Below are 56,352 nucleotides of genomic sequence, written 5' to 3' on the forward strand. Positions count from 1 at the left end.
CCCGGAAAAGTCCTCGAGGATGTCTGGGATGCAATAAAAAACAGCCAGCTCGTCAGGACCAAAGACGGGAAAGAGCCAAAAGGTATCAATATCCGTTTTACCAACCTCCCGAAAAAGACCGGCATCCGGCTTATCAGGTCAGATGATATCAACACCTTTGTTTCCGTTGAAGGTATCCTCCGCAAGACCACGGAGGTCAGGCCCCGCGTTGTCGAGGCGGTCTTCCGCTGTCCCGCCGGGCATTTCACGATAAAAAAGCAGAAATACGGGAAATTTATCGAACCGGACGGGTGCGCCACAGACGGGTGCACGTTCAAGAAACTCGAGCTGGTGCCAAAACGCTCGAAATTCGTGGACTCCCAGAAGCTCCGGATCCAGGAGTCCCCGGAGGGGCTGCGCGGGGGTGAACAGCCCCAGACACTTGATATTGACGTGACCGACGACCTGTCAGGGAGGGTCTCACCGGGAGACCGGGTCATCATCAACGGCATCCTCCGTTCCATGCAGAGGATTGTCAGAGGTGAGAAGAGCACGGTGTTCGACATCTTCCTCGAATGCAACTCCATCGAGATTGCAGAAAAAGAGTTTGAAGAGGTGGACATCGACGAGAAAGCCGAGGACGAGATCAGGGCCCTCAGCAAAGACCCGATGATCTACCGGATGATCACCCACTCGATTGCACCCACGATCTATGGCAGTGAAGACGTGAAACAGGCCATCGCCCTGCAGCTCTTTGGGGGTATCGCAAAGGAGATGCCCGACGGCACCCACCTCCGGGGGGATATCCATGTCCTGCTCATCGGGGACCCGGGAATTGCAAAAAGCCAGTTGCTGAGGTACGTGGTAAAACTCTCCCCCCGCGCGATTTACACAAGCGGCCAGTCATCCACTGCAGCCGGGCTCACGGCAACCGCGGTGAAGGATGAGTTCGGGGAAGGCCGCTGGACTCTCGAAGCGGGGGCACTCGTGCTCGCGGACATGGGCGTTGCAGCAGTCGACGAGATGGACAAGATGGAGAAAGGTGATCGGTCCGCACTCCACGAGGCCATGGAGCAGCAGTCCATCAGCGTGGCAAAGGCGGGTATAACCGCAACGCTCAAGTCGCGGTGTGCACTCCTCGGTGCGGCGAACCCTAAGTATGGCAGGTTCGACATGTTCGGGGACATCTCGGACCAGATCAACATGCCCCCCTCCCTGCTCTCCCGGTTCGACCTCATCTTCATCATGACAGACCAGCCCGAACAGAAACGGGACCTCGCGATCGCCGAACACATCCTCAAGGCTCACAGCACAGGCGAACTGATCGCCCAGCACAAGAAGACCCCCATCCCGGGGGTCACGGACGAGTACATCCAGCAGCAGCTCAAACCCGTGATGCCGGACATCGACCCTTCCCTCTTCCGCAAATACGTCGCGTACTCGAAACGTTCCTGCTACCCCATACTCTCACCGGAAGCACAAGAGGTCCTTGTCGCATACTATCTCAAACTGAGAGGGATTGCCGAGCCCAACAAACCCGTGCCGGTGACCGCCCGCCAGCTCGAGGCGCTCGTGCGGCTTGCGGAGGCAAGCGCACGGATCCGCCTGTCAGATACAATCGAGCAGAGCGACGCAGAACGGGTGATCCATATCGTGGATGCCTGCCTGCGCCAGATCGCGTACGATGCGAAGACGGGGACGTTCGATATCGACAAGGTCGTCACGGGCATCTCCAAGGAGAAACGTGACATTGTGCGGGTGATCAAGGACGCCATCCGCGACATTGGCGGAGAGGGAAGGCGCGCCGGGATTGACCAGGTCATCGACGCGGCCAGTTCCAAGGGGTTCGCGCGGGAAAAGGTCAAAGAAGGGATTGACATGCTTCTCCGGCATGGAGAGGCCATGGAGCCGAAGTCAGGGATTATCCAGTTGATATAGGTGAGGGACATATGGGAAGTGACAGGGAGCAGGCAGTGTTTGAAGCAGGGATCAAACTCGGGGCGCTCTACCACCAGTGGGTTGGTACCCCGATCTCGCGCGTTTCCGCTTCCAGCGTCGAGACTGCAATCGAACATGCCGTCATCCTCCAGCCGTTCGTTGAAGAGATTACGGTGCGCCTCGATCGCAGCCGGATGACCGGGAACAGGTTCGGGTACAGCGAACTCTCGGGCCTGATGTTTGATGTCGAGATCGTGACCCGAGTAGGGTTTGCCTATTGCCGGGCCCGGCTCAGCCCCTCGGACGGTTATCCCCTTATGCAGATTGCGGAGTACAATGAGATTCCCGAAATTTCCCGTCACTGACGACCACATCCATATCGATCCGGTTAATGGCCGCGGCGTGGAAGCAGCCAAAGACTTTCTCCGGGCCGGGGGGACCCACGTGTTTCTGGTCTCGAAACCCTCGTGGTCGTTATCGGTCCACCCGTCATCGGGCGCGGATTTTGCCCGGGTCTTTGACGAGACAATCCGGATTGCCGGCATGATTGCCGATACCGGCGTTGTTGTCTACCCGGTACTGGGCGTGCATCCTGCTGAGATCAGCCGCCTCACCGACCGCATGTCCCTGGAAGAGGCGGCAGGCGTCATGAAAGGCGGGCTTGACTGCGCTGCACGGTATGTACAGGAAGGAAAAGCAGTTGCACTGAAAAGCGGGAGACCTCATTATGACGTGAGCCCCGGGATCCTCGCAGCATCAAATGAGGTTCTCGCGCATGCGCTGGCGCTCGCGTATGAGTGCCGGTGCGCTCTCCAGGTCCATGCCGAGAGTGGACCGTGCGCGGATATCGCAGATATGGCACGGCAGGCCGGAGTAGCGACAGACAGGGTGGTGAAACACTATGGTTCCCCGGATACACCGCTGCACCCTTCACTCATTGCAAAACACGAAGCTATCCCCGGCCTCGTTCGTTCGAAGCGGCCATTTACCATGGAGAGCGATTACATGGACGAGAACTCTCGTCCCGGTGCAGTGACAGGCCCAAAATCAGTCCCCCGGTATACCAACAAGCTCCTTGAATCCGGACAGATCACGGAAGAGGACTGTTTCCGGATCCATGCGGAGACCATCGGGAACGTCTACGGAGTTACCATCCTCCTGCCGTGACCGCCCCTGCCCCAGACTCACCTTTTTTTATGCCGGCCATCCAATGAGCTATCAATGTTTTTGAAGATCCATCGCTCGCCCGGCATGGGCGATGTTGTTGCCGTGTGCGATCGCGAACTTATCAATACGACGATATGCCATGACAGGATGACCGTCACCGTCACGGAAGCGTTCTATGGCAACCGCCCTGCAACCGAATCAGAGGTCCGGGACGCCCTGACAAAAGCGGGCAACATCAACCTCATGGGGGAACGGGCCGTTGCTCTCGCCATTGAACTGGGACTTATCAGCCGGTCCGGCTGCATCATGATCGGGAAAGTGCCGCACGCACAGATCTACCAGCTATGACCCCGAGCATAAAGGACAATTTCTGCCCGAAGTGCGGCCAGCCATCCGATAGTACCGGATTATTATGCACCCGGTGCAGGATCGGCAGTACACCCTGGTTCACCTGCGACAGCCGGGTGAAAAATATCCTGTGCCCGAGCTGCGGGGCAACAAAAGAGGTGAATACCTGGACGGACAGCACCCGCGAACGGAGCGAACTGGCACCTGAACTTGCCAGGAGTGCCGTGCATTTCCATACGGATGCCCGGAAACCCTCTATCGCGGTGAACGTTGAGGATATCAGCGTCAACCGCTCGCGCGCAAACCTTACAATCCATGCAACCCTGTATAATAAACCGGTGGAGGGGACGTGCAGCGTCGAGATCCTCTGGCACAAGGAACAATGCGACCGCTGCAACCGCATCAGCGGGAGTTATTACGAGGGAATCGTCCAGGTGCGCGCCGAAGGGCGGGCCCCGGGCACGTACGAGATCCAGACGGCCGCGTCCATCGCCCAGCAGGTGGAAGACACCCTCCAGTCCGGGGGAGAACGCCTCTCATTCATCTCGGATATAACCGAGATCCGTGACGGGCTTGATATCGTCATTGGCTCCCAGCATATCGGGCTGCTCATCTCGCAGGGGATCGTTGCGCAGCTCGGAGGCAGGTACAGCTCGCACCCGAAACTGGTGGGCGAGAAGAACGGCAGGCAGCTCTACCGGATCACCTATCTGGTGAGGCTGCCCCGTTTCCAGAAGCACGATGTGGTCAGATCCGGAAACCGGTATTACGAGGTGGAAAAAGTCGAATCCCACCACGTCCGTACTTTCGATCTCCGCGACGGCCAGTCAAGATCCATCCGGGAAAACGATATCGATCGGATCATCGGCAATGCGCGGAATGCCGAACCGGCACTGGTAGCCTTCGCGCACGGAGATTCGGTAGGCCTCCTTGACCCGGGAACCCTGCAGACCTGCGAGTTAAGGCGACTGCCGTGGACAACCATCATGGCAGGCGACCACGTGAACATCCTCAGGGACGGGGATGAGCTCATTATTGTCAGGTAGCCATGCGGGTAAGGGAAATACCGAGGGACAAACTCAGGGAGATCCATGCAGCGGAGTGGGTCGACCGTACGAGGAGTCCCTTTGCCGAGAGAGACATTGCCTGGGTACCAGTAAAACCGGGTGAACCGTTTGACCGGGAACTCAGCAAAAGCCCCGCCTATACCGGGCGCGGGTTCGTCATGATCGGCGACATTGCCGTTCTGCATGGCACAAAGCCGTCCGGTCCTGAAATTGAGGAGATCGTCCGCTTCCGCAAACCGCGCGGAATCCTCTGGATAGCGGCGCTCAGCGGCATGACAAGGACTCCGGAGACCGAGGTGCTCTGGGGCGAGGCGGGGGAGGTACGGCATCGGGAAAACGGGTACACCTTCATTCTCGACCCCCGGACCGTGATGTTTGCGCAGGGAAACCGGAACGAGAAGATGAGGCTTGCACGGCTGGTGAGGAGCAAGCCGGGAACCGAACGGGTGGCTGACATGTTTGCCGGTATCGGGTACTTCTCCATTCCCCTTGCGGGAGCGGGGGCAGAAGTCCACGCAATGGAGATCAATCCGGTCCCGTTTGAATTCCTGAAGCGCACCATCCGGGAAAACGGGTTATCCGATCGCATAACACCAGCACTGGGAGATTGCCGGGACCTCCTGTCAGGGACCTATAACCGGATCGTGATGGGGCATTTCGATGCAATAACCATGCTTCCCCCGGCACTCGGGCATGTCGAGAGCGGGAGCATCATCCACCTCCATAGTATCGGCACGGTAGAAGACCGGATCCGGGAGTGTGCCGAAGGGGCAGGTTTTTCTGCAACTATCCAGGTACATAAAGTAAAGAAATACCGCCCGTATGCATGGCATGTGGTGCAGGACGTGACCCTATCATGACAGTCCTCCAGACACTGAGCGGGAAACAGATCGTTGTTGCGGTGACCGGCAGCATCGCTGCCGTCGAAGTGGTCAGGCTCATCCATGCCCTGAGGCGGCGCGGTGCGGCAGTCCAGGCGGTGATGAGCCCTGCCGCAACAGGTATCGTAACCCCGGATGCCCTGACCTATGCCAGTGGCAGGGAGACGATAACCCGGCTCTCCGGCATGGTGGAGCATGTCATGTACTGCGGGGATGAGGGGACTGCCGATCTCCTGCTGGTTGCACCCTGTACCGCAAACACCCTCAGCAAAATTGCCTGTGGTATCGACGACACCCCGGTTACGACGTTTGCATCCACCGCTCTCGGAAGCGGTATTCCCCTGCTCATCGTTCCTGCGATGCACCACAGCATGTACCGTCACCCGGCAATTCTCGCAAATCTCGATGCGGTCCGGCGGTGGGGGGCAGGGATAGTCGAACCCCGCATTGAAGAGGGGAAAGCAAAAATTGCCGGCAACGATGAAATTGTCCTCAGGTGCGAGAGGGCTGTGCTCGGATCGCCACTGAAGGGAAAAAAGGTGCTTATCACCAGCGGGCCATGCCGGGAACCGGTGGATGATGTCCGCATACTCACCACCCGTTCGAGCGGGCAGATGGGGAGGGCACTCGCCCTGCAGGCATTCCGGCTCGGGGCTGATGTCACGGTTGTCCACCGGGATACGTTTCCCTGCATGAACAACATCCACGTTGAGACAGCGGCTGACATGAGCTCTGCCGTGCTCAGCTACCTTTCAGAGAATAACGGGGCCGACATCTATATCAGCGCAGCTGCCATCTCTGACCTGGCCCCGGTGATGATGAACGGGAAGATACCCAGCGGAAAGGCCGTCAGGCTTGAACTTGAACCGCTTCCCAAACTGCTGGACCGGGTGATGCAGGACTATGCTCCCCTGACCATTGCATTCAAACTGGGCAGGAGACCCGAAAAAAAGGCAAAGGCCATGTTCGATCATGGTGTGGCGATGGTCCTCATGAACGCTCCGGAAACGATGGGACGGGAAACCGGGGAGTATGTTCGGCTGGATAAGCTGGGTACGGAACGGTTGCAGGGCTCCAAGGACGAGATTGCAGCAAGAGTGTGGGAGGAGATTCTCAGGGTGCATCTCTAGCCCGCCGGGTTTACATTCCGGGAGTCTGCAAGTTATTCCTGAACCTATTTTATCTCTATATTTGCCAGATTTTATCTATCTGCCACTCTTGAAACCCCGGAATCTTCTGGATATTTTTATTAAGTGTTTATGTAAATACTGATACATGCCAGCCATGAAAAGGAGTGACGCAAAACCGTTGCAGGGCGGGTCCACGTTCCCGATTCCCATCTTCTACAAGCTGATGATAAGCATGCTCTTCGTGGCCACAATTCCCATCATTCTTCTTGAGATCGTCTACCTGGGAGGGACGGCGAGCATTGTGGAGAACATCGGGCTCACCGGCAGCATCCTGATCATCACCCTTATCACGCTGACGGTAGTCATCATGTGGAGTTTCTTCCTTGCGAGCAGCATCACCAATCCTATCGTACGGTTATCAAAAATAGCCACCAGCATGAGCACCGGCGAGCTCACGAACCCGGAAATTGAGCTGCTCAGCAATGACGAGATCGGCGAACTCCAGACCGCCTTCAACCGGATGATCAATACCTACAAAATACTTGACACCCTTGCCAAGGAAGATAATGAATAAACGGCTGCAGCCCGCCCTGTTCCCCTTACCCGCATGGTACTCCGGGATCATTCCGTGAATATGCAGATACAATCTCATGATGAGGACGATCAATGCTCAAAGAGATCCTGAACAAATTCCTGATCCTGAATGGTGTCCAGGCCGCAGTAGTCATCCAGGAAAATGGTGAGATAATCGAGAGCATGAAATCGGGAATCGTCATCGACAGGAACCTCAGAACTGCCCTTTCCACGATCATGATCGATACCAGGTCAGCGGCAGCCGGGTTCAATAGTGCCCCGCTATCCATGGTATTTGCCCAATACTCGGACAAATTCCTCATCCTCGGGCCTCTGGCAGAAGAGTTTTTCCTCGTCATTATCGCAAAAAGCACCGCAAATATCGGCCAGATATCCTATGAAATGAAAAAGAACCAGGAGGCTATCGTCTCTCTCTTATGATCGAACTGTTACCGGAAGGAAAAAGTATCGGGTGGATGCAGGCGCCTCCGCAATGGATCTTCACTCATACCGTACGGTTCGTCGGCATAGTAAGGGTCGTAATCCAGGACGGGGAAGGGTTTATCCTGATACGAAGAGGCAAGCCTCTTGCATATTATTTCAGACACGGCCGGATCGAGCTGCGCGGGCACGCGGCACTCGACTATTTCAATTCACACCCGACCATAGAATTCAACCTCTGTAAATATACCCCGGAAGAACTGGGCCAGGCACTCAGGATCTGTAACGTCGACGAACAGGTTCCCGAACCTGATCTCGTGACGCCAGGGGCTGAACCATACGCTGTACCCGCACCGGAAAAGGTGACCGTTCCCGTTATGGATTCACCGGAAAAAACGTCACCGGATACGACAGAAAAAGAGGTGATGATCCCTGTTTACGAAAAGCCCGTCATCACGCCTCCCGCAACCCTGGATGAACCGGACATGAAGCTACTCGGACAGATCAAGAAGCTGAACGGGATTGTTGCCATTTCGGTATTTGACGAGGAACGGAATATTATCCTGGTGGGGGACGTCGAGGTTGAACCTTTATTGAACCTTGCAAGAAAGATGCTTGAAACCACCAAAAAGATCACCCCTTGCCTGGACTGGGGATCTTTTGTCCACATGACCCTCCAGATCCCCGAGGCGAACGTGATCATCGCGCCCTACCGTGACTACCACCTCTGCCTGCTTACGACACGAACGATCAATATCGGGCACATCCGGAGAATTCTCCGGGACCTCCAGCAGGCCAGAGAGTCGCAATAAGCCTTGGATCTCAGGACCCGGGATTCATGGTATACGTTTATGCATACCTTTTTCCCTTTCGGGATTCCTTAAAGAAAGAAAACGCCCTAACTGATCATGTACGATCCGTGTCCATGAGACCAAGTTCAGTGACAGCCTTCTGCCCGGGGCATATTTCCGGCTATTTCAGACGGGTTGAGGGGAAGACAAAAGCCACGACCGGCAGTATGGGAGCCGGTATAGTCATAAGTGAAGGCGTCACGGTCACGGTTTTTCCATCGGACACTCTGTCGGTCCGTATCACGAGAAAAGACAGGGACGGGAAAGAGATTTCTGCAGAATCCGGCTCACCGCCCATCTTTTTTGTTCTCAAGCAGCTGGGCGTGACTGCAGCTGTCACGACAGAATGCCGGCTGCCTATCGGGGCAGGGTTCGGGCTCTCGGCAGCTGCCCTTCTCGCGACGCTGACAGCGGTTGACAGGCTCTGCGGGCTGGGGCTTTCAGCCCACGATATCGCATTATATTCCCATGAAGCGGAGGTGACTCACCGGACCGGTCTTGGAGACGTCGCTGCCTGCCAGGGGGGCGGAAGGGTAGTACGACGGGGACCGGGCATCGATGCTGAGATCGAGCGGAAGTTTGACCTGCCTGACCCACTCTATGCAGTATCCTTCGGGCCAATCTACACGCCGTCGGTTCTCGGCTCTCCCGAACAGATGGCGCGCGTGTCCAGGGCATTCCCCATAAGGGAACCGGATGATGGCGGGGATTTTTTCCGGCTGTCCCGGCAGTTTGCCGGCAGGAGCGGGCTGATAACCCCGGAGGTTCAGGAAGTGCTCAGGATCTTTGATGACCGAAACCTTCCGGCGAGCATGACGATGCTGGGGAACGGGGTTTTTGCCTATGGCCGTGATTCGCGGGAACTGCTCAGGCCCTTCGGGGAAGTGTTCGAGTTTGGGATGGGATGTTCCGGGGTAAGGATTGTCGGGGAGACGGTATGATACCCCCGGATCATCCCCGGTACCGCTCGCTTGTCGTCCGCGAGCGGCTTGCCGGATCTGCACGGAAGGGGATCGTCTCATGGGAAGGCCTTACCGCCCACGGGCGCGGGGAGGCCTTCGATTACCTGCTCGGTGAGAGAACGACTGCCAGCGCTCTCTTTGCCGAACGGACCGCAGCAGCACTTCTGCTCTCTGCCCGCCACCCGGTCATTTCGATCAACGGAAATACGGCGGCCCTCGCAGCAGGCGAGATTGCAGCCCTCCAGAAAGCCTGTGGGGCCCTCGTTGAGGTGAACCTCTTCCACCGCACAGAACGGAGAGTAAAAATGATCGAAGATCTCCTTACGGTTGCCGGGGTCGACGTGTTTTCCGGCAAAGCGGAACGGCTCCTCCTCCTCTCCCATGACCGGGCATGGTGCCGTCGCGACGGGATGTATTCTGCCGATGTCGTTCTGGTCCCGCTGGAAGACGGGGATCGGTGCGAGGTGCTTGCCGGAATGGGAAAAACAGTCATCGCCATCGACCTCAATCCACTGTCCCGCACAGCGCGTACCGCAACCCTCACGATTGTCGATGAGCTGACCCGGGCCCTTCCGCAGATCACCAGTGCCTGCAGGGATCTTTCCCAGGCGGGCGAAGAGCGGTCCCCGGTGCCTGTAGATAATCATTATCTTTTGTCAGAGGCAATACGTGAGATGACGGCGAGGTTGTCCCATGCTCTGGATTGAGAAATACCGGCCAAAGGAATTTTCCGACATAGTGGGGCAGGACCCGGTCATCCGCCAGTTGTCCTCTTTTGCCGGATCAGGCATGGTCCCCCACATCATTCTCACCGGACCCCACGGGACCGGAAAAAGTGTGACAGTCGAATGCTTTGCAAAAGCGGTCTACCGGGAGAACTGGGAGATGAATACCTCAGTCTTTCCGACGGCCGATCTCTTCCTCCAGGGAAAGGCATTTCTGGAGACCGACGAGCGGTTCGCCCATCTCTACCAGAAGAACCAGTCCCTGATCAACAATTTCAAGTACATCATCAGATGGTATGCGTCCCTGCGCCCGCTGGATGCCGAATTCAAGCTGATGGTCTTTGAGGACGCCCACGCACTTTCCCGTGAGGCCCAGCAGGCTCTGCGGAGGATCATGGAGCGTTCAAGCAGCACCTGTCGTTTCGTATTCACGACAACTAACCAGAGTGCACTGATCCCGCCGCTCACGTCCCGCTGCCTTCCTCTTTTTTTTGTTCCCCTCGAGCCTCCGGTCATTTTTCGCTATCTTTCAATTGTCAGGGAAAAAGAAAGTCTCGCCCGGCATACGTGTTCGGATGATGAACTCGAACTCATTGTAGAGGCTGCTACCGGGGACCTGCGCCGGGGGCTCCTGCTCCTTCAGGTAGCCCTTGAGACAGGACGCTGTGAGGATCTCTTCGGGATCGCCCAGTCCGAAGCAGCAACGGTCACCTCGGCAGCGATCACTGCACTGAAAGGCGGGGATGTGCGGGGAGCCATCCGAAAGCTGGAATCGCTTATGATCGACTATGGGCTCTCCGGGAGCGAGGTCTTTACCGAGATCCGGGCGGTACTCAAGCGCGAATACAACCATCCTGCACTTGCAGTCGCCCTGGCAGATGCAGAACACCGCATGCTCCATGCGAATAACGAATTTGTCCAGGTCGGGGCTTTCACGACGGGTATACAACAGGTCTTCCCATGAGTTCGATAAAACAGGAGAAGATCAGGGAGCACTACGACACGATCGCCGACAGCTACGATCACCATTACGACCATCCCCGGGGCAGGAACTACCATTCACATATCAGCAACTACCTTATCAGGGCCCTTCCGCCGGGGGGAAAACTTCTCGATATCGGGTGCGGGACAGGCCTGTTTGTCGAGAAATATATCAGGCATGGGGGCAGTGCCACGGGGCTTGACATCAGCACAAAGATGATTGAGCAGGCCCGCTCCCGTTGCGACTGCTGCGAGTTCACGGTCGGCACCGGGGAGAAAATTCCGTTCCGGGATTCTTCATTTGATGCAGTGTCGAGCCTCCTCGTATTCAGTTACCTCAGAGACCCCGCTGCGATGCTGTCTGAAACGTACCGTGTCCTGCAGCCGGGGGGTGCAGTTGCGATCTGCACGCTCGGGAAGAAACTGCTGACACGGGGAATTCCGGCGATATACCATATCAGCGAGAAGATGAGAGTGAAGCATGTCGTGATGAAAGATTTTGGCGAACATTATTACAACGAGGAAGAGATGAGAGACCTTTTTACCCGGACCGGATTTGAGGATATCCAGGTGAAATGGTGTTCCTTTGCCCACATTGACATGATCGACCCTCTCTTCCAGCTCGCAAAAAAAGTCGAACCTTTTGTTGAGAAACGGGTCCCGCAGCTTGCATATAATATCTTCGTAAGCGGGAAGAAACCGGAATAAGAGGTTCGCCTTAGCTGAATTTGCTGAAATTTTTTCTCTCCGGAATTCGTACAGACTCCACGGAAATTACGAGCACCCCCGCCTCAGGGCCTCTCCGAGGACTGAGTGGTTCGTCAGAACCGCGAAGTGTGAGAAGTTCGCAGGAACTTCGAGCACGGTGGGGCATTTAGTTTTTTTCATACGAGTTTTGCAAGTCACTGATCCGCCGCGGGGGCGCCCCGCCGGGGGCGGCGGCGTTCATCACATTTCCGCTGAATATTTCCTCTGATAATGAGCATAGGTCACGCTTATAACTGTTGGAAAATATAAGCGGATCAAGACGATAAAATAGGATTTCTACCGAGCCTAATTCTTCTTCCTGAGATCGGCAAGGACCCGCCGTTTCTTCTCAATCGCTGCCTCCGATGCCCTGAGTACTCCCTCCTTCATCTCATCGAAATCGCGCACTTCGGTGTCCACAACCTTTTTCACCGGGGTGTACGCGGATTCCCTGAACCGCGGGGAAAAGTCCCGCTCCCGCCCATCGACCAGCAGGACAGACTCAGGTTTTCCGGTTTCCACGTACCCGATAGTGTGCATTGCAACCCCGGCCGAGCGGACAACCCTGCAGACCTCATCTGCGGCATTCCGGGGGGCGACAACAAGCAAGGCATCAAGTGAAACACCGAGATAATCGATCTTCAGTTTTTCCAGCATGTCGCGGACATGCGGTTCAACCAGGCCCCCAATCGCGGATTCATCGATCACGATCCGGCAGCCTGCTGTTTCCGCCATCTCAAACACGTCCCCCCGGAGCCCGCCATTGGTCACGTCTGTCATCGCGTGGATTCCGGCAAAGGCACTGCTCTTCATCAGGGTTTCGCATGCTGTCAGGAAGTTGAGGTTGATCGTCCGTTCTACGACTTCAGGAAACCCCGAATATATCGCTGCAGTCGCAATGGTTCCCCCCCCTGCACCTTCGGTCATCAGCAGGACATCCCCTGCCTGCGTCGATTTACGGGCAGTGAGATGTTCAGCGACACCCACTGCCCCCACACACCCGGTGAGCCGGCTGCCAAGGACCATATCGCCTCCGATACGGAGTGTTGAGCCGGTGACGAGCGGTACGTCCATGGCTTCAGCTACCGTCGTGATACCGGCAGTGTAATCAAAGATCTTTGCCACATCGCCGTCGTCTGCGACGTGAATATCCGAGAACAGCATGATCGGTTTTGCACCCATTACATAGATGTCACGGAGTGTTGCGCGCGTTACATGGAACCCGGCAAGGAACGGGTAATCAGAGAGGCGTGAATGCATACCGTCAACGGTACAGATAATGTATTTGCCTCCAGCGCACACGGCACCGGCATCGTCCATCTCGTCCACCCCAACCGATGCGGAAGTCTTTCCGATGATACGGGCAATCTGGCGGTGGGCAAAAAAATCCCCTTTCCCCCGGGACCCGACACCAAATTCCCCCATCCTGACACCGGCCGGTTCGTATTCGAAAAAGTCACCTGAGAGCCCACGGGTATTTTTCACCTCCTCGATTACGGCGCGGGCAAATGCAGATGCATACGAGGGATTGACATCTTTTATCCCGAGGATATGATCGACCAGATTTTTTTGTATCGCATTTTCATCTTTTCCGTCGGCAATTTTCCTGCGGACGTACTCCTCAACATCCATAACGTTCTGTACGTGAACCAGCCATAAAAAGACGGAGGATTACGTGACCACCGCACCGGGTGCAGTTATTACCTGAGAAGAACCCCAAAAACATCGGAGAAACAGCGGAGAGCGTCGTCGAATTTTCCGATTTTCAGGAGGGACAGTCCCTTCACGATGCTGGTGCGGACATCTTTTACATCGATATAATACGCCTGATCGAACGCCCGGGCTGACTCCTCAAGCTTTCCGAGCATGAAGCAGGAGTTGCTCATCACGACCCAGGCATCGGCGATCGAGGGATCGCGTTCGAGGGCCTTTTCGAGAGCACGGATCGCCTCGGGGTGTTTTCCGATCATGGAGAGGGTGAGCCCTTTCCGGTAAAGTGCTTTTGCGTTTTCCGGGTCTATTGCCAGCGCGCGATCAAGAAACTCGAGGGCTTCAGCATACCGTTTCAGGTTGATCAGGGCAACACCTTTTTTGATCAGTGCGGAAAGGTAGAACGGGTATATCCGGAGCGCGCGGTCGTAACATGAGATCTCTTCGGCATACCGTTTCAGTTTTCCATACGCAAACCCCTTGTTTACCCACGCGGAAAGGTACCGGGGCCGTATCTCCAGAGCCCGGTCGCAGCAGTGGATCTCTGCATCGAACCTTCCGAGCATCCCCACAGCTACACCCTTATTATTCCAGGCAGTTGCATTCTCGGGATCGATCTCCAGCGCTCTCTCACAGCATTCCACCTTGTCTTCAAACCGGTCGAGCATGCCATAGGCAAATCCCTTGTTATTCCAGGCATCGACGCAGTTCGGATCGAGTTCAATTGCTTTATTGCAGCACTCGATCTCGTCTTCGTACTTGCCCAGTTTCCCGAGTGCAAACCCCCGTCCCACCCAGGCAAGTGCAAGGCCGGGGTCGATGGCAAGGGCGAGTGAAAACGAGGTAAGCGCATCCTCGTGTCTCCCCTCACGTCCAAGCGAAAGGCCCTCACGATAAAATTCCCTGCCTTTCTGATGGGGGTCCTGACTCTCTTCTGACATGGAAAACATCGAATGCAATTCCTATGGATGAGCGCTCGTAATAAAAGGATCTTAGTGCCCGTGATATTTATTTTCACGGATTGGTCTCTGCAGCCGCTATTGCCCGACAGCGGTACAGATACACGGAATGATTACCCGGAAACCAGGTTCTGCCGGATTCAGCTAAAAACCCAATTTTTTATATATTTTTGGCATAAACTTTCAAATATGCCTGCGGGACGACCAAAAAAACTGAATAACTATGAACAGATAAAAGTGAGAAAAATCCGGAAGATTTTATCTGAAAGTAATATCCGGAAATTCGACAAGGTCAATGATTCTGCGCTTCTGAAGACAATTTACATCGATCCTTCGGGGAAAATTTTTATATGCCATGATTTCTACGAAAATTCGATGAAAGAGATTTCTGCAATAGTTTCGGGATTTATTGAAAAATAGGTGCCTATTTTTGACTCGGGAAACTGTTGGAATATTCTCCTTCCCTTTCACGAATACCGGTTTTATATCGTCCATCGCCTCTCCAGAATGGCTAATATCGCGAGGCCGGGACAACGGTCGCACTGCCGGGTATAATCCCTCCAATAAAGGATGCCTTTTTGTAAAGGAGATCCCGGACAGACTGATCGAACAGGTGGTATCGTTCCTGCACTATTGATTAAGTGAGGATACAATGCCTGTGTTATCTGCGAGGGGGTACCCGGGTCCACACCCAGGATCTGCACACAAATCACTATGCGGGACAGGGGAGTTCATTCTGCCGGAAGGATTAGGGTTACCCGGCTCCCCTCCGTCACAGAAGTGTCTATGCTCTCTTTATGGGGTAAATTCCCGAAACAATTTCGAAATATTTATAATAAATAATTGATAAAATAAAATTCTTGAATCCTCATTATCCAGCTGATACCGGATCATCAAGCCCCCTGGGAACGATCCTGATGGTCATGATCACCATCGTGCTCGCAGCACTTGTCCTGCTCGTTGCGCTCCAGCTGCCAAACCTGTGTGATGATCCGAAGGTTCCGACAGTTTTTGAGATCACGAATATCAAACATATCAATCAAAATGGCGTGGATTACGATAGTTACATGGTAGTAAAGAACAGCGGAAAAATCGCGTATGATAACAGAAATTTATATGCAAAAACTTTCAGGAACGGGGTTCATCTTCCCTGCGATATTCCTACCATGAATGGATACGATTTTATCCAGGTGCACCCTTATGGAATCCAGTACTTGGGAGGTCCGGGTTCTGACAATTATTTATGGAACCCCGATGCGCTGATCGCGATTAATTATGCCAAGAGGACCTTCCATCTGGGGGACATCGTGCAATTCGAAGTATACGACAGGAAAAACGGCCAGCTCCTCTCGCGCGACACCTGGCCGCACAAAGACGATCCCGGGGAGAAACTAATGAAACAATATATCAGTCATCAAGGCGCTTGAACACGCCCTTTTTCACCTTGAGGATCTTGCACTCTGGACAGCGCCATGTATCGGGAATGTCTTCAAAGGCCGTCCCGGGTGCAATCCCGTTCTTGGGGTCCCCCTTGGCCGGATCATAGATATAATGGCATTCGAGGCATACCCAACGGGCAAGTTTCGTGACCTGTGTCATGGTACTGCAACTCCTGAAATGAAGGATGTATCAGTTGGTTCATCCTCAAATCATATGAAAGCATCTCTCCGGGAAGCCGGAACGTTCATGGGCAGTCTTCGCGGGGATTACGTGGATCGGGGGCAGCACTCCGGGCGCAGAGCCGTGCCACGCGCAATGGTTCGGGGATCTTACCTTCAAGGGTAAAGTCGTTACACAATACTGCCGCATCCCGGTGTTCAATGCCCCATGAACGGATGAAGATGGTCTGGTGCGTCCGCAGCGCAACCGGTGAACGTTCCCCGAGCTCCATGTACCGGGTCACCCGTGTCAGGTCGTCAGGAAAATGACGGCGGATATCCCCGAGCAGTCCGTCGGAATCCTCGTAGGTGACACAAATAACCGGGAGGCCGGTCTTTTCATGAATCACGACAGGGCTGATAACGTTAAACCAGGCGATGACACAACCGGACAACATGACCACGTTGAGATCGCTCCGCTCAAGGTCCCGGATCATCGCAAGTATTGTGTCGGTAGCATCCGTCCCGCCAACGGTCACTGTGCCAAACGAGAAGCCGTCAATGCGGAGATCTTTTCGCATCACCACGCCGGCAAGGGTAGACGAGGTTCGCCCGGAATAACTTTCTGCTATACCAAATGCCCGCAACCCTTTTTTCGGGACATGCATAGAAGCACTTATGATAACCGATTAAAAATACTATACCAATGAAATTCAACAAAGACGAGGTCTGCATCCTCATCCCCACGCTCAATGAAGGTCCCACAATTGGAACTGTTATCAGGGAATTCAAGGGACTCGGATACGACCATATTCTCGTAGTTGACGGGAAGAGTACCGATAACACGGTAAAAATTGCCCGGGAAGCCGGGGCAAATGTCCGCACACAATCGGGCGTGGGCAAAGGCAATGCAATTATCGAGGCTTTTGAAGTCATCGAGCAGCCCTATATTCTCATGGTTGACGGTGACGGCACCTACTCGGCAAAAGATGCGGAAAAGATGCTGACCCCCCTGTTCCTGGGATTTGATCAGGTCATCGGGGATCGCCTCATCAACGCAGAAGAAGGCTCATTCTCCGGGCTCAACCTCTTTGGCAACCATATGCTGAACCTCCTTTTCAAAGTGGCTCACAGCAGGGACCTTCATGATATCCTGTCAGGATATCGCGCCTTCACCAAGCTAGCGGTCCAGCAGATGCATCTGAAAGAGAAAGGGTTCGAGATCGAAACGGAAATCTCAGTTGAGTCCGTGCGGAACGGCCAGAGGATCATGGTTGTCCCCATCCGGTATTCCCGCCGCCCGGGGACGGCGACAAAACTTTCCCCTTTCCATGACGGCATCAAGATTGTGAGCACAATTTACCGGCTTGCACGGGTCAATAACCCCATGTTCTATTTTGGCATGATGGGGGTCCTGACCTCTCTCCTCGGACTGCTTGTCGGGGTCTATGTCCTGCTGGAATGGCTCAAACCCGGCCATATCGAGCATATCCCGCTCACGATCCTCACGGTGCTGCTTATCGTCGTTGGCATCGAAATTTTCATGTTCGGTATGATCAGCGATATGCTCCTTGTCTTCCACCGGGAAATTATCCGTGAGATCCAGCTCCTCCAGTCCCCGAAGTCTCCGAAATAATCTTTTCTGCCTTGTCCTGAAAATTTTTTTTAATAACACACTGTTGACGGTAAATACATTGAGAAATAACCGGAATGATGGTAGGTCCGGGCTGAACCCGCCTGTCTCGTAGGGAGTAGGTGGGGATTAAGAATATAAAAAGCAACAGAGGTGAAAAAATTCATCGGCTGCATCATTTCTTGCACGCTCTTATGCATACCGGAGAGCGCCGGTTCAGGTGAGCAATACGGGATAAAGCGGGGGGATTCGATGTGGTCGTTTTTCAGAGAGAGGAAAGAACAATTTTCGAATTGGGATTTTTTCCGAAAACCTTTTTCCTGTATTTCCCAAAGAATTACGTATGCAGTCGCCAGCCGGGTATATCGGGTATACGCGTCGGGAATATTGTAATGATGTGAAATGCCCGATACAATTGCTCCTGAATAAAAAAGTGGAAAAATCTCCTGAATATGAAGAAATCCGGGCGATTTGTGCATCCAATTGTCTCCACAGCACCCATGAATTTCACCACTGGCTGACAGGGAATGGGTACCTCGTCGTCAGACCGGAGCACAAATAACCCCAGCTTTTTATACATTTGTGTATCACTAATTCTCGTGAAGTGTCCCCATGGTAAATGCATATCCTGATATTGGAATTCAGAGCCGGATGAACCGGATAATCAATCCGAAAGATAACCGGGTAGTGATGCTTGCGATAGACCATCCCTATTTCCAGGGACCGACAACCGGCCTGCGCAACATGAGTAACACCATAACAACACTCCTTCCCTACTGCGATTGCCTGATGACGACACGCGGGGCAGTGCGGAGCAGTATTGCGCCCGAAAATGTCGGGTCAAAACCCATCATGTTACGTGTTACCGGGGGAAACAGCGTCTTAAATGAAGAGTTGAGTGATGAAAAGCTTACGGTTACGATGAAAGAAGCCATCCGGATGGATGCGGCCGGTGTCGCGGTCAGTGTGTATATAGGCTCTGCCAACCAGCAGCAGACTATTCTCAATCTCACCGACATGATCAATCAGGCCGACGAATACGGAATTCCCGTTCTGGCAGTAACAGCCGTGGGGAAGAACATGGCCCGGGATTTGCGCTATCTGGCGCTTGCATCCCGTATCTGCCAGGATGCCGGGGCCCGTATCATCAAGACCTATTATTGTGAGGAATTTTCCAGACTGGTTGACTGGGTTTCTCCAACTGCTGTCGTGGTTGCAGGAGGGAAGTACTCAAGTCCTCCTGACGCTCTCCAGATGGCCTACGACTCTGTCCAGGCCGGTGCCGTGGGAGTTGATTTCGGACGAAATATTTTCCAGGATGCCAATCCTGTCGGCATGATCAAAGCAATTGGTTCAATTGTCCATGGAAATCATACCGTAAAGGAAGCCCTGGATATCTACAATGCATGCTTACCCGGTGCACGCAGGCTCGACTGATTTTTTTATATCGTATACAGTTACTCTCCATTCGTGAACAGGAATGAAAGCAGCGGTCTATTATAAGAACAGTGACATCCGCACCGAGGATGTTGAAGATCCAACCGTCGGACCAGGGGAGATCAAGGTCAGGATCATGGCGTGCGGGGTGTGCGGGTCGGATGTCATGGAATGGTACCGGATCGAGCGTGCGGGAAGACCCGGCGGGATCGGGGCCTTCGGGCATGAATGCACGGGAATCATCGCAGAAACCGGTCCCGGCGTAGATCCGAAATGGAACGTGGGAGACCGGGTCGTGGTCACCCATCATGTACCATGCAATACGTGTAATGCCTGTATACGCGGGCATACGACAGCATGTGACACGCTGCAAAAAACCAAATTCAAGAATGCGTACGGGGCGTTTGCGGAATATGTTGTTTTGCCTGAGATCAACGTGGACCGGGGTATGTTACGCCTTCCCGAATCGGTCTCTTTTGATGCGGGAACCTTTGTTGAACCCCTGGGATGTGTTGTGCGCGGGCAGCAACGAGCTCCGACCTCGGATGGCCGGTCGGTCCTGATCATCGGCGCCGGGATCACCGGACTGCTGCATGTCCAGGCGGCCCGGCTGAACGGTGCGGGATTTATTGTTGTTTCCAACCCGAGTCCCGATCGGTTAAAGGCCGCCCGGAAATTCGGTGCTGATGCAACCATTTCCGCCACGGAAGATGTTCCCGGAAGGTTTAAAGAATTAAATGGCGGCCGGGGCGCAGACACCGTCATCATGACCGCCCCGGTTCCCGTCTGTGTAAAACAATCGCTTGACGCAGTCGGACCCGGGGGTACGATCTTATTTTTTGCCCCCACGAATCCCGAGATCCAGTCCGAGATCAATCTCTGGAACCTGTGGCAGAAGGAGGTTACGATTACCCATTCCTATGCTGCCGATTTCCATAACCTGACAACTGCCCTGAAATGGATCCAGTATACCAGGATCAATGTGGCCGATATGATAACCCATGTCTTTCCCTTACAAGAGACGGTTCAAGGTTTTCTCCTGACTGCCCGGCACCGGGACGGTAGTTTGAAAGTTATCATCCATCCCCAGGAATAAGATTTTTTCCTCCATCATCTGCATTGAAGTCCCGGTATAGCTGGATCTTTTCTATCCTCATCTACACCACCTGTTCCATTATGGTAAAATTCCCCGCATTGGTCTGATGCATTCGCGAGACGGTTGGAATACCAGCTCATTTCAGATTACGAAGAAACAGATCTCATCGGGTCCCGGCAATGCAGAAGAACCAGTTCCCCTGATATTTTTAAAAAATCCGGGTATCAGATTTCGGAATGACTCTGTCGTGAAACGAAATTCTGTTTCATGGAAAGCACCCGGCAGGAATGCTCTGCAAGCGACGTATACACGTATGCTTCATCGAGTGTCCTGCCGGCAGCAAAGGTACCGTGGCCCCGGACAACAATCAGCTTTGAATCTGCGAGGGCCCTGACGACATTATCCGCGATCTCCTGGGAACCCGGGGCACCCGGAACAACCGGAATGACCGGGCAGAACATCAGTCCTTCGCTGTCCTCGGGGATGATGGTGTCCATGACGAGCGAGGCTGCGATCGCCGCGGGCGGATGGGCATGGACAACTGCCTTGTACGGGGTGTTCCGGTAAATCTCCCGGTGGACACGGAACTCGCTCGAGGCATGTTCCGGAACAGGGCCGTCGAGTGGCACGAAGACCGGTTCTGGCAGAACATCGAGATATTCCCCGGTCCGCGTGACGAAAAAACCCTCGTCCTCTTTTCGGACGCTCATATTGCCGAAGTTCCCGCCTACCAGGTGCTCGGCAAAGAGCCGTTTTCCTATCCGTTCGAATTCACGGGCATACCTTGCTGCTTCTTTCATCCGCCAGGCCTCCTTCATGACCCATCCTGCCGGTACCAGCAGGACCGGGGACCCGTCACGCCCGGCCGCCCTCTGGCACACCGGCCTATGGCCGACTTTTTCCTGTTCCGCTTCTCGCCTGAGATCCCCGGTGTCTAGCAGAACCGGATACCAACATCCCTCATCTTATTATACCGCGCTATATTGAGGAGGAGCGGTGTAAGGGACTCGACCAGACCGGAAGCTGCGAGAGGACCGGCATCAAACGCCTGGAGCTTTGATACACGGTTTACAATCCCCATGACTTCCTGTTTTGTGGCAGGGTCATCCCCGCAGACGGGAACCGAGTATGCGAGTTCTTCATCGAGTGCCTTCCATTTGTTCGCTGCAATTGTATTGAAAGCCGTGCAGATCCTTGCCTCCGGTGAAATGATCCTTTTGATCATGAGGGCTGCCGAACCCTCAGGCGGGGGGACGGAGGTAAAAAAATCCTGTTTTATCATGGGGTTGACCGGGCTGATGACAATCTTGTCCTCAAAACCGGCCAGGGTTTCAAGGGTCATGGAGACATGTTTGAAAGGTATGGCCAGGATGATGACATCTGCCTCGTCAACCGCAGTCTGGTTGGATACCCCGGTCATCGAACATTCGCACCCGCGTTTCTTCAGGGTCTCAATATTAAGCCTGCAGCACGCCTCTGCCTTGTCTTTTTCCCGGGACCCGACACTCACATCAAATATCGTGGAGAGGCGCATGGCGATGCCTTCACCGATGTCACCGGTCCCTCCGACAATACCAATCTTCACTTATCTCACCAGCGGTGTCAAGAGTTTCTCAAGAGTCGCTGCGTCCGTGACCCCTTCCAGTCTCTGGACGGTCTTCCCATCCTTCTCAATGATCAGGGTGGGAACGACGCTGATTCCGTATTTTTCCGCAAGGTCCATATGCTGGTCGACATCCACTTTCCGGATCTCGATTGCATCTCCCATTTTTTTCGCGAGTTCTTCCAGGATGGGTGTCTGCATTCTGCAGGGACCACACCAGGTGGCAAAAAAATCAAACAAAACCGGTCTGCTCATTGGTTGTACCCATATGAATAGTGGATTAAAAAAAAAGATAAATCTATGGTATTGTTACTTGGAGAGGATCGCCATGATTATTTTCCCGTAGGCTGGTCTTGTAACAATAACGCCGACCAGCACACCGAGGATGGTAATGATGGCGAATCCCTTGAGGGTCGACAAGTCCATGACGGCCAGCGGGAGCATTGCTATAACGACCGTCGCAGCGGCGATCACGATGATACTGAGCGCACGGGACAGCCGTTTCAGGTAAAGGTTTGGCGAGGGCACCTTGCCTTCGTGGAGGATCTCATCGGTAATCACGACAAGCTGGTCGATTCCCGTACCGAGAACGGCGATCAGGCCAGCGATCGTCGGAAGATCCATCTGGAACCGTATCAGGGCAATGAACCCGAGCAGGATGACGATCTCGGACATATTGATCAGCACCATCGGAAGAACGATGCTGGATTCCCGGTATCGGTAGTAGATCACAAAGCCGACAGTGACAAGAGCAAACAGGCCGGCAAGAAGGGCCATCTCCTTGTAACGTTCGCCCATCGGGGCTGACTGTCCCCCGGACCCGGCAATGCCTACGTCAACGGGCAATGCACCGGCCCGGAGGTGGATTTCAAGGTCAGTTGCCTGATTCATACCGTACGTGCCGGATCCCGTTGATGCGTAGAGCTGCCGGACGGGAGTGCCCTGGATTGTCCCGGCGAGATCGGTTGAGAGGGGAGCCGAGTAGACGGTCTGGTTGTCGAGGATCATTACCAGGTTGTGTTTCGAGGGTTCAACCGTTGCCCCGTATTTTACAGCCGCCGCCTGGAATGCAGCAGCCCCGTCATCGCTGAGCGTGAATCCGACCCCCCAGTTGTTGCTACCGGCCGGTGACTGGCTCGGGGTCTGGACGCTGGTTATGGAATCACCGGACAATACATGCTCTGTCTGATTGTCGACAGTTACGATCCGGATCTCGAATTTCCCCTGTCTGCCGACAATTTCCTGTGCCTGATCCATGTCGACACCGGCAAGTTCCACCCTGATAAACTGGTCTACGTTGTTGAGGCCGGTGAGGGTGTTGACCTTGGCATCCTTGGTACCAAGAGTATTGATCTTGTTTTCAAGGATAAGTTTGACATCATCGGCAGTTGCCTTGGAGACTCCAGGCTGGTAACTGGTGATCGTCCCGCCGTTAGCAGCTACAATGGGTTCCAGCTCGGCCTGTGAGAAAGATTTCCGGATCTCGAGGTGGTTTTCATCCACGGCCACCACCTCGGTGCCGAGTTGTTTGGTAAGATTTGCAACGAAAATATCAACCGGCTGGGTTGTGGTGTACCCGACGACTTCCCCTTTCATTTCCAGCTGGATCCATGCTCCCTGCTGGAGGTCAAGGCCGTACTGGAGGTTCGAAGCAAGGTTCCCGTTCTCATCGAAATGCGGGTAGATTGCGATCACCGAAAGGAGCACGAGGATAATGAGAGTGGCCACCCGCCAGTCAAGGAGAATTGCCTTCATCTCTTTTGCGTTCATTTGCCTCCTCCCTTCTGGACATACCATTTCAGGATCCCGGCATTCGTCAGCCACGTGTTGAAGATATCTGCTATGAGCCCGATGAGGAGTACCGCGGATATCTCCCAGAGCATTTGGATGGACCCCAGCCAGGAGACGATGAACATCGCGGTGACTGCAGCGATGGTCGTAGAGGTCATGATGATGCCGGTATGGAACGCGCCGGCAAGCTTGTCATGGAGTTTGCCCTGCCTCTTGAGTACGCGGTTTGTGAGCAGGATGTCGCTGTCCACAGAATAACCGATGAGCATCAGGAGTGCTGCCACCGTTCCAAGGGTAAGCTGGATGCCGACAATATTCATCACGGCAGCGGTCATCACCATGTCCGCAAATGCTGAGAGGACTACCGCCCCCGCAGGAACAAAAGTGCGGAAGGCGACGAATATGACGATGGTCATACCGATGAACGAGAAGAGCAGCGCAATGACTGCCTGGTACTGCAGGGATTTCCCGAACGTCTCGCCAATCTGATTGATGCTTGCATCGGGATACTTCTGGTTTATCAGGGTTGTAAGCTCCTTGAATTTCGTATCATCCATCGCTGAAAATTGTAAAAATACCCCATTATTAATCCCCTGACTGATATCGATCAGCGGATAGCCGGCAAAGGTGGACTGGAGCTGGTCCTTGGTGTCCGTAGTGTACAGGTTAACGGCAGTACCTCCGGAGAAATCGATGCCTGGCGTAACAGGCATCCCGGTCGTCGCCATATTGAGAGCGAGCAGTACCAGGGAAATTACAAGGAACACGAGCGGGATTATCACCAGCTGTTTTGGTGAATATTTTTCGATATTATAGTTGATCAATCCCATAGTGTAATCATCTGTTTACAGAAAATAAATACTTATCAGAGTGTCATTTCTTTCGCGTCCGATCCGGGGCAGCCGCGATCAAATACGCGAGAATCATCGCATTTTACGGATTTCGCAGAAAATTTTTGTTCCTTCGTTAAACAGTTGAATCTCCTTTTGGAGATTTTAAATCGCACAAAATCAAAAATTATATATACAGAGACCTTTGACAGTTATCGTATGAGATCTCCTTCAGAGATCAAGAGGGTCATTGAGGGACGTCTGCGATCCTACCTTTCACGTGACAGGACTGGGATCCGGCGCGAAGTGCTCAGACTCTTTGTAAAAACTAGATCGATCACCATTGCCGAACTGGTCTTCGAACTACAGAAACAGTTCACCGTGACGTTCCATGCGATCGCATCGATGGTTGGCATTATTGCTTCCCGCATCGGAATCCTGCACTCCATTCGGAATCCCGACGGAGTGAACAGCTATGCACTCAAGGAAAAGTATGTCGAGATTGTGATCGGTATTGTTGGGGTCTGCTGACCCTGTTCCGATCCATAACGGTTTTTAGTGGTGCGTTCCAATACTACCAGCATCATGCGTACCAATTCTCCTGACTGCGCCAGCCTAGGCGAAGTCACTATTGTTCCGGAAGTCATTGAATATATCAACCGTCGGGATTGCGATTTCCGCATCTGTACTTCATGTGGCGGCCCGATTCTGTTGCCAACGAGAGTGAAACCCCCCAAAAAAACCGATCTCCTCTTAAAAGCCGGTGATCATACGGTTTATGTATCCGTCCATCAGGCACGATTTCTCCATACCATTCACCTGGAGATGATCCCGTTCTTCGACGATAATGAGATCGTCAGGTACGAACGCTGATGAGTCTTGAAGATATCCCTCATACGGCAGACGTAAAGTTCCGGGTCCGCGCCGACACACTCAATGCTCTTTTTTCCGAGATATTCGGCGCATTGATGCAGGTGATCTACGGAAAGGATCGTCGCGGGGATCTGGTAAAGGAAGCACATATCGAGTCCTCCGATATCGAATCGCTCCTCGCCGACTTTCTTTCAGAAGTCCTTTTCATATCAGAAGTTGAAGGACTGGTATTTTCCCATGCGGAGATTACTATCAAAGGCCTGAAGCTTACTGCAGTTCTTCACGGCGAGCTTTTTGACCGTGCCCGGCATTCGGAAGGAACCGAAGTGAAGGGGATATCCTATTCAGATCTTTCCGTCAGCAGGGATACGAACGGATATATGCTGGATATCATATTTGATGTATAAAGGAAACGGTGAGGCGGGGCAGGCAGATGATCGACGGTGTAAAACGGATCGGTGCAAATGACTGGGAAGTTCCAATCGGATTTGTCCCAGGTATGCGTGTCCCGGGGAGGTTTTTCCTTTCAGAGGCACTGGGCAGGATTCTTGAACCCGGAGCGGTCCAGCAGCTTGCCAATGTTGCCACCATGCCGGGAATCGTCAGATATTCCCTGGCCATGCCTGATATCCACTGGGGGTATGGTTTTCCTATCGGGGGCGTTGCCGCATTTTCTCTGGATGAGGGAGTAATCTCTCCAGGAGGTGTGGGTTTTGATATCAACTGCGGGGTACGACTGCTTTCCACACCTCTGACCCAGACGGACGTCAGGGGTAGAAAAGACCTCTTTGATGAGCTCTTCCGGTCGGTGCCGGCCGGAGTCGGAGCAAAAAGCAAAACCAGCGTGACAGCCCGCTCGCTGGACGGAATGATGATCCGGGGTGCGCACTGGGCTGTTGAAGAAGGATACGGTGTCAGCCATGATCTCATCCGTTGCGAAGAAAAGGGGTACATGAAAGCCGCAGACAGTTCCGAAGTATCTGCAAAAGCAAAGCAGAGAGGCATACCTCAGGGCGGAACGCTTGGCTCAGGCAACCATTTCCTTGAAATTCAGATTGTGCAGGAAATTTATGATCCTGAAGCAGCTGCTGCATTCGGCATTACCGCTGGCCAGGTCTGCTGCATGATCCACTGCGGTTCACGGGGCCTCGGCCATCAGGTGTGTACGGACCACCTGAAAATACTGGAAGGTGCTCCGAAAAAATACCATATCTCACTCCCTGACCGTCAGCTGGCCTGTGCACCAATCACCTCAAAGGAAGGAAAGTCGTATTTCGGTGCCATGGCTGCATCCGCAAACTATGCGTGGGCTAACCGGCAGATGATAACCCATACGGTCCGGCAGGTCCTGTCAAAAATGTTCAGCATACCCTATGAGGATATGCCGCTCATCTACGATGTTGCGCACAACGTGGCAAAGTTTGAAGAGCATACGATCGATGGTCGACGGATGAACGTCTGCGTACACCGAAAAGGGGCCACCCGTGCGTTCGGACCAGGGTCACCCGACCTTCCTCCTGACGTTTTATCCATCGGCCAGCCGGTCATCATCCCGGGCAGCATGGGTACCTCGTCGTTTGTCCTGAAGGGAACGGCCGGGGCCATGGAAAAAACATTCGGGAGCACCTGCCATGGAGCGGGGAGGTTGATGAGCCGTTCCCAAGCTAAAAAGAGACTGATTGGCCGGGAAGTTGCAGGAAATCTTTTAAAAGAGGGGATCATCGTGCGGGCACCCAGCGAAAACGCCATCGCCGATGAAGCACCCGGCGTATACAAGCCCATTGATGAAGTGGTAAATGTCGTGCACGAAGTGGGAATTTCCCAGCTGGTAGCACGCCTCTCTCCGGTAGGAGTGATAAAAGGATGAGTTGTCGCGCCGGATTCGTCTGGGGGACCCCGCAACATTTCAACCGGTTCATCGAGGAGTGCGGGATCTCCTGCGAACTCGTCACGCCGCACATGCTCGCCGCCCCGTTCTACCGGGGCGAATTCAACTGCCTGATCATCCCGACGGGTTTTGGAAATCCGCACTATTCCAACCTGCTCCCCGCCCTCAGGGCAGCATCGGCGAGGATACGGCATTTCGTGGAGAACGGGGGCAATCTCCTCGTTTTTGGCGCTGCAACCGATAAACCGGACACCTATGACTGGCTCCCGTTTTCTGTTACCTACCGGCATGATTGCTATCCGAGACAGGTGGTCTGCTCTCCCGGGTCGGCGGCCGGATCCCTCGTGGAAGACTACGATCCTTCATCCATCGAGTGCGATGGGATCTTTCTGTCGCATAACGGGGATACAGCAGGAACCGCAGACGGCTCGGACGTGATAGTCGAAAAGCGGGTGGGCAGAGGGAACGTGGTAGTTACGAGCGTGCACGAATTTCCCTCCCGCAATTTCCTGAAAAAATTCTGTTGTGCGGGAACGCGGACACCATTCTGATTTTTAGTCCTGATTCAGGTTCATTCTGCGATATTCCTGCAAACGAATTTTATGCACAGTAGAAATCCGTTCATTGTTCATTTTTTCCAAACTGCTTGATGATACTGGGAGTGTGACCTCCTCTCTCCAGTTGAAGAACCTGCCGGTTCTTCTCCAGCCTGTTCTTCCCTTCGGGAATCGGAGAGGTTTCTCAAAACCTCGACGAGGAGAAGGGAGGCATAAGCCGATCTTCGAACAGCAGTCTCCCCCAAGAGCGTTAACCGAATTTTCTGATGATTTCAACAAAACCGAATTTATTACCTGCCTGATTCCTGGTTTGTCTGCGTCAGCAAGCGGCGCAACCTTCTTCTAGATAGAAAATGACCAGAGTATTGAGGTATTTTATGCACCGCTATACATTGTCCTGCAGCGCAGAGGCCGCCGACCTTGAACCGATTGTCCTTGCACTCCACGAGCTGATCCACCGGCTCCCGGTCACGGCAAAATCTCTCGAACGGGACGGGATCCGGGTTGAGGACGGGAGGGTCATCGACCGCCATTACAACGGCCCTGTCCTCATTGAAGCGATCTCCAAAAACCAGCTGATAAAAATCGCCCCTTCATCAGGTGCATACAAAGGGGTACCGGTTACTGTCGCGCCAATCAGGGATAATGAAGGGAAAGCGATCGGTGCAATCGGTGTGGTTGATATAACCGGCATATTTGACCTCGCCACGCTTATGGAACACCAGTCAGCGATACTCAAACAGGTATGCGGGAAAGATCCCTGCCCGCTTCCATCGGAACTTATCGAGTCCAAGCGGTGATATCCTTGCCAGATTCTGCGTTTAAAGTGCTCGAAATCCTTGAACGGTCAGCAACCCCGATATCCGGGGAGGTTATCAGCAACGAACTCGGGATTACAAGGTCAGCGGTATGGAAGCACATCAATGAGCTCCGCATGATGGGCTATGATATCTCTTCCTCACAGAAAGAAGGGTACCGGCTCGCCCGTACAAGTGCCAAGCTGCTCCCGTACGAGATCCATAAAAAGCTCCAGACCAAATTTATCGGCAAAAAAATGCGGTATCTCGAGAATACCCCCTCCACGATCTGGATAGGCAAGCAGCTCTGCTCGGAAGGTGATGTCGAGAAGATGCATGGCATGGTGATCATCGCAGAAGAGCAGACCGGCGGTATCGGCAGAATGGGGAGGGCGTGGGTCTCCCCAAGCGGTGGGATCTGGATTACGATTGTGCTCAAACCCCATGTGCCTATCGATCATGTCTTCATGATAACGATGGCAGGTTCAATTGCCGTTGCCCGGGCAATCCGTAAGGAGTTCGATCTTGGCGCCCTGATCAAATGGCCGAATGATATTTTTATCGGCAACAAGAAAGTTGCCGGGCTGCTCCTCGAGCTTTCTGCAGAGGCCGATACGGTCCATCACTGCCTCCTTGGAATCGGTATTGACGTGAATGTGCACCTGAACAATTTTTCGCCGTCCCTCCAGAACAGCATTACCACTATCAGCGCTGAGGTCGGGCATGAGGTTGACCGTGCCTCGTTCCTTGCCCGTATTCTCAAAGAATTTGAAAGCCGTTATCTCCTCATCGAAAGCGGGGAATACGATGCAATTATCCAGGAGTGGAAGAGCATGTCCTGTACTCTCGAAAACCGGGTCCAGATCCGTACCCTCAAGAACAGTTTCGAAGGTGATGCGGTCGACATCGATGAATTCGGTGCACTCATCATACGAAAAGACAACGGGAAACTCGAACGGGTCATCGCCGGCGACTGTTCTCACCAGTAATCATTACTTTTTTATCGTCAACCGCATAATTCTTTTGGGTTGACGATGTTTGGAGACTTGAACAGGTCACGGGTTATCAGTCATTCAGCCGCGTTTATCGCTCTCATCGCACTGGGAAGCTGGGTTTCCATCCCGTTTTTCCCGGTCCCGTTCACCCTCCAGACCCTGTTTATCATTCTTGCGGGCGCAGTGATGCGGAAGTATGCGTTAATTCCGGTATCGCTCTATGTGATCCTCGGTGCTCTCGGTCTCCCGATATTTCATAATGGCATAACAGGTTTTGGAGTGCTTCTCGGGCCGACCGGGGGATACCTGATCGGGTTCATCTTTGCTGCCATTGCAGTGGGTCTTGCCTATGAACGTGAGTCCGCATATATCCGTATCACCGGGATCGTAGCCGCAACCGTGATTATCTATGCCTGCGGGGTGGCTTGGCTGATGATTTCCCTCGGAAGGGCTTTCCTCCCTTCAGTGATTGTGGGAGCACTTCCCTTTATTCCCGGTGATGCTCTCAAGGCATCGGCTGCCTACACAATTGCGAAAAATCTTCCATGATCACGATTGCAAACCTCAGGTTCGGTGCAGTCGGGATCAGCTCGCTTGCTATCGGGCCGGGAACGACATCGATCATCGGGCCGAATGGCAGCGGAAAGACAACGCTCCTCAAGATTCTCGCCGGTATCGTTCTGCCCGAATACGGGAGCGTGCTGATTGATGGTGCTCCCCCCCGGGAGATCGATACCGGATGGATCAACGAATTTCCTGACCGGAACATCCTGTTTGAGACCGTGGAGGATGAGATCGCTTCCCCGCTCAGATTCCGCCATACGAAATACAAAGAGATTGACAGTCAGGTCAGTCTTTGTATGGAAACGCTGGGCATCACTCATCTCTCAAAGCGGCAGATACGCGGACTTTCCGGGGGGGAAAAAGTGCTCGTTGCCCTTGCGACAGCACTCGTTCATCACCCACTGGTCCTTATTCTTGACGAATGCGATTCCCACCTGGATGCCGACATGACAGGTTCTGCCGACCTCGTGATCAGGAAGAGCGACGTCCCTTACATCATCTGCTGCACGCAGGACATGGAAAGGGCATCCTGCGGAGATAACCTCGTGTATCTGGAAAACGGAAGTGTCTGTTTTGCCGGCACACCGGAATCCGTCTTTGCATCGCTTGCCGGCACACCGTATTATCCATTGTCGTGGAAGTGCTCACGATGAAGATTACTATGGATTCGGTGCGTGCTATCCGCGGGGAGTGGTCACTTTCAGCACGCGGAACTTTCAGTGAAGGAGTCCACCTGATCACCGGGAATATCGGGAGCGGGAAGTCCACGCTGGCGCTGCTGTTATCCGGACTTTTCAGTTCCTTCTCCGGCTCTATTGACATGGAAGGGGTCACGTCGGTAATGGTCTCCTTCCAGTTTCCGGAATCCCATATCACCGGCCTGACTCTTGAAGAGGAGTGCACATCATGGGGGCTTGATCCTTTCACGGTGCTTTCATCAGTAAAACTGTACGGGAAAAAAGAACTCAACCCCCTGAAGCTGAGCCGGGGCGAACTGAAGCGCCTCAACCTGGCATGTGTGCTCGGCAGACAGTATGATCTTTTGATACTCGATGAACCGTTCAGTTCGCTGGATGTTCAGGAAAAAGAACGGGTATGCCATGACCTGTCCCTCCGGAAAAAGGGAATTACCATAATTATCACGCATGAGCAGACCCTGTTTCCCCGGGTCGATCATCTCTGGGAGATCCAAAACTGTGAGCTCCGGTATCTTGGAGGAATGCCGGAAGCACTCGGTGCATGGCAGCATGCCCCGGGGATTATCAAAAACCTCATGGCTGCAGGAAGGACTCCGTACAATATCTCGCCGGAAGATCTGCTGGAGGCGGCATGCAGGACGTAAGGCTGCGGATAGGCGCTGCGATCGTTCTCTCCCTCGCAGCATTTCTCAGTATTACCGGAGCATTTCTGGTTTTTATCTGGTGGCTGGTATTTACCAAGCGTCTTCAGATTCTAAAACAATTCAGGCTCATGGTCCCCCTGATGGTTCTGATGGCATTTTTCAGCGCTATTGTTGAATTAACCGGCGGTGGCGGGCTATCCTATTTTTTCCGTATGCTGGTGATCGTCCTTATCGGGATGTGGGTGTATCAGGAGCAGCAGAGCAAAGAATTCCTTGAGCTCGCGGTCTGGATGTTCGGTGACAGGGCAGGGTTCGAACTTGGCCTGCTCGCCGAAATGGGGATGCAGTCACTGAATTTACTTGTTGCGGATTTCGACCGGATCAGGATAGCCGAAAAGCTCAAGGGTATTTTCTGGGGGGTGGGGAGTATTGTTCCGACAGGGCTCATTCTCGTTCATGGCGCACTTTCCCGTGCTGACGCCGCCGCCGACATTCTTGCCGTAAGAGGGTACCATAACGGCGGAACTCTGTGCCCCGAATTCAGGACAACGGGAACGGACATCATTGGTTCTCTGGCCGCTGCCGGTATTTTCATCATTACCTTCCTTCCCGTTAGTGAATTTTTTATACTATACCGATGAATTTTTGAGAGGCTACAAATGATTTTTGAGTCCCGCCTGAGGTTTCACGTTATGCGCACTGCATCTCCTCAAAAAGTCCTGATCACTGACACGACCCTGCGCGATGCGCATCAGTCGCTGATCGCGACACGGCTCCGGACAGAGGATATGCTTCCTCTGGCACGGGAGATCGATCATTGCGGGTTCTTCTCTGTCGAAGCATGGGGCGGTGCTACGTTCGACACCTGCATCCGGTTTTTAAATGATGACCCGTGGGACCGTCTCCGGGCACTCAAGGCCGAGCTCCGGCACACGCCCATCCAGATGCTGCTCAGGGGCCAGAACCTTGTCGGGTACCGTCATTACCCGGATGACGTTGTCGACAAATTCATCGATGCATCCTATAAAAACGGCGTCGATATTTTCCGCGTATTCGATGCCCTGAATGACATCAGGAACATGACACGATCGATGGACCAGGTGAAAAAAGCGGGGGCCCACCTCCAGAGCACGATATCCTATACGACCAGCCCGGTCCATGATACCCAGACCTTTATTGAGATGGCAAAAGATCTCTATGCACTCGATTGCGATTCCATCTGTATCAAGGACATGGCTGGACTCATTATGCCGGACGCAGCACAGGAGCTGATTGCGGGGATCAAAAAAGCGGTGGATGTCAAAGTCTGCCTGCATAGCCATTCCACGAGCGGGATCGCACCCATGAGCTACCAGGCAGCAATCGAGGCAGGTGTCGATATCCTCGACACCGCAATGTCGCCGTTTTCCATGGGGACTTCACAGCCACCCACCGAGAGCGTCGTCGCGTCCCTGATCGGCACACCCCGCGAGACGGGAATTGATCTTATCAGACTCAGGGCGGTCCGCAACGTCTGCCTGCAGATACGGTTGAAATATGCAGGCCTGCTCAATCCGATCTCGGAACGGGTCGACAGCGATGTACTCATTTACCAGCTGCCGGGGGGAATGATCTCCAACATTGTCTCTCAGCTCCAGGAACAGGACGCACTGAACCGTTGGGACGAGGTTCTCGAGGAGATTCCCCGCGTGCGAAAGGACCTTGGCTATCCCCCGCTTGTTACCCCGACCAGCCAGATTGTCGGGACGCAGGCAGTACTCAATGTGCTGGTGAACGGGGAACGGTACCGGAATGTGACAAAAGAAGTCAAAGACTACATGAGGGGATTGTATGGAAAATCTCCCGCACCGGTCACCGATAAGATCCGCACCATGATCATAGGCGACGAAGAGGTGATCACAGTCCGTCCCGCAGACCTCCTTGAACCTGCGTACGAGAAGATGAAAGAGGAAGCGATAAGCGCGGGTCTTGTCAGGAAAGAAGAGGATATCCTCACCTATATCCTTTACCCGGCGATTGCACCCTCGTTCCTCAAGGGTGAGCGATCCCTCGAAGAGATCCCAAAAAAACAGACCTCATCAAAACCTTCTGCAGAGGTCCCGAGCCAGATGGAAGTAGAAGTTGATGGCGAGGTCTTTTCCGTCCGGATCGTCTCCGTCGGCGGGAGCAAAATTGAAGTGACCGGCGTCACACCCCAGAAGATCCCGAGGGGTGAATTTGCAGGGGGCGTCAAGAGCAATATCCAGGGTATGGTACTTCAGGTCCTCGTCAGCCGGGGGACCGTTGTGAAGAAAGGCGATACCCTCGTTGTCCTTGAAGCGATGAAGATGGAGAATCCCATACACAGCCCGGTCAATGGAAAGGTCACCGAGATCTTTGTCGATACCGGCGATGTCGTCCAGAACGGCGATGTCCTGCTGGTGGTTCAATGAAATATTTTGAAAAACTGCTGATCGCCAACCGCGGTGAAATTGCCATCCGGGTCATGCGCGCGTGCCGGGAGCTTGGCATTGAAACGGTGGCAATTTACTCCACTGCCGACAAAAACGCCCTCCACGTCAAGTATGCTGATGAGGCGTTTCATGTCGGTGATGCCCATCCTTCCAAGAGTTACCTTAACATGGAGAGGATCATTGATATCGCCAAGAAAAGCGGTGCCGAGGCCGTGCACCCGGGTTACGGGTTCCTGGCAGAAAATTACCGGTTTGCCAAACTGTGCCTTGACGAGAACGTGATCTTCATCGGGCCCCGCTGGAAAACGATCAAGGCGATGGGATCAAAGATTGGAAGCAAACAGATGATGAGGGATGCAGGTGTCCCTGTTCTCCCCGGTACAGAAGGGGGCATAAACAATATCGATGATGCAAAAAAGGTTGCACTCCAGATTGGCTACCCGGTTATAGTCAAGGCCAGCGCCGGCGGGGGCGGTATCGGGATGCAAATCGTCCATGATGAAAAAGCCCTTGAAGATGCAATCACGGCCGGCATGCGCATCGCCAAGTCAGCTTTTGGTGATGCAACGGTATTCATCGAAAAATACCTTGTCAAGCCCCGCCATATCGAATTCCAGGTGCTTGCCGACGAACACGGCAATGCCGTCCACCTTTACGACCGGGAATGTTCGATCCAGCGCCGGCATCAGAAACTCATCGAAGAGGCACCGTCACCGATCATGAGTCCGGAACTGCGTGAACGGATGTCGTCGTCCGCACTCAAGGTAGCGGAGGCATCAGATTATACCAATGCCGGATCCGTGGAATTCCTGTACAGCCGGGGAGAATATTATTTCATGGAGATGAACACCCGTCTCCAGGTAGAACACACCATTACCGAAATAATTACCGGTATCGACCTGGTCAAACAGCAGATCGCCATTGCTGCCGGGGAACAGCTGCCGTTTGAACAGGCGAACCTTTCGATCCGCGGACATGCGATTGAGTGCAGAATAAATGCAGAAGATCCGCTCAACAACTTTGCTGCCGACCCGGGGAAAATTATCCGGTACCGCTCGCCGGGCGGCCCGGGCATTCGCGTTGACAGCGGCATCCACATGGGTTACACGATCCCGCCCAATTATGATTCGATGATCGCCAAACTCTGTGCCTGGGACAGTACAAGGGCCGAGGCGATAATGCGGATGAGACGGGCCATATCCGAATATATTATTCTCGGCATAAGGACCACACTTCCCCTCCACTATGCGATCATGAACAACCAGCAGTTTGTTAAAGGGAACACGCACACGCACTTCTTGCAGGAAGAGCACATCCTGAATACTCTCGAACGCTACACACGGGACGAAGAGACCCGGATGCAGACGCTCGCCGGCTCTTTCGAACAGGGCAAGAAGGTGGCCGCGATCACGGCAGCTGTCAACATGTACATACAGCAGAATAAGGAATGAGTGTTTATCCCGACGACTCATGAATACCTTTAATAATTTTTACGGCCTTTTTATTGTGCACTTTTGTGCTGCGGTGGCCTAGCTGGTTAGGGCGCCAGACTCATAGGGTTGTTGAACTCATCCTCGCGTTCACACTTTGGGGCATCTGGAGATCGGGGGATCGTAACCCTCCCGCAGCATCAGTTTCCTTCACAGATCTTTCTTCGTTTCCGATTATACATTCGGGATCATTCTCGGAGTCAGAGTAATTTACCTTTCCCTGAACATCTTGGACAAACTGAAAAAGGGTGTTGAGGAAAGGGAGGAGATCAAAAAAGAATGGCTGGCCTATTTATTGCAGTCGCCGTTTTGTTGAGTCCGGATTGGCATCACTGCAGCACTCTTATAATTTTAGGGTATATCCCATTCCGGCGATTAAGTATACCGTGTTTGTTGAATGAAACTTGCCCCCCTCAAATGCTCCAGTGACTTCGCCTTCACCATAATCCTGCCGTTGTGGGGTTCGTAAATTGCGATAGAACGGACTTGGTGAACAAACACTGAATCCATATATCTTACTTCGGTGATTCACTTTTTTTTGAAAATTATTCCGGTTACCTGGTCATCCCTTTTTTCTGTCATATATTTTGAAAAAGTTGGATGTTAACCTGTCCCCTAATTTATCATTTTCCGGGAAGTTATCTATTTTCCGTACCGGTTGATTGTCTGGATCAACTCCGCAAAACCTTCCATTTCCATCGTAAGTACCTGATCGCGGGTCATTCCCATGCTGGTCTCGGCATCCGCAGTCAGCATCTCCGGGCCCCGGACCGCGATACGATCGGTTCCGTCGCATGACAGGATCTCCTGCACCTCGGCATCGTGCACAAAGGCACGCCCGGGAATGATCACGACGGGTTCAAGAGTGGAGAGGTCGAGCTGCCTGATATCGTCAGCGGTGATCAGGCAGGCGATCTCCTTTTTGACCGGAAGGACCGGCACCCCCGACCCGCACGCGGAAAGAACAGCATCGATGAACGGCGTGGCAATATTCCCGCTGATTACGCTCGCCCTTTTTGTGACCCGGGGGAGTTTTGCAAGCAGGGCCGGCTCATCAAGGATCGCGAACGGCGAGCCGATCTCCGGGTCCCAGAGCGGCGTGCCGGATATTTTCATGGTGAACTTTTTGCTGAGGTCCGTGATCATGTCACGGAACGACTCGACGCTCTGGACTTTCTGTTTACTCATGACCGGGCCGTTCCCGAGGATGAGCCCCTGGTCGGCGTTGTTCGCAAACCGCATCAGGATCAGGCCCTTTGCCCCCCGGTCCTGGAGCCACCTACAGGTCTCCTCCAGTACTTTGCCATCATTGACCCCGGGGAGGACGACCGCTGCTGCATAGACATCCGCTGCACCGCAGAGCCGTTCGAGGATCGCAAGCGAGGCCTCGGGGGTCGGGTCGTGCATGTACTTCTTCCGGAGTTTCAGATCGGTGGCAAAGACCGTGAAGGAGATCTCCGTGAGCCCGTTCTCGATCAGGAGGTCGGCAATCGCGGGATCGTCCCAGCCCTTCCCGCTCGTGTACCCGATATGGAGCGGGGCTTCCGTGCTGCCGAGAAGTTCGATGAGTTCCGCAAACCGCGGGTAACAGCTGGGATCGCCCCCGCCGCTGATCGTGATCCGCTCGATCTCTCCCTGCTTTGACTGGAGGTTTGCAAGGGTCTCATCCGCGATGGTCTTGAGGTCCTTGAACCCGGCGTATTCTTCCTTGACGCCCCGGGTACAATAGTCGCACCCTTTTTTGAACGGCAGGCAATACCTGCACCCGAGCGGCTGCACACCCCGGACTTTTTTGAAATAACAGTATTCGCAGAAACCCCGGCAGTTGATGCCCGGGCTCCCTCCGATGTCCACGGTGAGTTGTGCCATCTGTGGAGGAATTTATGCGCTGGTCGGTATAATGTGTTTCCCCGTGGCATCGCGATTGAAAGTGTCCCGGCAGGCCCATGACAACGGGTGTCCTGTGAATTTTTTTCTCCAGAATTTCTTCTCCGGCCGTTCTCGGGAGAGCACCATCTTTTTTATCATAAAAAATCTATGGTATATGGCGCCTCAGTGGCTTAGTTGGCAGAGCGGCTGACTTGTAATCAGCAGGCCCCGTGTTCAAATCACGGCTGAGGCTTACGGTTGCGTGGCCATTCGAAAGAGTCTTGCAACAAAAATCGGGTTTTTTCGATTGGAGAATAACATCGTTCGATTGGCAGGATATCGGCCAACCGAGGGCATTGCGGGACTCCTTCTCACCCCCCTGATATTGTAGTCATTGCCGGAAACCCTGCAAATCTCCGTTTTCTATTCCTGGAGAAAATATGCCTGAATATCATACCACTTTGTTTTAAAATACGGCAGACTTGAACCGCATCTTGGCGGCACCAAATGCCCTGACGCCTCCTAATTTAAATACCATTATTATATATTAATTTAAAGAATCACAAATAATAATTATATAAGGAAAGTTTTCAAAATATAAGGAAAGTTTTAAACGTTTTTTTGACAAAGACTGACTTACATAGAGAAAAAGTCCGAACAATCTGTTATATGGCATGACATGAATTATAAAGGTGAATTGATGAATTTGTTCAGATCAGATGACCGGGGATTCACCGGCCTTGAGGCAGCGATTGTGCTGGTCGCATTCGTCGTCGTTGCGGCGGTGTTCGCCTATGTAGTGTTGGGTGCCGGGTTCTTCACGACCCAGAAGGCACAGCAGACCGTGCACACCAGTGTTGAACAGACAAGTTCGACCCTGGAGATCGTTGGAAACGTATATGGTACAGGCTCTGGCACCGGAGCTGTCGGTAACACTATTACGTATGTTAACTTCAGCATGGGATTAGCTCCCGGGGGAACAGCGATCGACTTCTCAAAGGTGGCTATATCCTATAGTAATGCAACCACCTTGGAAACATTGTCGCAGCCAGATATGAGCTCTGCAACGATACAACAACCAGCTACTGGTGGGTGGGCAATTACAGGGATTCAGAATGCGCCGAACGGTGATGCTAGTACCGCCTCACCGCTGCTCCAGCCAAACGAGCAGTTCTCCATCAGTTGCAAACCGACCCATCAAATTATTGCAAACGATGTGTTTACCATTGAAATCAAGCCGTCAGCTGGCGCAGCATTCAGTATTTCACGGACCGCTCCTGGCGCTATAATTGGAGTAAATGTTCTCTATTAATTTTTTCCATTATTCTTTCAGGTATAAGCAATTATCATAAAATAATTGGGATTTTATCGTCGAAGGGGTTTGAACAAAAAAGGTCAACCACGGCTGAGGCTTTTTCTTTGAGCTCTTTTCACCATGAACGATCCCGCTTTGATTTTCCGGGTCTTCTGAACAAGTACCCAATACTTTGAAATTTTTGTGGATTTTATATGTAATTACACTGATGCATCATGACAAAAATAGCCTTCATCACCGGTATCACTGGTCAGGACGGGTCGTATCTTGCCGAACTGCTGCTATCGAAAGGATACGAAGTCCACGGAATGGTACGGCGGTCATCCACCTTTAATACAAGCCGGATCGATTCCATTTATGTCGATCCGCATGATCCTGATGCCCGTCTCTTTCTTCATTACGGCGACCTCTCAGATTCCGAACAGATCGCAAACATAATGTACAATATCCGCCCGGATGAAGTCTACCATCTGGGTGCGCAGAGCCATGTCCGGGTCAGTTTCGATACTCCGGAGTATACCGGTAACGTCACTGCCCTTGGCACGACCCGGTTGCTGGAGGCAATCCGCCGGAGCAACAACCACGTAAAGTTTTACCAGGCATCGTCAAGCGAGATGTTCGGCGCTGCCGTGCCGCCCCAGCATGAGTCGACCACTTTCCACCCACGCAGCCCCTATGCCTGCGCAAAGGTCTATTCCTACTGGATGACCCGGAACTACCGGGAGGGGTATAATCTCTTTGCCGCTAATGGAATCCTTTTCAACCACGAGTCTCCGCGCAGAGGAGAGACTTTTGTCACCCGCAAGATCACCCGGGCAATTGCCAGGATTCTTGCAGGAAAGGAGAAATATCTCTACTTGGGAAATCTTGACGCAAAGCGGGACTGGGGATTTGCCCCGGAGTACGTCGAGTGCATGTGGCGGATCGTCCAGCAGGAAAAAGCGGATGATTTTGTGATCGGTACTGGTGAGACACATTCCGTTCGCGAGTTCCTGCACGAATCGTTTAATTATGCGGGGCTTGACGTTGAAGAACACGTGCGGATCGATCCGCGATATTTCCGGCCGACCGAAGTGGAGGTACTCATTGCTGATGCGAAAAAGTCTGCGCAGATTCTTGACTGGGAGCCGACAATTAAATTTGCAGATCTCGTGAAGATCATGGTGGATGCGGATATGAGGGCTGTGGGGCTCTCACCAATAGGGGAAGGGGATGCCGGTCTGGCCAAAAAAATTTGCCCCCGCTGGTGGTTAAAAGATTAATGGGATATTTATTAATTTTGAGATTCTCTTACCTCAAAGGAGAACCTGTCCCCTATTTTCCGGGAGGAATGAAATGGATGAATCCTTTCATTGTTATAAAAACAAACCCCCTCCTGTAGTTCCCCTTATTTTTTAATACAGGAACGAACTGTTTCCAAGTCCTCATCAGATAATTCGGGATAATTCCCACAATAAAAACCGCATTTATGAATAAATTCTGTGCTTGGCAGATCATAGATATTGCGCACATATTTGGAGTAAAATGGCTGTCTCTGAATGTTTCCTGCGATCATAGGCCGCACTTCGATATTAGAAGATGAAAAACGGGCAATATACTTCTCTCTTATTGCAGATGTCCGGCATATCACCGGGAATGCGAAGCTGGATAGTCTGGTTATATGAGCATGTTCCGGTGTGATCAGTTCTGTGTTTCCTTGAACTTCCTGCTCAAGGATCTGGTAATTATTTTCACGGATTTTGATATTCTCCTCAAGAAACTGAATCTGATACTGTCCCAGAAAGCCGGTAATTTCAGTCGGCCTCAGGTTATACCCCAGATCATAAAACGTATACTTTGCATCAAATTCATTTTCTATCCCAAATCTCGTACGGAGGGTGGTTTGCTGTACTGCATCCAGATTTCTATCCCATCCGTTTGCACGAACAATTCTGAGCATTTCCGCTAACTCACGGTTATTTGTCGCTACCAATCCCCCTTCAATCGTCGACATGTGATGTGCGACAAAAAATGAGAATGTTGCGGCAAAGCCAAAATTTCCCGCTTTTCCTGAGGGGAGTTCGGTTCCAAGGGATTCACAGTTATCTTCAATCAGGATTATATCCTGTTCCTTACAGATTTTTCGGATTTGCGGGAGGTCTCCAGTAAATCCGAGTGCATTTGTGAGAAACAATGCGTCCAAAGTATCCGATTCAAGACGTTCCAGAAGGGTATCTGACATGACATTTAATGTTCTAACATCAACATCCACGGGAACCGGTATCATATTCATTTGGATGATGGGCATTACATTTGTGGACCAGGTTAGCGCAGAAAAACCCACTTTTGAACCGTCTTTCAAAAAATTTAGATTTTTCAGGGACTGGATAAGTGCAAGATTTGCACTTCCTCCGCTGTTGAATAGTACTGCTTCACGCGAGTTTTGATATGCTGCAAATTGTTTTTCAAATGCTAAACATTCAGAACCCATGCTCAGCCTTTCTGTTCGTAAAATAAAATCCGAAAGTGCTTTTTTTGTTTGAGATTCATGAAGAAAGGTATTTTTCATTAAGGGGATCATCATCTCACCTTTTTTCTTTGTTAATTCCCTGAAATGAACGGATCGCTCTGTACTGATCGATCATTGACATAATTCCATCCTCAAGAGAAATGATGGGTGAAAATCCTAAATTTTTGATATTCGTAACGTCCAGACATTTTCTGGGCATTCCATCGGGCATTGATGTGTCCCATATGATTTCACCATTGAATCCTACTTTGTTCTTGATCTTACATGCAAGATCGTAAATGGAAATATCCGTACCGGATCCAACATTGATAATATCCGGTTTTCCCCATCTTTCCAGAAGCACCATCAGCGCGCGTGAAAAATCGTCGACATGCAGGAATTCGCGTCGGGCGGATCCAGTCCCCCATAATGTTATTTTTGAATCCCCGTTTTTTTTGGCATCAACAAATCTTTTTACCAATGCAGCAAGCACATGAGCGGTTTCAAGGTTAAAATGATCATTTGTGCCATATAGGTTGCAGGGAATCGGGCAAAGAACCTCCATTCCATATTGCTGATGGTAATACTGTGCCATTTTTACTCCACTGATCTTTGCAAGGGCATATCCCTCATTCGTGGGTTCCAGTGGACCGGTCATCAGGTATTCTTCTTTCATGGGTTGAGGACATTCACGAGGATAAATACACGAACTGCCCAGGAAGATTACTTTTTTTGTTTTATATTCGCAGCTTGCATGAAGGAGGTTTGACTGGATCATGCAGTTTTCATAAAGGAATTCCGCCGGGTGCAATCGGTTTGCATTTATCCCTCCTACGCGGGCTGCAGCAATAAAGACAACTTCGGGTTTATTGATGTTAAAAAAATGGTTCACATCCCTTTGATTGCATAAATCCAGTTGCGCATGTGAGGCTGTGAGTATTTTTTCGTATCCTCTTTTTCCGAGTTCGCGGATAATGGCAGATCCGACCATTCCCCGATGACCCGCCACATATATTTTAGTCTCTTTATTTATGTTAATCATATTTTTCTGGTTCCTCAGGACGCATCCCTATTTTCTGAATATATTCAATGATCCCAAAAGTAAAAAAATATCCGTAACTGCATTGGTAATAAACATCATGATAACGTGGAATGGGGATCGTATCCACGGTATCATGAAAATTTATATTATGAAAATGTATTGACCAATGTCATGCCGAAAGGCTGTCTAATGAGATAATGGTTTTATTGGGGAATCTGATTTGATTATACATACCCTGCCCAGCTCTCCCACGACAATGCGATCACGGGTATCGAAGTGTTCGAGGCGGCACGGCAAGAGAACGTAGAGAAGTGTGTGATTGCCGGCACCATTTGCGTATCCCAAGTTCACCCCTGTCCCATCCAAGGAAGAGAGCCTCTGGAATGCTTACGGAGGAGACCCATGCCCCTGCGGTCTTCAAAAAGTGCTCCCTGTCCAATCACAGGCATACCGGGAGGAGTACGGTTTCAATTCCATCTATCTTCTGCCAGTCAATCTCAATGGTCTTTTTTCAGAGATCATGGGGATGAAACTTTAATTCACCATCACCGCATACCATTACAGAATCACAGGAACGCTCATCCCTATGTCTTTCGACCGCATCGCTATCCGCGTCAGCCACTTACGCAAGAGATACAAGCTTGGCGGACCGCTGGAGCCGTACCATACGTTCCGCGATACGGTTCTCAATTTATTCAGAGTATGGCTAGGTTTATGCCACAATGCAACAAGAGAAGAGGGTCTTGGGTTTTGAAATATATGTTCACAGGAGTAATGTAATGACTAGTGCCTGGAAACGGATATTACTTATAACCACAAGTTGGGAGGAAGTGTCATTATCCTCAATGGGTATTGATAAGAACCTTGACATTAAGTGTAATGACTCAAACCATTACCCGTTGGGTCTTGCGTATATTCATTCATATCTAGAGTCCCAAGGACATCGTGTCACCAGTTTATTTTTAAATAATCATCCTTATGCTATTTGTTTATCCCGTCTTATTGACACAATTACCGTATTCAAGCCGGAGGTTATTGGGCTTCAGATACTCACACCCAATCGGGTCAGCAGTTTTCAGACAATAGAATATCTCCATATCCATTATCCGGATATTAAAATTGTTATCGGTGGGATCCATACCACGGTTATGTATGATCAGATATTGAAAAAATATCCTTATGTTATTGCTGTACTTGGGGAAGGCGAAATTACATTTGCTGAATTAATGAACTCCTTCGCTCTTAACGGAATCCCCTTAGGCAACACTCGTGGAATTGCCTATTCCAAAGATGGTATTGTGGTCAGAACCGTGGATCGAGAGCCTATTGAAAATCTCGATGTACTACCCTTCCCCAAACACGAAGCATTCTTTACTGAAGAACGGGAATCAGCATGTATTATCACTTCCAGGGGATGTCCTAATAATTGCAGTTTCTGTTGTTTAAATCCTCTTACAAAGCGGAGGGTCCGTGCCCGATCCATCAAGAATGTAATTGCGGAAATCGAATGGCTGATAAAAAAATTTCCTCAACTGAAATCCATATGGATTCACGATGATTCGTTTTTCTTAAATCCCGGAAGAGTGATCGAATTCTGTGATGAAATTATTTCGCGGAACATCAACCTGAAGTTTACCTGTAGTGGGCGATGTAAACCTATCACACGAGAGATGGTGATAAAACTTGACCAGGCGAATTTTACCCAAGTTCTATTTGGACTGGAAAGTGCCGATGAAAACATCCTGAAAAAGTGTCATAAGGGAATTACCCGGGATGATGTAATCAAAGCTTTCAATTTATTTAAGGGAACAAAAATTGAGTTAACGGCATTCCTTATCGTGGGTCTTCCTGGTGAAACTGAGGAAACTGTCAAAAGCACCGCAAAGTTTGTCCAGAAGCTGCAGCGAATTAAATATATATACTACACAAATTTAGCAGCCCTTGCGGTTTATCCGGGTACTGAATTGTATGAAATCTCGAAAGCTGATGGTATTCTGAGTGACCCATACTGGCTGACGGATCAAACCACCCCTCTTTTTACGGTGGAACATTCACAAGTGGAGTTATTCCAGTTTAAAGAAATTATGCTGGATTATCTCTGTTGCGATAGATTATTTAAGAGAAATGGTTTTTTTAAACAGTTTTTCATGATACCCTATATTTATTGGTTCAAATTACATCATTTCTGGATTCCCCGATTGAAAGGTGAAAAAGTATGAATTATTTACATAGCCACAATTTTTTTATTGACTGAAGAAAGATTGTTTCAAATAACGGTTTACCTGATTTAGTCTGCTTTTCTGGTTCCCACCCTACAGAATCGCAGAAATACTTGATTGGCCTATCATAAAGAGGATATCTGTGCACATTATCGATAACGTTCTTTCCCGTGTGATGAGTATCGGGCCAATACAAAGGCAATCGTTAATTTCATTTGTATCATTGATTGGAGTTACCGCTATCGGGTACTTGGCTACCATATATTTCGCACATTTTCTCGGTCCTGCGATCTTGGGATCTTTTTATCTGTTTACCGCATATTTTGGCATTTTTGACGTCATCAGTGACGGGGGTTTTGGGGGAGCTTCAATTAAAAGGATTAGCGAGGGAAAAAACCCCAATGAATTTTTTACTGCAAGTATTATTTTGAGATTTGTTTTGCTGGGGATATCTATTGTTATATTTATTATCATGTCTCCCTATTTGGTTGGAATAACCAATTCAGAATTGTTTTATTTATTTATTATAACGCTCACAGTTGGATCGATTAATGGAATTTGCGCAATCGATGTGTTAGGGACTGCCCGGATTGGTATAAGTCAGACCAGTAATTTCATCAATACTATGGTAAAACTCGTAATCCAGGTATTAGCTGTTTTTGTGGGATGGGGTTTGGGAGGCCTTATCGCAGGATTCATCACAGGGATGATCGCGTCTGCGGTAATAAACTTTAAATTTATCCGGTTGAAATTGACGAAATGCAATTTCAATCATTTTAAAGATATGTCGACGTTTGCGTTCTGGACATTCCTTTCTTCCGGGGGGGTTCTCATGTTTTCATATGCCGATACTATTCTCATCGGTTATTTTTTGAATTCAGAGGAGGTTGGTATTTATCGGATAGCATTCCAGCTGGCGGCATTCTCCGCCGTTACCGTTACCGTATTCAATTCTGTGTTGTTTCCCAGGATAAGCCGGTGGCACGCTGAGAATGACATTGCGATGATCCAATTGACTCTTTCAAAGGCAATTACGTATTGTCTTATCCTTGCGATCCCCGTCACCGCCGGGGGGGTATTGCTTTCTGATAAATTAATGTATTTCCTGTATGGCGCATCGTTTCAATCCGGTAGCAGCTGTCTGATTATCCTGCTGTTTGCCCAGATTGCAAATATTTTCATGTATCTTTTCACCATGTGCCTGAATGGAATTGATAAACCCAGGTACTCGTTTTATGTCACGCTGATATCCGCAATTCTTAATATTATTCTTAATATTGTGCTCATTCCGGTTTTCGGTATTACCGGTGCGGCTGCGGCAATGTTGCTCACCATGTTAATCAATGCAGGCCTCGCGTATGCTTTTCTCAAACCAGTAGTTACAGTACCTCTTGAGTTAAGATCGATCGGGTATATGATAGGATCTTCAATGGTGATGGCCTGCGTTATCATAGCGTCTACGTCTTATGTTAAAATTCAGGATTTCACGAATCTATTTACAATCGTCCTGATGGGTGCACTCGTTTACTTTATCATTTTATTCACGCTGGACAAGAAACTCACCAGTGATATTAAAAATATATTGACGAAAATGCAACTACCATTTATTAGTGGTGATTGAAACGAATGACAATGTAAAATCTGGTGAATTGATTATATGATTATTGTACGACTTAAGGGAGGCTTGGGTAACCAGTTATACCAGTATGCATTGGGACGTAAAATATCATTCCTGAATAATGTTGAGTTAAAACTGGATATTTCAGGATATCAATCCTATCTATTATGGTCATACCAATTAGGAAAATTCAATATTGTTGAAAAAATCGCAACCGATAAAGAAGTCGCATCCTTCCTGCCGTACTACATCGAGTTGAATCGTCGTGAATTGAAAAAATTACATAATCTTACCGGTCTCTTTTCACCGTATTATAAACGAAAATACGTTAAAGAACGATCAAACCTTTTTGATCCAAATATCCTGAAAATTACTGACAATGCTTACCTTGATGGATATTGGGGAAGTTACAAATATTTTGCTGATATTGTGGATCTCCTGCAGAAAGATTTCACGGTCAAAGCAGAAATGGACCAGAAGAACGTTGAAATCGCACGTGCCATAGCAGGGACGGAATCCGTGAGTATACATTTCCGAAGGGGCGACTACGTGACCAACCCGCAAACCAATGCGTATCACGGAACGTGTTCCTTGGATTATTATCAGAGAGCAGTAAAGGATATCAGCAAATATGTTTCTGATCCTCACTTTTTTGTTTTCTCGGATGATCCGGACTGGGTACAGCAAAATTTTTCCATTCCGTATCCGCTTTCATTCGTTACAATAAACGGCCCCGATGAACCTCATAAGGATCTTCGGCTGATGAGCCTGTGCAGGCACCATATCATTGCGAATAGTTCATTCAGCTGGTGGAGTGCATGGTTATGCACGAACAAAGACAAAAAAGTATACTGTCCGGATAAATGGTTTAATGTACCTTATGATATGAGAGATGCAATACCAGAATTCTGGAAAAGAATTTAGTGTGATAATTGATTAAAAGAAACACATCAGATTGATTACTTGGGTGGTACTCAAGAAAGTGGTAATCCTTGCCGGAGGACTGGGCACGCTTGGGTGAGGAAACAGGTGCCAAACCAAAATCCATAGTAGTGATTGGGGGGATGCCCATTTGATGGGATAGTGAAAATTTATTCCTACGACGTTTTTAATGAGTTCATCATCTTCCCGGGATATAAAGGCTATATGATCAAAGAGTATTTTGCCAATTATTACCTCCATATACCCGATGTCACCACAGACATAAAAAGAACATGAATGAAACCCACGAGAATTCCTCAAAACTCTGGAAAATTTCCTTGACCGATACCGGTGACAGTACCATGACCGGCGGACGAGTGAAACGTATCCAGATATATATAGAGAATGAACGGTTCATGTTAACCTACGGTGACGGCGTATCCAATGCGGATATAAAAAAGGTAATCCGGTTTCATGAGAAATCGGGGGCACTATTGGCACTCTTACCGCTGCACAACCGGTGAGACGATTTGGTGTTCTGGAGGTTGATAAGGATCGCGTGACTATATTCTTGGAAAACCCCCGGGGAATGGAGGATATATCAAAGGCGGATTTTCTGTTTTCGAATTGAAAGTATTTGATTCTTCTTCTTGCAGCACTGCACGCGAATCCCAGCTGGTTTGGGTTTCCCATTATAGTCCGGGAAGGTGCACAATTTATGCGTGATGATATTGTCCGATACTTGGAGAATCACAAGATCGCATGGATGCTCTTTGGGGGAAATCTTCCCAAACAGCCGGCGTACGCAGATATGAAGTACCGGGCACCGGGTGCTCTTGTGAACACCGATATCGTGATGAATAAACTGTTATGGATAGGAGTGTATCCGGGCATATATTAATACAATAATGCAAGAATTCATTAAGGCGTTGGTATGATTTTGGGGATCTGGTGACTTAATGAATACAATCTGTTATCCGAAGATAGATCCACTTCCTGAAAAGATCCACAGACCTTTTTGGAGTGTAATGATCCCAACGTATAATCGTGTAAATTATCTGGGAAAAACAATTAAAAGCGTTCTTGATCAGGATCCCGGCCCGGAATTCATGCAAATTGAGGTTATTGATAATTTCTCATCCCCGGAATTAAACGTTGCAGAACTGGTCAAAGAAATTGGCGATGGCAGAGTTTCTTATTATCGGCAACCAGTTCAAGTCGGCTTTCAGGAAAACTGGTCGACCTGCATCAGAAAAGCGTATGGAAAGTGGGTACATATCCTTCATGACGATGATATGGTTTTGCCGGGATTTTACAGTTCCTACCAGCAATTTATCGACCAACATCCAGAAGCAAACCTGATCTTTTCCCAGGCAATCCATATTGATGAAAATGACGAGCCCTTTTATACATTTATACCGGCTATTCCGGATTTTCCCGATGGCATTATCAAAGATGCATTTAAATTATTATTATTGGATAATTTCATCTATTCAACATCCTCTGTTGTATCAAGAGAAAAATACGAAAAACTCGGTGGTTTTCATCCTCATGTTATGCACACCGTGGATTGGGATATGTGGCTTCGAATAGCATTGGATGGACCGATTGGATATGTTAAAAAACCCCTTTTGGCATATCGTACTCATCTAGGCTCAGGATCAAATAATCAAAACAACTCTGTTGAATTGATTAACAAAAAATATGAGGATATCTACTATATAATAAATACATACCAGGAATATCTGCCCCCTCGTCTCAAAAAGAAATACTATGTCCGTTTTATGAAGACATTTGCCGTAAGTGCAAATACCCAGATGAAATTTTTACTCAAACAAAAAAAATATCCCCTCGCATTTAATCACGCAATATGGTCAAAAAAAATGTATCCTTCATTTGTGAATACTGGCAGATTTTGGTGGAATTATCTCTGTTATTTCCGACAGAATAAATAAAAACTGTACGTATCTAATCTGAAGTCAGGTAGATAAAGTAAAATGAAAATCCTCCACACCGTAGAATCCTATGATCCATCCGCCGGCGGGATGCAGGAGGTAGTGAAGCAGATCTCGGAACATCTGGTCAAACGGGGCCATCAGGTAACCGTGGCGACATCCCGTGATCCTGCACGGAAATCCCGTTCGATTAATGGTGTCACCATACAGGAATTCGCGATCTCTGGTAATTATGTAAGCGGGATTCATGGGGATACTCAATCCTACCAGGACTTTTTATTGCATTCCGATTTTGACATCATCACCAATTTTGCGGCACAACAATGGGCGACGGATCTCATGCTGCCATTGTTAGGGAAGATCACGGCAAAAATAGTCTTTGTACCGACGGGTTTTTCTGCATTGCACCACCCGGCATATGCCGTCTATTTTGAGAAAATGAAAGACTGGATGAAACAGTATGACATGAATATTTTTCTTTCAGAATCCTACCAGGATTGCGAGTTTGCACGTATGGCCGGAATCAAAAATTTTATGATCATCCCCAACGGCGCGTCAGCAGAGGAATTTCTCTCACCGGATGAAACAGATATCCGCAAAGACCTTAAACTCCCGGAAGATCATTTCCTCATCTTGCATGTGGGATCGCATACGGGTCTCAAAGGGCATGCCGAGGCGATCAGGATATTTAGCCGGGCAAAGCTGGACCACGTGACATTTATTATCGTGGGCAATGTATTCTCCCAGTTCTGTTACTGGTCCTGTAAACTACGGGAGCTGCTCTTCCGGCTCAACCCGTTGAACCGGATCAGGGGCCGGCAGCTGCTGGTACGCGCTCTCTCCCGGAAGCAGACCGTCGCTCTGTACAAAACATCAGACATGTTCTTGTTCCCCTCCCATATTGAGTGCTCCCCGATTGTGCTGTTCGAGTGCATGGCATCGAAGACGCCGTTTCTCACAACAGATGTAGGAAATGCCCGCGAGATCATTGGATGGTCGCATGCCGGGGAACTGCTCCCCACTATAAAAGATTCCCGGGGTTACTCACGGGCGGATATCGTAGGATCCGTCCGGGTTCTTGAAGCATTCTGTAGCAATAAAGAACAGCGTACCCGTATGCAGGAGGCAGGATACGAGGCATGGACCGAGAAATTCAGCTGGGAACGGATCGCGCAATCGTATGAGACAGTATATGCAAATCTTCTGGACGCTGGTGGACCGTGATCATCACACGTCTTGTTGGCGGCCTAGGCAACCAGATGTTCCAGTATGCCATCGGCCGGCGCCTGTCATGCATGCATCATGTCCCGCTGAAACTGGATATCTCGGGATTTAAAGACTATACCCTGTGGACGTACCGTCTTGATCACTTCGCCATTCATGCAGATATTGCATCTGTCCCTGAAATTGAGGAGGTTAAATTTCATAGCCGAACCGGGGTACTCCGTGCCATGGGAAATCTGGTCGTGTACTCCGTGCCCTATTATCAGAGAAACATTTACCGGGAACCTCATTTCTTCTATGATCCCAATATCCTGAAATGCAAAAACGATGTTTATCTTGAAGGCTACTGGCAGAGCGAAAAATATTTCAAGAATATTGAACATCTCATCCGGTCTGAATTTACTCCTGTGACAGAACCCGACAACCCCAATGAGAAAATGGCTGATGAAATCAGATCCTGCGAATCTGTGAATCTCCACGTCCGCCGGGGGGATTATGTGTCGAATTCCACGACCAATGCCTATCACGGGACCTGCTCACTTGAGTATTACCGCGGGGCCATACGCATTATCGAAAAAAATGTAATAAATCCCCGTTTTTTTATTTTTTCAGATGATCCCTTGTGGGTTCGCGATAATATAAATACCGGTCACCCCTCGACAATTGTTGATTTCAACGGACCAGATAAAGATTATGAAGATATGCGACTGATGAGCTTGTGTCAACACCATATCATTGCAAACAGTTCGTTCAGCTGGTGGAGTGCATGGCTTTCCACAAATCCCCAAAAAATTGTTATCGCTCCAAAAAGATGGTTTGCAGCACAGGGGATCGATACCACGGACTTACTACCGGAATCGTGGATTCGTCTTTGAAATATAAGCATAGTTTCAACAAATACCCCTGCAATAGGAATTGATAGATTGCGAAAATCCTGTGAGATCCTGAATCCCATGCCCCTCTCAGTACTGTCCATTATCATCTGTACGAAAAACCGCCCGAACGATCTGAAGATCACCCTGGAATCGGTATTTCAACAGTCTTTCCTTCCGGATTCTGTTGTTATTGTAGATGATAGTACTTCTGATGATACCGAAATTCTTGTGCGTGACTATGCTGCGTCAACGCCGGTGAATCTGATTTATTCTCATTCACCCTGCCCCCATTCAGGATTGCCTGCTGCACGAAATACGGGCATTAAAAAAATCCCTGATATTACCGAGATTATCCTTTTCCTCGATGACGATGTAACCCTTGAAAAACAGTACCTTGAGTCAATAGAATCGGTTTTTTCCCGCTGCCCCGAAATATCCGGGACCACTGGCTTTATCCCAACCGGGTATTATTCACGATCAGTATATGAGAAATTCCTGCTTTGGATAATAAGCGGATTAAATCCGGTGCTGGTGCCCGCGACTCTCATTTGTCCTTCAGTCTCAAGGACCGGGGAGGCCCTGTCGCCGCTCTTCCTCAAAAAAGATACGTCGCATATCCCGGCACAATGGCTCAGTGGCTGCAATATGGCGTACCGAGCAGAAATCTTCAGGAATGGTAACTCCTTTGATGAGCACCTCACCCGGTATGCTCTCGGAGAGGATATGATCTTCTCTTACGGCTTATTCCGTGAAGGAAAAAAACTAATCATGGTGTATCCTGCCCGACTGATTCACCGGATTTCTCCGGATGATCGGATCCCGCCAGTCGCACGGTTTGTTATGATGCTCGGTTACCGGAGGTATGCAATCAGAAAATGTTTCGGACAACATTTAATGAACCCGGTTTTTTTTATGCTCTTTTTAATACAGTTTATTACAGCCGCGTTTATTCTATCTATGAAAAGATCCGGCAACTTACATTACTGGAATCAGGCTATGAAGGGATATCGGATAGTCATGACGTTATTCCGAGATACTGACGATGCGGATTTGAGTAAAATTAATGTGTTCTGCAGCAATTCGCAGTCCTGAAATACCGGGATGTATCCGGAACAGCTAGCCTCTTATCAAACGAGGCGTTCTTAATAGTTATCTACTTAAACCCGGCCTGTATAATAAGGAAAACCACGCATCATTATCATAAACGGAGTGGGAAATGAAATATGTAATTACCGGTGGCTGCGGATTTATCGGTTCCCATATCGTGGATTTTTTAGCACAACGAGGCGATGAAGTAGTAATTATTGACGATCTGTCTAGTGGCACACTAGAGAATATCATCAGGCTCCACAATTCAGGCGCCGTCACTTTTGTGAGCGGGAGTGTGACCGACCCGGTTCTTTTGAAAAACACGTTCAGCGGTGCGGACGGGGTTTTTCATGAGGCTGCAATTACATCAGTACAACAATCCCTCAGAGATCCTGTACACACGCATGAGGTGAACAGTACTGGTACGTTAAACATCCTTCTTGCCGCTCGGGATAGTGGAATAAAAAAAGTGGTATTTGCTTCATCCGCTGCTGTATACGGGGACAGCCCTGCGTTACCCAAAAGAGAGGATATGCTCCCGGCTCCACTCTCCCCCTATGCAATAACAAAAATTACCGGTGAATACTATTGCAGCGTTTTTTCGTCCCTGTATGGTCTGCCCACCCTCTGCCTGCGTTATTTCAATGTGTTTGGTGACCGTCAGGATCCCCATTCCGAATATGCTGCAGTAATTCCCAAGTTTATCACCCGCATGCTGAACAACGAGTCCCCGGTCATTTTTGGTGATGGACAACAAACCCGGGACTTTGTTTTTATCGATGACGTGGTCCGAGCAAACATTCTGGGTATGGAGAGCAGCATTGAAGGAATTTTTAACATCGCAGGAGGGGAACAGATTTCTCTCAACGTACTTGTCGGTTTGCTCCGCGATTTGACCGGCTCCACATTGGATCCGCAATATATTCCTCCGAGGAAAGGGGACATCCTTCATTCCGTTGCCGATGTCAGCAGGGCCCGTTCGAAATTAAAATTTGCCCCGGAATATTCAATAAAACAGGGACTGGCAAAAACACTTGACTGGTATAGCCATCGCTGATTACTTGTACTTTCTTATTCTTATCGTAGCGAGTTCTCCGGGGTCTCCCCTGCTGTCCACATTATTGCATTCCCTGGTTTTGTTCAGCACAATACCTCTCGCATTCGTGTAAAACAAACGAGAAGTTCAGGGTCCTGCAGACTGGTATATTGCATTGATCTTCTCGCAGAGCCGTTTCCAGGTAAATTGTTCTGAATATGCAACAATTGGCTCCTGATCCCATGTTTTTTCAAGGGCACATTGTATTGCGTTCGATAGACCCAAAGGATTGCCTGGGTCAACAAGAAGACCATACTTTGTTGAAGAGATCACCTCCGGTATCCCTCCGACCCGGGTTCCGATAAATGGTCGGCCGCAGCCAAGACATTCAAACATCACCGTGGGATTTCCTTCCATAAGGCTGGGCAGCACGAATGCATCACAGGCGCCGATCCACAGGGGAATCTCATGATGGGGACGCCCCCCGATAAGGGTGATCGATTCTTCTAGGCCCAATCGTTTTATCTGTCGGGAGAGTGTCCTGGCGAACGGGCCCCGCCCGATAAGGTAACACCGGAGCCTGAAATCTTTTTTTTCCAGATCCGCGACAGCATCCACAAAATATGAATAACCTTTCTCTTTTACGATATTTCCAATAGAGACAAGACACTTATTCTTATCTGGCAAACCCAAGTGTTTCCGGCAATCCAAAGCAGACCTCGGAAAAAAGAGATCCCTGCGAAATCCGTTGGGAATAACCGATACAGACGTATGGACATGCAGGTTTTGGATACAGGCCTGATTCTTGCCACTTACCGTAATAATATGGTCAGCTGTATTCAATATCTCTGTTATCCGCTGATTCCACTGCTTGGAACGGAACGGAAGATCATAAATATCGTATCCGTGGGCCGTAATAATAAGCGGAACCGCGAGTCGCTCCTTAAGCCGTGCGCCGGCATATCCATTTGGCCAGGTAAAATGCGCATGGATGAGATCAACGCAAATATCGTTTCTCCCGATAAAGGCTTCAATTTCGTGGAAATATCGGTCTCCAAACGAGGTTGACTGAAACACGACCGGTGGGTAGATGAGAGGGATCGTGTGGAGATGGATATTGAGTGGAATGTCTGTGGAATCAACAAGGTTTTTTTCCCGGTACTGTTTCAGGTATCTCAAAGGTAGGATACGGGATAGTTCCGTGAGGGGATTATACGGGATAAACACATGTATTGCTTCAAAAGATTCCGAGAGTATCTCTATCTGGTCCTTGACAAACGTAAGGTAATGATCCGATAGCACAATCAGGTGATTCTTCGCCATAGGAAACTCCCTCCCTGAATAACGAGTGCTGCAAAATCTCCCCGTTTTACATGACTAATGATCTGGCTCTTTTGGATGTCCCAGGGCTGGCTGAGTTCTCTGCAAAGCATTTCCGTGAGTTCAAGTGATTCCGGAGCCACGCGGCTCTTCACCAGTCCAATTTCCCCATATATATGTGCATCACTTCCCATCATCCTCTTTTTGTTCATGTGACCGGCGAGCTGTTCCGCCCGGGCGTTTTCCTGAGGAGAACTTCGGGCATTCCAGATCTCAATAAAATCCACGCACGGTGAAATCTCTTCAATATGGGAATGATCGCGATAAGGATGCGGCAGCACGACCGTGCCCCCCTGCAACCGTATCCCCTTGATAACCTCACGCCATCCGGTAACGCCTATCTCATCATTGAGATTAAGTCCGATAATATCCCCGCAATCGGTCTTAATCTCAGCGCCAACGATCACCTCAACGCCATAGGTACGTTCATACTTTTTCCCCTCGATCCCTCCCCGTATTGTATTATGATCCGTTATCGCAACACAGGTAAGCCCAACTTTTTTTGCCCGTTTTACAATACTCTTCGGTAACATCAGCGAATCATGGGAGTATTTTGAATGGATGTGGAAATCAGCAATAAGGTCGTCCATGTGGTCTCCAGAACCGTTTCTGTTTGAGCCGTAACACAAATTCCGCAAACGTCATGCCCATCTGGATAAAGGTGGGGGCAGGATCATGGATATCCAAGTCGTACCGGATAGTCAGATCCCCAAAATCCCGGATAAACTGCGGGAGCGCACGGGGATTGGTCATCACATGGAAGAGATCGGCCGGGAAGAGCCATCGGTATCTCACGCCGGTTTCGTACTGGCATACCGGATCAATATCCCCTTCAACGGCCATAGTGCTGGTAAGAGTGGGAAAATCTACTCCTGATGCAATGGAGAGTCCAAGCGACCCCCAGAACTTGGGATTGATCTCCATCAGTACAAAATCCCCGGTTTTTTCATCTTTCTTGAATTCCACCATTGCTACGCCATGCCAATGCAGGCTGTTAAGAATGCGCAGGCCCGCGTCCCGTAATGCCGGCACGTACACACTCTCTGCAAAAGCACTCGGACCCCCCGTAACCGGGTACTCGCGAACCCGTTTGTGCATGAAGATCGCCCGGGCAGATCCGTGATTATAAAGAGCGAAAAAACCATACCCTTCACCGGTAATATATTCCTGAATAACCGGTGAATGTCGGGAGATCATCCGGTATTTTTCTGATAATTCACCTGGGGAGTTTGCATACCGGACAAATCCTGATTCTTCCGATCCTTTGATCACCGCTGGATAGGAAACCTCGTGTGCAATGGTCTCAACGTCGGCTTCAGTGCGGGGATACCATGTTTTCGGGATGCGGATCCCGATCTTTTCTGCGAACTGGATGGTCCGGTCCTTGCTGCCTGCAATATCCAATGCCCCATCCTCTGCAAGGGGAATTTTTACGTATTTTTCCAATTCGTGGCGGATATGGACGACTTGCATTACTGCGGCGAAACTGACCGGCAGCAGGACGTCTATATGATTTTTTTTGACATATTCGAGCAGGAATGCTGCAAACTGTGGATCTTTCTCAGGATCTGGTGCAATAACGTGATGATGACAATATTTAGAATAAAATGAGATGCTGAAAGAAAGGTGCGAAAGAACAGTGACCTCATTGCCTTTTTTCCCAAGTGAGCGCACCGCTGCCAGAGTATGCTTGAAATTGCCATCGGTCAGCAGGACTCTCATAGGAGAGCCACCGTTATTTCCGGTCGGGTACAGCGAATATCGATGTAATCCTCACTAACTCTATATTCAGTATCGATATTCGCTACCCGGACTGGATCTATAAAAACCCGCACAAACATCGGCGGGTTTTGGCCGGAAGGCCGATTGCTGATTTTGATCGTTATAATGTTTTTACCCCTGCCATATTCAATAC

General features: G+C 50.5%; 60 protein-coding genes and 2 tRNA genes (2 of these 62 running past the window's edge). 45 read left to right on the forward strand and 17 right to left on the reverse strand.

The window, feature by feature from the left end:
- From ABSB80_RS08080 to ABSB80_RS08145, 14 genes are all read left to right on the forward strand, one after another.
- Positions 1-1,917 carry the 3' portion of a minichromosome maintenance protein MCM gene (locus ABSB80_RS08080; RefSeq protein WP_428370077.1) on the forward strand. 192 nt of this gene lie to the left of the window's left edge, so only the last 1,917 of its 2,109 coding nucleotides appear in the window; the start codon falls outside the window, past its left edge; its stop codon occupies positions 1,915-1,917.
- 11 nt (positions 1,918-1,928) lie between these two features.
- Positions 1,929-2,282, forward strand: a complete 354-nt coding sequence (locus ABSB80_RS08085; RefSeq protein ID WP_428369914.1) for a dihydroneopterin aldolase family protein — start codon at positions 1,929-1,931, stop codon at positions 2,280-2,282.
- Positions 2,254-3,084, forward strand: a complete 831-nt coding sequence (locus tag ABSB80_RS08090; RefSeq protein WP_428369915.1) for a TatD family hydrolase — start codon at positions 2,254-2,256, stop codon at positions 3,082-3,084. The genes ABSB80_RS08085 and ABSB80_RS08090 overlap by 29 nt, the downstream gene beginning before the upstream one ends.
- A gap of 54 nt (positions 3,085-3,138) precedes the next feature.
- Positions 3,139-3,432, forward strand: coding sequence for a DUF424 domain-containing protein (locus tag ABSB80_RS08095; RefSeq protein WP_428369916.1), 294 nt, complete (start codon positions 3,139-3,141; stop codon positions 3,430-3,432).
- Positions 3,429-4,478, forward strand: coding sequence for a 60S ribosomal export protein NMD3 (locus tag ABSB80_RS08100; protein WP_428369917.1), 1,050 nt, complete (start codon positions 3,429-3,431; stop codon positions 4,476-4,478). The genes ABSB80_RS08095 and ABSB80_RS08100 overlap by 4 nt, the downstream gene beginning before the upstream one ends.
- A 2-nt stretch (positions 4,479-4,480) precedes the next feature.
- On the forward strand, positions 4,481-5,359 hold the full coding sequence (locus ABSB80_RS08105; RefSeq protein WP_428369918.1) for a class I SAM-dependent methyltransferase: 879 nt from the start codon (positions 4,481-4,483) through the stop codon (positions 5,357-5,359).
- On the forward strand, positions 5,356-6,510 hold the full coding sequence (gene coaBC, locus ABSB80_RS08110) for a bifunctional phosphopantothenoylcysteine decarboxylase/phosphopantothenate--cysteine ligase CoaBC (RefSeq protein ID WP_428369920.1): 1,155 nt from the start codon (positions 5,356-5,358) through the stop codon (positions 6,508-6,510). The genes ABSB80_RS08105 and coaBC overlap by 4 nt, the downstream gene beginning before the upstream one ends.
- A 145-nt stretch (positions 6,511-6,655) precedes the next feature.
- Positions 6,656-7,084 carry a HAMP domain-containing protein gene (locus ABSB80_RS08115; protein WP_428369922.1) on the forward strand — a complete coding sequence of 143 codons (429 nt, stop codon included), beginning with the start codon at positions 6,656-6,658 and terminating at the stop codon, positions 7,082-7,084.
- A 92-nt stretch (positions 7,085-7,176) separates the two neighbouring features.
- Positions 7,177-7,524: a roadblock/LC7 domain-containing protein gene (locus ABSB80_RS08120; RefSeq protein WP_428369923.1), complete on the forward strand. Its 348-nt coding sequence runs from the start codon at positions 7,177-7,179 to the stop codon at positions 7,522-7,524.
- Positions 7,521-8,336: a roadblock/LC7 domain-containing protein gene (locus tag ABSB80_RS08125; protein WP_428369925.1), complete on the forward strand. Its 816-nt coding sequence runs from the start codon at positions 7,521-7,523 to the stop codon at positions 8,334-8,336. Before ABSB80_RS08120 ends, ABSB80_RS08125 begins: the two co-directional genes overlap by 4 nt.
- Positions 8,337-8,449: 113 nt before the next feature.
- Positions 8,450-9,316 (forward strand): pantoate kinase, encoded by an 867-nt coding sequence (locus ABSB80_RS08130; RefSeq protein WP_428369927.1) that lies wholly within the window; start codon positions 8,450-8,452, stop codon positions 9,314-9,316.
- Positions 9,313-10,044 carry a 4-phosphopantoate--beta-alanine ligase gene (locus ABSB80_RS08135; protein WP_428369929.1) on the forward strand — a complete coding sequence of 244 codons (732 nt, stop codon included), beginning with the start codon at positions 9,313-9,315 and terminating at the stop codon, positions 10,042-10,044. The genes ABSB80_RS08130 and ABSB80_RS08135 overlap by 4 nt, the downstream gene beginning before the upstream one ends.
- Positions 10,031-11,026 carry a DNA polymerase III delta subunit-related protein gene (locus ABSB80_RS08140; RefSeq protein ID WP_428369930.1) on the forward strand — a complete coding sequence of 332 codons (996 nt, stop codon included), beginning with the start codon at positions 10,031-10,033 and terminating at the stop codon, positions 11,024-11,026. Before ABSB80_RS08135 ends, ABSB80_RS08140 begins: the two co-directional genes overlap by 14 nt.
- Positions 11,023-11,751 (forward strand): class I SAM-dependent methyltransferase, encoded by a 729-nt coding sequence (locus tag ABSB80_RS08145; protein ID WP_428369932.1) that lies wholly within the window; start codon positions 11,023-11,025, stop codon positions 11,749-11,751. The genes ABSB80_RS08140 and ABSB80_RS08145 overlap by 4 nt, the downstream gene beginning before the upstream one ends.
- Before the next feature lie 345 nt (positions 11,752-12,096).
- On the opposite strand, the gene ABSB80_RS08150 is transcribed toward ABSB80_RS08145, so the two are convergent.
- Together ABSB80_RS08150 and ABSB80_RS08155 are read right to left on the reverse strand one after the other, a co-directional pair.
- Positions 12,097-13,422 (reverse strand): AIR synthase-related protein, encoded by a 1,326-nt coding sequence (locus ABSB80_RS08150; RefSeq protein ID WP_428369933.1) that lies wholly within the window; start codon positions 13,420-13,422, stop codon positions 12,097-12,099.
- A 68-nt stretch (positions 13,423-13,490) separates the two neighbouring features.
- Positions 13,491-14,441, reverse strand: a complete 951-nt coding sequence (locus tag ABSB80_RS08155; RefSeq protein WP_428369935.1) for a tetratricopeptide repeat protein — start codon at positions 14,439-14,441, stop codon at positions 13,491-13,493.
- Between the two features lie 207 nt (positions 14,442-14,648).
- Here ABSB80_RS08155 and ABSB80_RS08160 point away from each other — a divergent pair, with 207 nt between their 5' ends.
- Entirely contained in the window at positions 14,649-14,879 is a 231-nt protein-coding gene (locus ABSB80_RS08160; protein WP_428369937.1) for a hypothetical protein, read from the forward strand.
- Between the two features lie 440 nt (positions 14,880-15,319).
- Entirely contained in the window at positions 15,320-15,886 is a 567-nt protein-coding gene (locus ABSB80_RS08165; protein WP_428369939.1) for a hypothetical protein, read from the forward strand.
- Here the strand turns inward: ABSB80_RS08165 and ABSB80_RS08170 are convergent.
- Positions 15,867-16,058, reverse strand: coding sequence for a rubredoxin (locus ABSB80_RS08170; protein WP_428369941.1), 192 nt, complete (start codon positions 16,056-16,058; stop codon positions 15,867-15,869). The genes ABSB80_RS08165 and ABSB80_RS08170 overlap by 20 nt on opposite strands.
- A gap of 85 nt (positions 16,059-16,143) precedes the next feature.
- Complete coding sequence (locus ABSB80_RS08175; RefSeq protein WP_428369943.1) at positions 16,144-16,725, reverse strand: endonuclease dU; 582 nt, start codon at positions 16,723-16,725, stop codon at positions 16,144-16,146.
- A 38-nt stretch (positions 16,726-16,763) separates the two neighbouring features.
- Between ABSB80_RS08175 and aglJ the strand changes: the two genes are divergently transcribed.
- Positions 16,764-17,693, forward strand: coding sequence for an S-layer glycoprotein N-glycosyltransferase AglJ (gene aglJ / locus ABSB80_RS08180; protein ID WP_428369945.1), 930 nt, complete (start codon positions 16,764-16,766; stop codon positions 17,691-17,693).
- 29 nt (positions 17,694-17,722) lie between these two features.
- On the opposite strand, the gene ABSB80_RS08185 is transcribed toward aglJ, so the two are convergent.
- Positions 17,723-18,169 (reverse strand): hypothetical protein, encoded by a 447-nt coding sequence (locus ABSB80_RS08185; RefSeq protein WP_428369947.1) that lies wholly within the window; start codon positions 18,167-18,169, stop codon positions 17,723-17,725.
- A 133-nt stretch (positions 18,170-18,302) separates the two neighbouring features.
- Between ABSB80_RS08185 and lsrF the strand changes: the two genes are divergently transcribed.
- A complete protein-coding gene (gene lsrF / locus ABSB80_RS08190) occupies positions 18,303-19,127 on the forward strand; it encodes a 3-hydroxy-5-phosphonooxypentane-2,4-dione thiolase (RefSeq protein WP_428369949.1) in 825 nt (274 codons plus the stop codon).
- Between the two features lie 43 nt (positions 19,128-19,170).
- Positions 19,171-20,223, forward strand: coding sequence for a zinc-binding dehydrogenase (locus ABSB80_RS08195; RefSeq protein WP_428369951.1), 1,053 nt, complete (start codon positions 19,171-19,173; stop codon positions 20,221-20,223).
- 224 nt (positions 20,224-20,447) lie between these two features.
- On the opposite strand, the gene ABSB80_RS08200 is transcribed toward ABSB80_RS08195, so the two are convergent.
- From ABSB80_RS08200 to ABSB80_RS08220, 5 genes are all read right to left on the reverse strand, one after another.
- Complete coding sequence (locus tag ABSB80_RS08200; protein WP_428369953.1) at positions 20,448-21,041, reverse strand: aldolase; 594 nt, start codon at positions 21,039-21,041, stop codon at positions 20,448-20,450.
- Between the two features lie 116 nt (positions 21,042-21,157).
- On the reverse strand, positions 21,158-21,808 hold the full coding sequence (gene npdG / locus ABSB80_RS08205) for an NADPH-dependent F420 reductase (protein ID WP_428369955.1): 651 nt from the start codon (positions 21,806-21,808) through the stop codon (positions 21,158-21,160).
- A complete protein-coding gene (trxA, locus tag ABSB80_RS08210) occupies positions 21,809-22,081 on the reverse strand; it encodes a thioredoxin (protein WP_428369957.1) in 273 nt (90 codons plus the stop codon).
- Positions 22,082-22,135: 54 nt separating this feature from the next.
- Positions 22,136-23,596 carry a preprotein translocase subunit SecD gene (locus ABSB80_RS08215; RefSeq protein ID WP_428369959.1) on the reverse strand — a complete coding sequence of 487 codons (1,461 nt, stop codon included), beginning with the start codon at positions 23,594-23,596 and terminating at the stop codon, positions 22,136-22,138.
- Positions 23,593-24,447 (reverse strand): protein translocase subunit SecF, encoded by an 855-nt coding sequence (locus ABSB80_RS08220; protein WP_428369961.1) that lies wholly within the window; start codon positions 24,445-24,447, stop codon positions 23,593-23,595. Before ABSB80_RS08220 ends, ABSB80_RS08215 begins: the two co-directional genes overlap by 4 nt.
- A 219-nt stretch (positions 24,448-24,666) precedes the next feature.
- On the opposite strand from ABSB80_RS08220, the gene ABSB80_RS08225 reads away from it, so the two are divergent.
- The 14 genes from ABSB80_RS08225 (at position 24,667) to ABSB80_RS08290 (ending at position 35,546) form a co-directional block, all read left to right on the forward strand.
- A complete protein-coding gene (locus ABSB80_RS08225; RefSeq protein WP_428369963.1) occupies positions 24,667-24,978 on the forward strand; it encodes a DUF2551 domain-containing protein in 312 nt (103 codons plus the stop codon).
- A gap of 54 nt (positions 24,979-25,032) precedes the next feature.
- Positions 25,033-25,320: a hypothetical protein gene (locus tag ABSB80_RS08230; RefSeq protein WP_428369965.1), complete on the forward strand. Its 288-nt coding sequence runs from the start codon at positions 25,033-25,035 to the stop codon at positions 25,318-25,320.
- Positions 25,320-25,727 carry an archease gene (locus ABSB80_RS08235; protein ID WP_428369967.1) on the forward strand — a complete coding sequence of 136 codons (408 nt, stop codon included), beginning with the start codon at positions 25,320-25,322 and terminating at the stop codon, positions 25,725-25,727. The genes ABSB80_RS08230 and ABSB80_RS08235 overlap by 1 nt, the downstream gene beginning before the upstream one ends.
- Positions 25,728-25,753: 26 nt before the next feature.
- Entirely contained in the window at positions 25,754-27,187 is a 1,434-nt protein-coding gene (locus ABSB80_RS08240; protein WP_428369969.1) for an RtcB family protein, read from the forward strand.
- Positions 27,184-27,759: a type 1 glutamine amidotransferase family protein gene (locus ABSB80_RS08245; protein ID WP_428369971.1), complete on the forward strand. Its 576-nt coding sequence runs from the start codon at positions 27,184-27,186 to the stop codon at positions 27,757-27,759. Before ABSB80_RS08240 ends, ABSB80_RS08245 begins: the two co-directional genes overlap by 4 nt.
- A 383-nt stretch (positions 27,760-28,142) precedes the next feature.
- The gene (locus tag ABSB80_RS08250; RefSeq protein WP_428369973.1) at positions 28,143-28,565 is read left to right on the forward strand and encodes a DUF2111 domain-containing protein; all 423 of its coding nucleotides are present in this window, start codon (positions 28,143-28,145) and stop codon (positions 28,563-28,565) included.
- Between the two features lie 5 nt (positions 28,566-28,570).
- Positions 28,571-29,551 (forward strand): biotin--[acetyl-CoA-carboxylase] ligase, encoded by a 981-nt coding sequence (locus tag ABSB80_RS08255; RefSeq protein WP_428369975.1) that lies wholly within the window; start codon positions 28,571-28,573, stop codon positions 29,549-29,551.
- A gap of 45 nt (positions 29,552-29,596) precedes the next feature.
- Positions 29,597-30,106 (forward strand): biotin transporter BioY, encoded by a 510-nt coding sequence (locus ABSB80_RS08260; RefSeq protein ID WP_428370079.1) that lies wholly within the window; start codon positions 29,597-29,599, stop codon positions 30,104-30,106.
- Positions 30,103-30,774 (forward strand): ATP-binding cassette domain-containing protein, encoded by a 672-nt coding sequence (locus ABSB80_RS08265; protein WP_428369977.1) that lies wholly within the window; start codon positions 30,103-30,105, stop codon positions 30,772-30,774. The genes ABSB80_RS08260 and ABSB80_RS08265 overlap by 4 nt, the downstream gene beginning before the upstream one ends.
- Entirely contained in the window at positions 30,771-31,463 is a 693-nt protein-coding gene (locus ABSB80_RS08270) for an ATP-binding cassette domain-containing protein (RefSeq protein WP_428369979.1), read from the forward strand. The genes ABSB80_RS08265 and ABSB80_RS08270 overlap by 4 nt, the downstream gene beginning before the upstream one ends.
- Positions 31,451-32,104, forward strand: a complete 654-nt coding sequence (locus ABSB80_RS08275; protein WP_428369981.1) for an energy-coupling factor transporter transmembrane component T family protein — start codon at positions 31,451-31,453, stop codon at positions 32,102-32,104. Before ABSB80_RS08270 ends, ABSB80_RS08275 begins: the two co-directional genes overlap by 13 nt.
- A gap of 51 nt (positions 32,105-32,155) precedes the next feature.
- Positions 32,156-33,895 carry a pyruvate/oxaloacetate carboxyltransferase gene (locus ABSB80_RS08280; protein WP_428369983.1) on the forward strand — a complete coding sequence of 580 codons (1,740 nt, stop codon included), beginning with the start codon at positions 32,156-32,158 and terminating at the stop codon, positions 33,893-33,895.
- Complete coding sequence (locus ABSB80_RS08285) at positions 33,892-35,367, forward strand: acetyl-CoA carboxylase biotin carboxylase subunit (RefSeq protein WP_428369985.1); 1,476 nt, start codon at positions 33,892-33,894, stop codon at positions 35,365-35,367. The genes ABSB80_RS08280 and ABSB80_RS08285 overlap by 4 nt, the downstream gene beginning before the upstream one ends.
- Positions 35,368-35,434: 67 nt before the next feature.
- A tRNA-Met gene (locus ABSB80_RS08290) sits at positions 35,435-35,546 on the forward strand.
- Positions 35,547-36,048: 502 nt separating this feature from the next.
- Here ABSB80_RS08290 and mmp10 read toward each other — a convergent pair.
- Positions 36,049-37,275, reverse strand: a complete 1,227-nt coding sequence (mmp10, locus tag ABSB80_RS08295) for a methyl coenzyme M reductase-arginine methyltransferase Mmp10 (RefSeq protein ID WP_428369987.1) — start codon at positions 37,273-37,275, stop codon at positions 36,049-36,051.
- Between the two features lie 180 nt (positions 37,276-37,455).
- Here mmp10 and ABSB80_RS08300 point away from each other — a divergent pair.
- The 3 genes from ABSB80_RS08300 (at position 37,456) to gmd (ending at position 39,852) form a co-directional block, all read left to right on the forward strand.
- Positions 37,456-37,528 (forward strand) — tRNA-Thr (locus tag ABSB80_RS08300).
- 426 nt (positions 37,529-37,954) lie between these two features.
- The gene (locus tag ABSB80_RS08305) at positions 37,955-38,587 is read left to right on the forward strand and encodes a flagellin (protein ID WP_428369989.1); all 633 of its coding nucleotides are present in this window, start codon (positions 37,955-37,957) and stop codon (positions 38,585-38,587) included.
- Positions 38,588-38,805: 218 nt separating this feature from the next.
- Positions 38,806-39,852 (forward strand): GDP-mannose 4,6-dehydratase, encoded by a 1,047-nt coding sequence (gene gmd / locus ABSB80_RS08310; protein WP_428369991.1) that lies wholly within the window; start codon positions 38,806-38,808, stop codon positions 39,850-39,852.
- A gap of 125 nt (positions 39,853-39,977) precedes the next feature.
- Here the strand turns inward: gmd and ABSB80_RS08315 are convergent, their stop codons facing one another.
- Positions 39,978-41,138, reverse strand: coding sequence for a DegT/DnrJ/EryC1/StrS family aminotransferase (locus ABSB80_RS08315; protein ID WP_428369993.1), 1,161 nt, complete (start codon positions 41,136-41,138; stop codon positions 39,978-39,980).
- A 16-nt stretch (positions 41,139-41,154) separates the two neighbouring features.
- Positions 41,155-42,120, reverse strand: a complete 966-nt coding sequence (locus ABSB80_RS08320) for a GDP-L-fucose synthase family protein (RefSeq protein ID WP_428369995.1) — start codon at positions 42,118-42,120, stop codon at positions 41,155-41,157.
- Positions 42,121-42,899: 779 nt separating this feature from the next.
- Between ABSB80_RS08320 and ABSB80_RS08325 the strand changes: the two genes are divergently transcribed.
- From ABSB80_RS08325 to ABSB80_RS08365, 9 genes are all read left to right on the forward strand, one after another.
- The gene (locus ABSB80_RS08325) at positions 42,900-44,339 is read left to right on the forward strand and encodes a B12-binding domain-containing radical SAM protein (protein ID WP_428369997.1); all 1,440 of its coding nucleotides are present in this window, start codon (positions 42,900-42,902) and stop codon (positions 44,337-44,339) included.
- A 142-nt stretch (positions 44,340-44,481) separates the two neighbouring features.
- On the forward strand, positions 44,482-45,960 hold the full coding sequence (locus tag ABSB80_RS08330; protein WP_428369999.1) for a flippase: 1,479 nt from the start codon (positions 44,482-44,484) through the stop codon (positions 45,958-45,960).
- A gap of 36 nt (positions 45,961-45,996) precedes the next feature.
- A complete protein-coding gene (locus ABSB80_RS08335; RefSeq protein ID WP_428370001.1) occupies positions 45,997-46,881 on the forward strand; it encodes an alpha-1,2-fucosyltransferase in 885 nt (294 codons plus the stop codon).
- A 634-nt stretch (positions 46,882-47,515) separates the two neighbouring features.
- The gene (locus ABSB80_RS08340) at positions 47,516-47,779 is read left to right on the forward strand and encodes a DegT/DnrJ/EryC1/StrS family aminotransferase (RefSeq protein ID WP_428370003.1); all 264 of its coding nucleotides are present in this window, start codon (positions 47,516-47,518) and stop codon (positions 47,777-47,779) included.
- A gap of 58 nt (positions 47,780-47,837) precedes the next feature.
- The gene (locus tag ABSB80_RS08345; RefSeq protein WP_428370005.1) at positions 47,838-48,833 is read left to right on the forward strand and encodes a glycosyltransferase family 2 protein; all 996 of its coding nucleotides are present in this window, start codon (positions 47,838-47,840) and stop codon (positions 48,831-48,833) included.
- Between the two features lie 42 nt (positions 48,834-48,875).
- Positions 48,876-50,057 carry a glycosyltransferase family 4 protein gene (locus ABSB80_RS08350; protein WP_428370007.1) on the forward strand — a complete coding sequence of 394 codons (1,182 nt, stop codon included), beginning with the start codon at positions 48,876-48,878 and terminating at the stop codon, positions 50,055-50,057.
- Positions 50,054-50,932 (forward strand): alpha-1,2-fucosyltransferase, encoded by an 879-nt coding sequence (locus ABSB80_RS08355; protein ID WP_428370009.1) that lies wholly within the window; start codon positions 50,054-50,056, stop codon positions 50,930-50,932. Before ABSB80_RS08350 ends, ABSB80_RS08355 begins: the two co-directional genes overlap by 4 nt.
- A 78-nt stretch (positions 50,933-51,010) precedes the next feature.
- Positions 51,011-52,024: a glycosyltransferase family 2 protein gene (locus ABSB80_RS08360; protein WP_428370011.1), complete on the forward strand. Its 1,014-nt coding sequence runs from the start codon at positions 51,011-51,013 to the stop codon at positions 52,022-52,024.
- A 124-nt stretch (positions 52,025-52,148) separates the two neighbouring features.
- On the forward strand, positions 52,149-53,078 hold the full coding sequence (locus ABSB80_RS08365; protein ID WP_428370013.1) for an SDR family oxidoreductase: 930 nt from the start codon (positions 52,149-52,151) through the stop codon (positions 53,076-53,078).
- 126 nt (positions 53,079-53,204) lie between these two features.
- Here ABSB80_RS08365 and ABSB80_RS08370 read toward each other — a convergent pair whose 3' ends face one another.
- The 4 genes in view from ABSB80_RS08370 to ABSB80_RS08385 are tightly spaced (each overlapping or abutting the next) and all read right to left on the reverse strand, a layout consistent with a single transcriptional unit that may run on beyond the window.
- Positions 53,205-54,380, reverse strand: a complete 1,176-nt coding sequence (locus ABSB80_RS08370) for a glycosyltransferase (protein WP_428370015.1) — start codon at positions 54,378-54,380, stop codon at positions 53,205-53,207.
- Positions 54,362-55,027 carry a PHP domain-containing protein gene (locus ABSB80_RS08375; RefSeq protein ID WP_428370017.1) on the reverse strand — a complete coding sequence of 222 codons (666 nt, stop codon included), beginning with the start codon at positions 55,025-55,027 and terminating at the stop codon, positions 54,362-54,364. Before ABSB80_RS08375 ends, ABSB80_RS08370 begins: the two co-directional genes overlap by 19 nt.
- Entirely contained in the window at positions 55,008-56,159 is a 1,152-nt protein-coding gene (locus ABSB80_RS08380; protein ID WP_428370019.1) for a carboxylate--amine ligase, read from the reverse strand. The genes ABSB80_RS08375 and ABSB80_RS08380 overlap by 20 nt, the downstream gene beginning before the upstream one ends.
- A protein-coding gene (locus ABSB80_RS08385) for a polysaccharide deacetylase family protein (RefSeq protein ID WP_428370021.1) crosses the window boundary here: on the reverse strand, positions 56,156-56,352 show its end. The gene runs 1,210 nt beyond the window's last position; the window shows 197 of its 1,407 coding nt (coding positions 1,211-1,407); the start codon falls outside the window, past its right edge — the gene reads right to left on this strand; it ends in the stop codon at positions 56,156-56,158. Before ABSB80_RS08385 ends, ABSB80_RS08380 begins: the two co-directional genes overlap by 4 nt.

The organism is Methanoregula sp. (genome assembly GCF_050010295.1).
Taxonomy (GTDB): domain Archaea; phylum Halobacteriota; class Methanomicrobia; order Methanomicrobiales; family Methanospirillaceae; genus Methanoregula.

Excerpts from the sequence above, each read along its gene's own strand:
- ABSB80_RS08085 (WP_428369914.1), top strand. The coding sequence starts at position 1,929 with ATGGGAAGTGACAGGGAGCAGGCAGTGTTTGAAGCAGGGATCAAACTC.
- ABSB80_RS08090 (WP_428369915.1), top strand. The coding sequence starts at position 2,254 with ATGAGATTCCCGAAATTTCCCGTCACTGACGACCACATCCATATCGAT.
- ABSB80_RS08095 (WP_428369916.1), top strand. The coding sequence starts at position 3,139 with ATGTTTTTGAAGATCCATCGCTCGCCCGGCATGGGCGATGTTGTTGCC.
- ABSB80_RS08100 (WP_428369917.1), top strand. The coding sequence starts at position 3,429 with ATGACCCCGAGCATAAAGGACAATTTCTGCCCGAAGTGCGGCCAGCCA.
- ABSB80_RS08105 (WP_428369918.1), top strand. The coding sequence starts at position 4,481 with ATGCGGGTAAGGGAAATACCGAGGGACAAACTCAGGGAGATCCATGCA.
- coaBC (WP_428369920.1), top strand. The coding sequence starts at position 5,356 with ATGACAGTCCTCCAGACACTGAGCGGGAAACAGATCGTTGTTGCGGTG.
- ABSB80_RS08115 (WP_428369922.1), top strand. The coding sequence starts at position 6,656 with ATGCCAGCCATGAAAAGGAGTGACGCAAAACCGTTGCAGGGCGGGTCC.
- ABSB80_RS08120 (WP_428369923.1), top strand. The coding sequence starts at position 7,177 with ATGCTCAAAGAGATCCTGAACAAATTCCTGATCCTGAATGGTGTCCAG.
- ABSB80_RS08125 (WP_428369925.1), top strand. The coding sequence starts at position 7,521 with ATGATCGAACTGTTACCGGAAGGAAAAAGTATCGGGTGGATGCAGGCG.
- ABSB80_RS08130 (WP_428369927.1), top strand. The coding sequence starts at position 8,450 with ATGAGACCAAGTTCAGTGACAGCCTTCTGCCCGGGGCATATTTCCGGC.
- ABSB80_RS08135 (WP_428369929.1), top strand. The coding sequence starts at position 9,313 with ATGATACCCCCGGATCATCCCCGGTACCGCTCGCTTGTCGTCCGCGAG.
- ABSB80_RS08140 (WP_428369930.1), top strand. The coding sequence starts at position 10,031 with ATGCTCTGGATTGAGAAATACCGGCCAAAGGAATTTTCCGACATAGTG.
- ABSB80_RS08145 (WP_428369932.1), top strand. The coding sequence starts at position 11,023 with ATGAGTTCGATAAAACAGGAGAAGATCAGGGAGCACTACGACACGATC.
- ABSB80_RS08150 (WP_428369933.1), bottom strand. The coding sequence starts at position 13,422 with ATGGATGTTGAGGAGTACGTCCGCAGGAAAATTGCCGACGGAAAAGAT.
- ABSB80_RS08155 (WP_428369935.1), bottom strand. The coding sequence starts at position 14,441 with ATGTCAGAAGAGAGTCAGGACCCCCATCAGAAAGGCAGGGAATTTTAT.
- ABSB80_RS08160 (WP_428369937.1), top strand. The coding sequence starts at position 14,649 with ATGCCTGCGGGACGACCAAAAAAACTGAATAACTATGAACAGATAAAA.
- ABSB80_RS08170 (WP_428369941.1), bottom strand. The coding sequence starts at position 16,058 with ATGACACAGGTCACGAAACTTGCCCGTTGGGTATGCCTCGAATGCCAT.
- ABSB80_RS08175 (WP_428369943.1), bottom strand. The coding sequence starts at position 16,725 with ATGCATGTCCCGAAAAAAGGGTTGCGGGCATTTGGTATAGCAGAAAGT.
- aglJ (WP_428369945.1), top strand. The coding sequence starts at position 16,764 with ATGAAATTCAACAAAGACGAGGTCTGCATCCTCATCCCCACGCTCAAT.
- ABSB80_RS08185 (WP_428369947.1), bottom strand. The coding sequence starts at position 18,169 with ATGCACAAATCGCCCGGATTTCTTCATATTCAGGAGATTTTTCCACTT.
- lsrF (WP_428369949.1), top strand. The coding sequence starts at position 18,303 with ATGGTAAATGCATATCCTGATATTGGAATTCAGAGCCGGATGAACCGG.
- ABSB80_RS08195 (WP_428369951.1), top strand. The coding sequence starts at position 19,171 with ATGAAAGCAGCGGTCTATTATAAGAACAGTGACATCCGCACCGAGGAT.
- ABSB80_RS08200 (WP_428369953.1), bottom strand. The coding sequence starts at position 21,041 with ATGAAGGAGGCCTGGCGGATGAAAGAAGCAGCAAGGTATGCCCGTGAA.
- trxA (WP_428369957.1), bottom strand. The coding sequence starts at position 22,081 with ATGAGCAGACCGGTTTTGTTTGATTTTTTTGCCACCTGGTGTGGTCCC.
- ABSB80_RS08215 (WP_428369959.1), bottom strand. The coding sequence starts at position 23,596 with ATGAACGCAAAAGAGATGAAGGCAATTCTCCTTGACTGGCGGGTGGCC.
- ABSB80_RS08220 (WP_428369961.1), bottom strand. The coding sequence starts at position 24,447 with ATGGGATTGATCAACTATAATATCGAAAAATATTCACCAAAACAGCTG.
- ABSB80_RS08225 (WP_428369963.1), top strand. The coding sequence starts at position 24,667 with ATGAGATCTCCTTCAGAGATCAAGAGGGTCATTGAGGGACGTCTGCGA.
- ABSB80_RS08230 (WP_428369965.1), top strand. The coding sequence starts at position 25,033 with ATGCGTACCAATTCTCCTGACTGCGCCAGCCTAGGCGAAGTCACTATT.
- ABSB80_RS08235 (WP_428369967.1), top strand. The coding sequence starts at position 25,320 with ATGAGTCTTGAAGATATCCCTCATACGGCAGACGTAAAGTTCCGGGTC.
- ABSB80_RS08240 (WP_428369969.1), top strand. The coding sequence starts at position 25,754 with ATGATCGACGGTGTAAAACGGATCGGTGCAAATGACTGGGAAGTTCCA.
- ABSB80_RS08245 (WP_428369971.1), top strand. The coding sequence starts at position 27,184 with ATGAGTTGTCGCGCCGGATTCGTCTGGGGGACCCCGCAACATTTCAAC.
- ABSB80_RS08250 (WP_428369973.1), top strand. The coding sequence starts at position 28,143 with ATGCACCGCTATACATTGTCCTGCAGCGCAGAGGCCGCCGACCTTGAA.
- ABSB80_RS08260 (WP_428370079.1), top strand. The coding sequence starts at position 29,597 with ATGTTTGGAGACTTGAACAGGTCACGGGTTATCAGTCATTCAGCCGCG.
- ABSB80_RS08265 (WP_428369977.1), top strand. The coding sequence starts at position 30,103 with ATGATCACGATTGCAAACCTCAGGTTCGGTGCAGTCGGGATCAGCTCG.
- ABSB80_RS08270 (WP_428369979.1), top strand. The coding sequence starts at position 30,771 with ATGAAGATTACTATGGATTCGGTGCGTGCTATCCGCGGGGAGTGGTCA.
- ABSB80_RS08275 (WP_428369981.1), top strand. The coding sequence starts at position 31,451 with ATGCAGGACGTAAGGCTGCGGATAGGCGCTGCGATCGTTCTCTCCCTC.
- ABSB80_RS08280 (WP_428369983.1), top strand. The coding sequence starts at position 32,156 with ATGCGCACTGCATCTCCTCAAAAAGTCCTGATCACTGACACGACCCTG.
- ABSB80_RS08285 (WP_428369985.1), top strand. The coding sequence starts at position 33,892 with ATGAAATATTTTGAAAAACTGCTGATCGCCAACCGCGGTGAAATTGCC.
- mmp10 (WP_428369987.1), bottom strand. The coding sequence starts at position 37,275 with ATGGCACAACTCACCGTGGACATCGGAGGGAGCCCGGGCATCAACTGC.
- ABSB80_RS08305 (WP_428369989.1), top strand. The coding sequence starts at position 37,955 with ATGAATTATAAAGGTGAATTGATGAATTTGTTCAGATCAGATGACCGG.
- gmd (WP_428369991.1), top strand. The coding sequence starts at position 38,806 with ATGACAAAAATAGCCTTCATCACCGGTATCACTGGTCAGGACGGGTCG.
- ABSB80_RS08315 (WP_428369993.1), bottom strand. The coding sequence starts at position 41,138 with ATGAAAAATACCTTTCTTCATGAATCTCAAACAAAAAAAGCACTTTCG.
- ABSB80_RS08320 (WP_428369995.1), bottom strand. The coding sequence starts at position 42,120 with ATGATTAACATAAATAAAGAGACTAAAATATATGTGGCGGGTCATCGG.
- ABSB80_RS08325 (WP_428369997.1), top strand. The coding sequence starts at position 42,900 with ATGACTAGTGCCTGGAAACGGATATTACTTATAACCACAAGTTGGGAG.
- ABSB80_RS08335 (WP_428370001.1), top strand. The coding sequence starts at position 45,997 with ATGATTATTGTACGACTTAAGGGAGGCTTGGGTAACCAGTTATACCAG.
- ABSB80_RS08345 (WP_428370005.1), top strand. The coding sequence starts at position 47,838 with ATGAATACAATCTGTTATCCGAAGATAGATCCACTTCCTGAAAAGATC.
- ABSB80_RS08350 (WP_428370007.1), top strand. The coding sequence starts at position 48,876 with ATGAAAATCCTCCACACCGTAGAATCCTATGATCCATCCGCCGGCGGG.
- ABSB80_RS08360 (WP_428370011.1), top strand. The coding sequence starts at position 51,011 with ATGCCCCTCTCAGTACTGTCCATTATCATCTGTACGAAAAACCGCCCG.
- ABSB80_RS08365 (WP_428370013.1), top strand. The coding sequence starts at position 52,149 with ATGAAATATGTAATTACCGGTGGCTGCGGATTTATCGGTTCCCATATC.
- ABSB80_RS08370 (WP_428370015.1), bottom strand. The coding sequence starts at position 54,380 with ATGGCGAAGAATCACCTGATTGTGCTATCGGATCATTACCTTACGTTT.
- ABSB80_RS08375 (WP_428370017.1), bottom strand. The coding sequence starts at position 55,027 with ATGGACGACCTTATTGCTGATTTCCACATCCATTCAAAATACTCCCAT.
- ABSB80_RS08380 (WP_428370019.1), bottom strand. The coding sequence starts at position 56,159 with ATGAGAGTCCTGCTGACCGATGGCAATTTCAAGCATACTCTGGCAGCG.